Source organism: Mesobacillus boroniphilus JCM 21738 (assembly GCF_000517385.1).
In the GTDB taxonomy this organism is placed as follows: Bacteria; Bacillota; Bacilli; order Bacillales; family Cytobacillaceae; genus Mesobacillus; species Mesobacillus boroniphilus.
Map to the genome: position 1 here is coordinate 1 of NZ_BAUW01000012.1, position 54,494 is coordinate 54,494.

A 54,494-nucleotide genomic window follows, 5' to 3' on the forward strand; every position below is an offset into this window, starting at 1 on the left:
TTAAATCTAAAAAACTAGTAGCCATTCATTCTATTACCGGGATGATTGGCTCACTGGGACTCACGATCGGTATGTGGATGTACAACATCAACCCATTCAACCTTGACGATACATTGGTGATGGTCCTCTTCATCGTCGGCGGCTCCCTGCTGCTTGTCGCGTTTATTTTATTTGTGGTTGTTACTTTCTTTATAGAAAAGACAGGAAACTAAGAATGTAAGACTAGACTGCACTTAATAAGAAATGACCTACTAATACTAGAGTAGGTCATTTTCTTTGCATATTAACGATTTTGAAGTTCTATAATGCTTTTTCCGCCTAAAAAGGCGTGTCCTGTCGTAAGTGTTATGACAGTTTCAAAGCCATAACGATTATATACCTTTTCAACCCTTTCATTAATAGGAAATACCCATAAGTTTTCAAAGCCTTGTTTTTGGACTTCTTGCTGAATATGTTGAATGATATATCCTATTAATCCTTTTCCCCGGTATACTTCTAAAGTCGCTACACTTTCCATACGCGCTTGTCTGCCCTGAGCAAAAATACAGGCAGTGGAACAGGCGACACCATTGTACCTCAACAAAAAGTGTTGATATCCGGGATGATCAAACTCTTCCTTTAAAGCTTTTTCCCGGACTTCACGTCCGCCAATTTCTTTGATGCTGCATTCGATTTCTAATGCTTCTTGATAGTTTGCTTCCGTAACTTCTTCAATCGAAATTGCATCATTTCTTTCCAGGTTAATCACTTTCTGATCCCATAATTGTACAGGACTTGGCAATTCCTCATACCCAAATCCTTTTGATTTCAATTCACGTATCAGTTCAGGTTGTTCTTCCGGAGTGTATATGTAAAACCTCGGAATAATATTCTTTGCCTGATAAAAGGCAATGACTTCATCAACCACTTTTTCTGGATGATTGACTGGTTGGCGTACATGGGCATGATTCGCATCATAATATACAGGCTGATCCTCATTTATAAATAGATAACCCCACTCCCTGTCGTGACGAGCAGTAAAGGTAGCAAGGTAAGCAAACTCCAACTCTAGTATTCTGTCTAACATGTATTTCATTCCCCTCATTCAATTGCTTTGAAAATATCCCTTATTTGATTTTAGCATAAATATCCAATTCTAGGGGTTGTTCCATTATATAATAATAAAGGACAGACTTCACATACCCCTTCAAATATCTGGCTCAAGCACAGCGTATGTCCGTAGGTCGACCTAATAATTAATTTGATTCAGCACTTTTTTTGTAAAAAATGAAACCAACATACCCATTTCGGACGACATACTAGTGAAAATAACTTATGGAGGTTGCCCAATTGAGTGAGGAACAGAAATTAATAAACCAAATTCGGGCAGGTAATGGAGAAGCATTCAGCCATTTGGTTGAAAGTCTGCTTTCTTCTGCTTATCGGACGGCTTATCTTATACTTGGTTCGCGGGAGCTGGCTGAGGATGCTGTCCAGATTGCCCTGGAGGACTGCTATCTCAGTATTATGCGAGATTTGGAAATCCGCCATTTCAAAGCCTGGTTTTACCGGCTCGTATATACCCGTTCGATCGATGTATACCGAAAGCAAAAGCGAAATCAGTTTTCTGATATTGAAGAAAATCCAGAAGCGATCTCCAAGATGCAATCCGGATCAGCTCAGGATATGGCTGTTGAAAGTGAAACAAAGCAAGAACTACTACAGCTCATCACCCGTTTAAAGGATGAACAGCGTATACCTTTACTGCTGTTTTACTTTGAAGATTTATCAGTGAAAGAGATCAGCGTCATTCTCAATGAAAACAGCAATACGGTAAAAACAAGGCTGTCCCGGGGCAGGAAAAAGCTCGGAGAACTGGTGAAAAAGCATAGCCACTTTCAAATGGAGGGAAATACTTATGGGATATGATAAGGATAAAATGCAGATCCCTGATTCGCTGCAAAAGTTTACAAAGGAGTTACCTGCCGATTCGCAGCTGGTGAATTTGATGATGAGCGGAGTGAACGGGTTGGCCGTGAGCTAGAAGGGTTCAATAAAGATTTTAAAAAGCAGTGGACATTTTGGAAAAAAGCAGGTGTAACGACTGCCGCGATCGCTGCCAGTTTCATGTTATTTGTTGGTTCAGGGTTCGTTTCCCCTACGATGGCGAAAGTGGTATCAAAGATTCCTCCGTTAAGCTCAATCTTTAATAGCCCCGAACTAGACTTGTCAGAGAGACTGACTCAGGCTCTGAAAAAAGAAGGCTATCCTGTGCAGCAAGTGAACGAGTTTGTCGGCGGCAAGAATGAAGCATCATCATTATACTGGATGCCCCAGAAAAACAGTATCAGGAGATGGAAAACGATGTTATCAAAATCGGACATTCCATGGTCAAGAGCAAGGAATTCAAAGGGACAAGAATCGAGGATTATTATGTAAAAGTAAGACAGCATCGCGAGCCTTCCGAAGAATGGAAACAGGAACAAGCTGAAATCGAAAAGGAAACTGATGAAGTGTTCCAAATCGTCCAGGCGGCCCTGGAACCATTTGATTATCAGAATTCTGTCGGTTATATGAAAGATGAAGTTGAAATTGAAATCCCAAGTATCGAAAAACAGGAAAAAGTGGATCAAATCAAAAAAGCTGTAGAGGATGCCCTCGCAGCAAACGACAAGGCTTCTGTAAAGGTCAAAATCAGGAAGTTTGATGTGATCAAACGAGATCAATACTCTCGCTGGAGTGATGCAGTTTCAGGAATTGGGCATGAATTCATGACCTATAAAAAATACAAAGTATCCGGTGTCGGCTATAAAAGTAAAGATGGGTTAATGACCATTTTCATCACCATGAAAATGAAAAGTACCGACAAAGAAGCAGCCGAACACGCCAACGACCTTTACACAATGGCCGAGGAATTCATCAAGTCAGACGAAATATGGCCAAAAGTAAAGCAAGACCCATATAGAATCGTCGTAAGGACAAAGGATAAAAAGGAATTTAATATAGAAGAAAAACAGTTTAATTAAAAAAGCAAAGGGATCTTTCCCTTTGCTTTTTTGAGTCTTTTTCAAGAAGTTTGAAGCACAAGGTACGTCCCTATGCTTTCCTTAATAAGCGCGCGCAAACCATACGGTGTGTTTTGCTTCGCTGCCACAATGGATGCATGTCTGTTTTTCTGCTGGCGGGTTGAATGGGATGTTTCGTGTTGTGAATTTTGTTTTTTCTTTTACGCTTGCTTCACAATCATCGTCTCCGCACCAGCCTGCCAATACCCATCCTGGGATCTTGTCATTTGTCTTGGACTCAGCAATATGCTGTTCGAGCTGTTCCAGGGTATCAATATGAGTATGAGAATTCTCTTCACGGAACGCTTTTGCTTTTTCGAACAGACGAGTCTGCATCGTTTCTAGTTCGTTTTTAACTTTTTCGATCATGGATTCTAATGGCACAGAAATTTTCTCATCCATATCTCGAGCCTTCATCAAGCCCTGATTTTGATCTAAGTCTCGCGGTCCTAGTTCAATACGGACAGGAACACCTTTTAACTCCCACTCATTGAATTTATATCCTGGTGATTGATCGGAATCATCAAGCCGAACGCGAATGCCTTCTGCTTTTAAAGCGGCAAAGATCTCATCCAGTTTCTCGATGATTGCCGGGTTCTTTTTCCAAGGGCCCACTGGGATTAGAACCACTTGTGTCGGCGCGATTCTTGGCGGCAGTACGAGACCCTGTTCGTCTCCATGGACCATGATGACAGAACCAATCAAACGAGTGGACGTACCCCAGGATGTTGTATGTACAAATGTGTGTTTGTTTTCTTTATTCAGGTATTTAATATCGAATGCTTCCGCAAATTTCGTGCCCAAGTAGTGGGATGTTCCTGCCTGGACGGCTTTTCCATCCTTCATCATTGCTTCGATCGAATAGGTGTCAACAGCACCGGCAAATCGTTCAGACGGCGTTTTTTGGCCATCATAAACTGGAATCGCAAGCAATCCTTCGACTACTTCCTTATATATATTCAACATTTGCATCGTTTCCTTGCGCGCATCTTCCTCGTCGACATGAGCCGTGTGACCTTCCTGCCATAAAAATTCAGAAGTGCGGATGAATGGGAGAGTTTTCTTTTCCCAGCGGAATACATTTGCCCATTGATTAATCAAGACTGGAAGGTCCCGATAACTTTTAATCCAATTTGAATACAGATGCCCTATCATCGTTTCCGAAGTTGGCCTCAATGCCAGGCGTTCTTCTAATTGCTCTCCTGCAGCTTCAGTAACCCAAGGAAGTTCTGGCGAGAATCCTTCAATATGATCCTTTTCCTTCTGGAAGAAGCTTTCCGGAATAAGCATTGGGAAATAAGCATTGCGGTGGCCTGTTTCCTTGAACCGCTTGTCCATTTCTCCCTGAATATGTTCCCAGATTTCATAGCCATCCGGCTTAAAAGCAATACAGCCGCGAACCGGGGTGTAATCAAATAATTCCGCTTTCTGAATCGTATCAATATACCATTTCGTAAAATCATTTGTTTGCTGTGACATGTCCTTCTCCTCCTGAAAAATCAAATAGAAAATAAAAAAGCATAAAGAGTCCTCAATAAGGACGTCTTTATGCTAGTAGACGTGGTACCACCTTAGTTCGATATTCATAGAATATCCTCTAAAAGTTTGTATCGGAACGACCCGGTTAGTTTTTCGCTAACATCTCCGTGGCAGGGTTCAATAAGGAGGGGTGATATAGCTTTCAGCCATGGCTATATTCTCTGGATTCACAATCCTTATTTACTTGATCACATCATTGATTACATATTTATAAATTAATATACCAAGTTTTTATCTGGATTTCAAATAGAAGCGTAGGGACGTACCTTTTGCTTCCAAACCCACTGATTATAGTAACTCCCCAACAGGTGATTTGAACCTTTACTGCTGCATTTTGCGAGAGAAAAGTAAGTTCCTTGATTAAAGGCGACAGTCCTTTTACTGCAGCCTTGTTTTACCTTGTTTATTTTGCGTTGGCCAAAATCGCCTGCTGAACTGTTCCATATGTGTTCAATTTAGAGAAGTCGACTCCTGTGTTGATGACATCGACTGCGAGTTCAGGGCGGATTCCTGTCAGCATCGTCTCGATTCCGATCAGCCTCAGGACTTTATTGATATTGAAGATTCGCGCTGCGATTTCTGCGTCGATCATAGCGATTCCTGAGAAGTCGATGATCAGGTTTTTGATTCTTAGCTCGCTGATCTTCGGAATGACATGGGTCATGATATGGTCGCTGCGTTCAAAATCAAACTCGCCGATCAATGGCAGTATCGCCATGTCTTGTTCGAGCGGAACGATTGGAGATGACAACTCAGTGATGATTTTTTGATTCCTTTTGTTCTGTTCGTTTGCGAGCCTTTCCCGCTCCATCATCGTTTCTGTAATACTTAAATCAAGCAGGTAGCTGATTCGGTTATTGACGAAAACCACTTCTTCGGTTGAAAGCCCCTCTCCAACTGAAATTTTTGTCAACATTTCAATTAGCTGAAGCCGCGTTTCTGCATAGGGCTTCAGAATACTAGCGAGCTCCTCATAGCTGAATTGATAATCCCTTCGATTCGCTTGCCTTTCTTTATGCCAGGCAATGAACGTCTCAGACGCATCTTCCTTGGAAAGGTTCAGTGTATTACCGAGGAATTCAACGAATGCTTTATTCGTTTTTAATGATTCCTCTATGATTTCTGCCGGAAGCTCAATTTCAAGTTTTTTCACATTATAATCGGTAATTTCCTTACTGATTTTATCTGCATGATCAAGTAGGTATTTAGAAAATCTTTCGACTGGATTCACGAGTTCAGCTCCTATAAATAGTTCCGTTTTTTCTTTTTATAAATTATACCACTTATATATGGATAAATATAATTTCAACCATTTTAGGTCAACTTATTGGCATAAGAAAAAACGGCATAATATAAATACCGTTTAAGATTTCCCTATAAAGTAGCACTAAACTATTGATTTTGATACCTCAGCTTTTGAATCATGCCGGGAAGGTATAACCTCAGCTTTCTCTTCCCTTCCTTCGCTCCACTTAAAGACAATGGCTCCAGAAATTATGATGAGTACACCGAGGAATTGTTGGAAAGTAAACGGTACCTTCTCCAATCCCATCCAGCCTAATGAATCCCATAAAACCGCGAAACCGAGCTGGGAAGTCAATACAATTGAGATCGCAAAGGTCGGTCCAAGGAACCTAATTGCCTGGACGATGCCTGCAACGACTCCGATTCCCAGCAAGCCGCTGAACCAGTACCAACCTTTCATTTGCTGCAGATCGAACATTTTGCTCCCTTCAAAGAACAGGCCGAGGATGAAGGATGCCATGAATCCTAACCCCAATACCAATGTCGTTGTCGTCCATGAGCCCGCTTTTTCATTGACCTTGCTGTTAAAAATATTCTGCAGGCCGACAAGTGTGCCAGCAATTAATGCAAATAGTAAGCCTAAAAGCATGATTTACCCTCCCTATTTATAAAGGTTTTCCTTAGCAAGAGTCTTAAGTCCTTCCAAATCCTTGATTACGATTGCGCCGCTGTCCCGCTCCACAAGGCCATTTAAGCAGAATTCCTTTATGACCCGGTTAAGATGCCGATAGCTTGTTCCAATTAAATTGGCAATGTCAGTGAGATTCGATGTACTCACCTTCCCATTGACCAGCGCTTTGTTTTCATCATAGGCGACGGATACAAGATAGCTTGCTAACCTAGTCTCAACAGGGTACAAGATATTATGGCGCATGAACTGGGATTTGATATAGAATTTTCTCGTTATGATCTTTAGCAAAAATTGAAGGAATGGAGAGTGATTTTTTAAAAATCTTCGCAGCACACTTTGCCGGACTCCGATCATGACGACAGGAGAAACAGCCTCAACGGTGTTGATCGTATCAATTTCCTGGACATATTCAATATCCCCAATGACTTCAAGCGGAGTTTTAAAGGATAGAATCAATGTTTTACCCTCTTCTGACGTGGTAAAAATCTTCACTTTCCCCTTAACCAGTATATAAAGATACTCAACAGCCTCACCCTGGGAACAGACCTGCTCCCCTTTTTCAAATTCAAATAAAGTTAGGTAAGGAAGAATCTCCTCATTAAATAATGATTGTATCTGGTGAGATCGTAGATACGCTTCTATCTCTTCCGACGCTTTTATTTCTTTCATAAGCTTTCCCTGCCCCTTTAATCTTGTTAATCCCTTCAATTACCAGCCCAGGATCATCACACCTGCTACCATCATTGTAATGCCAATCAGCTGTGGTAGCCTCATTTTTTGTTTCTTTACCCCGAACCATCCATTCCGGTCAATCAGGAATGTCATCGCAAGCTGGGCGATCAACATCGCAGAAACTGTTAGAGTAACCCCAATAAAATGAATCGCAGTGACGTTACCAAAAACAACAATGGCCCCAAACGTACCGCCAATCAAATATAGGGGTCTCACTCTGCTCAGTCCTTGCCATTGTCCTTTTACAGCAAAGGTCAAGACAAACAAAGCCGCTAAAAACCCGGTAAGTTGAGTAATCGAAGCCGTCTGCCATGTACCAATATCCTGGCTGATCCTCGCATTCGCCACACCTTGCAGCGTGATAAAAGCTCCCCCTAATAAAGCAAAAATTAAACCTTTCATTTCTCTCTCCCCAAATCCTCATGTTTGTATTAATTAAATGACAGAACAAGAAGGTAAGGAAGGACATATGTCCTAAAACGAGTAGAATTGACCTTAACCACAAAAAACACCTGTACAATGACAGGTGTTTTCCTCATTACTAATTATTATCCTCTTCACTAGGTTCTTCATCTAAATCGGGTTCTTCTTCGTCAGGATTTTCTTCACTAGGCTCTTCAGTTACATCTGGTTCTTGGTTATCTTCCTGCTCTTCTATGTTTTCCATGTTATTTTCATCTTCCGGTGGCGGCTCTTCATCCGCAGAACAACCGGCCAACATAATTCCTGCACCTAATGGGATAGACAATAGTACATTTTTGAATTTCATTTTCTATCATCTCCTATTCTACGATGTATGTTCCTTTATTTCTTTCCCTTTATAGAAGTATATAACTTGCTTCATTAGGCGTGTTTGTTTTAAGTGGTGTATCACATAGCTTAATAGATTGGTCATTTCTTATTGTTTGTGGAGAAAAGCTTGCAGTACTATAAAAAAAGCTGAACCAGGCATTTCCCGGTTCAGCCTCAATATTAATTCTTTTTCACCAGTTCATATCCATTCTGCTGAATCGCGTATTCGACGCCTTGCTGCAGACTGGAGAAGGATTGGATTCCCTCAATTTTTACGTTGGAACTTAAAATTTGGATACTTAGTTCCGCAGATACACCTACAATAAAACATTGACCTCCAATTAGACGGATGGACTGTATTAATTTCTGGATCCCATGGATTGTATAAGGATCGACATTCTTGATCCCTGTTAAATCAATCAAAAGGTACTTAGCCTTTAGCTTGGTGAGTTCTACCAATGATTTTTCAATCAAATTGCTGAGCCGCTCTTCATTGTATTTGCCTATCAACGGAATGACGAGAATCCCCTTGAGAACCGGAATGATTGGCGAAGAGAGCTCTTGTATCAAGGAGGAGAGCTCTTCTGTTCGGGCCTCTACCTTCTTTTCCAATTCTATGATACTTTCCTGCTCTTTCTTTCTTGCAAGTTCATGGATGTTATGCGAAATGGTCACTGTTGATGGGAAGATTTCAACCTCATCATATTCATAGCCTTCCTGCTGGCTTTTCGTCATTTTATACCACATGTCTTGCTTGAATAGTCCGCTGAAAATACCTGCAATGGCTTGGCAGCAATACTCCGGCCTTATTTTTACCAGCCAGCTTGAAAATGCGGTGTTCCCAGCTATTGCGGATTCTTACGACAGCTCTTTTCTCTTCATAAGAGTAATCATGAATCTCGAATATTCCCCAGCCTGCGCTTTTGTAGATATCACTATATTCATTCAGCAGCTCTACCACATCAGTCCTGCCCTCATAATAAGAGCTAACAAGCTTCCCCATTCGGAATCCGGTCACTTCATATACAGTAGTTGACACATCGCTTCCGGAAATTTCCTCAATCGTATTCAGGAACAACTCAATCGCAGAATCCCAGAAAAGCAAAGCCGGGGCACCATCAAAAGTCAGTTCCCCTTCCTGGCTATTCCATATAAATTCATTTTTGTTCACTTTTATCTGATGGTTAGAATGTCCCATATTAATACTCCCTCAATAGTATGAATTAGTTCCATTCTAACTAAAACAATAATAGAATGCCAATTTGTCGGTCTGAAGAACAAGAAAAGCAAAGAAAACATACCATTTACTTATTAACTAGCTTAAATGCCATTTCTAGCACCAGAACAATTAGTTACTCTCTAATAAATCACCTTTTCTGTCATTTTAACAAATTAGCGATCATGATAAAGAGTATCGATAGAGTAAAAAAACCAATCATGAAATAGCCAAAATACCTTAACGGCTTAGGCAACTTTTTCAGATTTACATCAGTTGGGATTCCTTCAATTTTGTTCATATGTTCCATCGCATCATTAATAGGCTTTTTATCCGACATGATAACACTCCTCCCTGTTCCACATTTCCCTCTCAAATTTCCGACACACTGTTAAAAGTTCCATTGACACATCAACGAAAAAGTCAATTTATACTAAAAATACTCCAATTATAATCATGGATATTCCTGCGATTGTAAGAACATCCAGTCGCTGACTGATGGCTTGGTTTTGACCTATTTGTTCTTTCTCGTATTGTTTGTGAATCTTATGGTGCAGATGTTCATCACCAGGTATTTCAGGTGATTGCACACCCATTAGCCCTCTTCCTCCGAAGTAAAAGATCTTGTGAAAAGGCAAAGCGGCAATTAAGAGTAAAAAGCCTAATAGTAATCCCCATGTGCCAACCATACTACCATCAAGTTTCCCGGTCATAAGAAATACGATTAGGATAGAGCTGCATAGCTGCTAACCACTATATAGAAGCTGAGCTTTAGCCTTCTCGACATCTGTTTTCACCTCTATTTACATACGAAAATCATCTGCAAAAAGTTCCCAAATCTTTCCCAGTGAACAACGGAAAAATAGCTGGTCAATTCAACTTGTTACTTGCAATAAATCTCATTAACTGTACTGTTCCACCAAACTGATCCTAGATATCCTTTTATTCAGGTCAAATGAGCTGAAAAAAGCGGTTAACTTTTGAAGTAACCTACTCCACAGTTAATAAGAAACCGTTTCTTTTAAGTAAGTCGAGATGACTTGTCTAAACAACGACTTTTCTTCAAGGAAAGGGTAATGATTGCTTTCATTAAAGACAATAAGTTGTGATTTTGGTATTAACTCATTCATTTCTAAGGAAAAAGAAAGCGGGCATTGTACATCGTGGCGGCCACTCAATATTAAAGTATTAGTTGAGATTTTTTCTAACTCACGGGTGACATCAAAGATCATTTCTTCCCTAATAAAAAAATCCATTCTTGGAGCAGACATCTTTTTATGTATGCCTAAAGGAAAGTATTCATCATACTTATCCGGATGAAATAAAGACAGCTTAGTTCTCTCTTTAGAGAAGCGCTCCCTTTCACTAGGTGATAAATCAGGGCGTTTTAAAGTCTCAATAAGTTGCTGCATTCGGTCGAACTGCGGGTGGTCAGGATGATAAATACATTCAGAGGATGAATTGGCATATTTCCTAGCAGCCGCCCCCTTCATGATCCTAAACTAAGCCCCCAATTCAGGGAATTTCTTGTTCACTCATGTGCCTGATTGGTGAATAACAAGGAATTACCTAAGTTGTGGTAAGTTCACCGTGAAGTACTAAATGAAAACTTTTTTTAAAAAATGAGTTGTATGATATTTAATTCGCTTTTCTTTAATACTCTTTTGCTGTTATAACCTTTGGTATCATTTTGTATCAACTTGTTTAAGTCCATTTGGAGGATGTTTCTTTTCAGTAAAGTTTGTAAGCCAAATGTTAGCGGCAAATACAACTAAATAAACCAAAAAGGATAAAAACAAATTCCAGCCGGTATATGTAAAAACATGAAATTTAACAGATATCCATTCTATAGTTATGGCGACTCCTGACCAAAAAACAATATAAGAAAGATTCTTTAAACCTTTGGGCTTGTTATATTGATAAAAGTTTACTACAAAGTAAGGCAGAGTTGGATACGTTAAAAAGTGCAATAATACATCAAATAGTTCATGGGTTTTATGGTCGATCGTAAAATATAATTCATAAGGTTTTACACTAAGTGTTATGTCAGCTGTCAAAGCTAGAAAGATGTTAAATGTCCAAATGATAGTGATGGTTACAGCAGACAAGTGCTAGGTAATTTAAACATCAGGGCAAAAGTAAGCACTGTGGAAGAGATAATAAATATTTCATTTGCGTCAAATTTGTCAGGAAGAGGTAAAATCATATCGTTTTCACCTCTTTGCCCTTATCAATCAGTTTTTCTAAATAAAAGGAGTAGATAGCCAATAATAAAATAATAAGACTATATCTTAAATACGAATAAAATACATTCCAATTTACCCATTCCAAATATTTAATATGAACGAAATATATTTCAATTGAAACAAGTGCTGTTAAAAAGATGAATGAATAGATTGTTTTACTAAAAATAGTTCTATCAGAGAACAAAATATAAATTAACCATAAAAGTAAGGCTGGCTTGAGGGTTAACTCAGGTATTTTTGGGTCCAAAAAATTAATTCACTTGATGGGTCTTGCTTTGTTAATTTTAAATTCAGATTAATGATCAAACCTGTATTTGTAATAAGAATATTGGATAAAAAATAACAGCCCAAGATATTCGTGACGTTCATTTTCTTTATCAAGAAATACAAGGAAATAAGTGATAATATTGCTAAAATCAAAAAAAGCCCAACCGTTTGCATATAGTCACCATCTTTAATTGTTTGTATTAATTTATGCATAAATGACTTAAATACACGGTATCTAATGAAAATACTACTATTTTTTCTAATTTATAAACTGTTTAGACAAATTGCGGACATATTAAGGTTACTTAATGGCAGTATAGCGAAATTCAGTACCTATGGCCGGATTCTAGCCTTTAACCCTTTGGGATATACGCAAAAGGACGTGGAAAGTCTAGTTTCCACGCCCTTACTCCTGAGTTCAGCACAGGTCTCAGCCATCTATTTTTTTAAAAGCAAGTACACAAAGTACGGTGCACCAATTAATGCAGTCATGATTCCTGCCGGGATCCCTTCTGGTTCAAGGAGATTGCGGCCGATAGTGTCTGCGAACAATAACAGCCATCCGCCGATCAGCACTGCGATTGGAAGGAATAATTGGTTTCTTGGACCTATCAGTGCTTTTGCAAGATGCGGGGCCATCAATCCGATGAAAGCAATCCCGCCTGTTACCGACACGGCCGAAGCGGCTAATGCAACTGCTGTTAAAAGCAGGACGATTCTTTCTTTTTCCATTGATACTCCGACACCTATCGCGACCGGATCGCTTAAGCTCAGAAGGTTTAGGCGATTGGCTTTATAAAGCGTAAACGGAACCAGGGTCAGCAGCCATGGCAGGAGCGCCAGTATAAACGGCCAGTCTGTTCCCCAGATATTGCCGGCAAGCCAGCGTGCGATGAAATCGACTTTTTGCCTTTCTGCTGCTGAAATAATGACAATCATCGCTCCGGAAAGTGCCATTGAAAAACCGATACCGACAAGAATCAGTCTGACAGGCTGTAGTCCGATTCCTTTTTTATAGGAAAATAAATAAATCAGAATCGCGGTCACCAGAGCACCACCGAACGCGACCAGTGGAAGCATGTACGCAAACGAAGCGGCATCGATTGGGAAAAAGAGAAAGAACACGGCAATTCCTAATCCTGCCCCAGAATTTATCCCAATGATCCCCGGATCAGCCAAATCGTTTCTTGTTAATCCCTGCAAAATCGCTCCGGAAAGTGCCAGCGCCATACCAGCTAGAACTGTCACGATAATTCGCGGCATCCTGATCGAAAACAAAACAAACTCTTCTTTGAAGGTGCCATTTCCGAATATCGTCGGCAAGATCCGATTATACGATACGGAGGAATAGCCCAATCCCAGACTGACTACGATCGTTAAAATTATTAAAGCAGACAAGGTCAAAACAATATACCTTTGCTTTTTGATAATGGACGGATGTATCATATGAAGCTCTTCCCTCCTTTACGGACGATGAACAGGAAGAACGGCAGTCCGAGCACGGAAATAATTGCATAAATTGGTGTTTCATAAGGAGCGTTGATCGTTCGCCCGAGCGTATCTGCGATCAGCATGAACGACGCGCCGAATAAGGCTGACATCGGCAAAACGAATCGATAATCTGTGCCGACGATCATCCTGACGATATGCGGGACCATCAGCCCGATAAAGGCCATGTTCCCAACTAGCGCTACCGAAGACCCTGCCAGTAAAACAATAACGATGAATAATACCAATTTAATTAAGTTTGTCTTCTGGCCAAGTCCTACTGCTACTTCTTCACTCAAGCTCAAAATCGTCAATTGCCTTGATAGGTAAAATGCAACCAGCATTCCAACCAGGATAAACGGCACAATGATTTTCAGCTGAGTCCAAGATGTTCCCATCAGGCCCCCTGCTGTCCACATCGAGACATCTTTAGTAATTTTAAAATACAAACCGATTCCTTCGGCTACCGCGAACAAAAAGGCGGAGACCGCGGCTCCGGCCAGGACGATTCGCAAAGGGGAGAATCCGCCCTTCTTCAAGGCACCAATTCCAAAAACGAGTATGACGCCGACACCTGCCCCGATAAAACATGCAAATGTAATGGCGAGATAACCGGCCGAAGGACTGAGCGCCATAATCAGTGCCAATGCAGCATTTGCTCCAGCCGTCAAACCAAGCAATCCCGGGTCAGCAAGCGGGTTTCTCGTCAAACCCTGCATGATCGCACCAGCAACAGAAAGGGCAGCACCAACGAAAACTGCTGCAACCTCCCTTGGGAGCCTGATTTCCCTGATCATGGTTATTGTATCTGTTTTAACGGTTGAAGTAATCGCAAGCCAAATCTCCTTGACAGTCGTATCTGCTGCTCCGAAGACCATTGCCGTCATGAAGCTTGCGACCAGAATGAGGATCCCGGCAACAAATCTGGCAAGCATGGGTAGCGAGCTGTTTTGGTTGATCATATGCATCTCATCTTTCTGATAGTATTAAAAAGCGTAAGCGCCTCGTTCAGCCCCGACAAGCGCTGGAGGGCTGACCAGTGAAGTCGCTCTTTGACTTCATTGGGCGGACCGAAGCGACTCGAGGGGCTAGGCGCTGGAGCTGGCTTAAGATACCCCATATTGTTATCCCCAACTGAATCATTTTTACCATTTCATATCCAGCAAGAAGAGGAATTCCTAAGAATTCCTCCTGCTAATTATTATTGTTCTAGAAATGACTTTTTAAAGAATTCCAGTTGATATTCAAGTGTTAGAGGATCATTGAAATAGAATTCCTTCGCATTCACTTCGAATACACGGTTATTCTTTACTGCAGGAATATTTTTATAAGTCTCGGTTTGCTGGAAGGACGTATCTCCCTCTGCATTCTTGCTGAACACAACATAATCACCAGCGTATTCAGACAGTACTTCCGGGGAAATTGCATAGTACCCAGGTTCTAGAGCTGCTTCCTTCACTTTTTCAGGCATATTCAATCCCATTTCCTGATAAAGGATTTCGGTTCCCCTTGCCCAGTTGTCGCCAAATACGTATAGTTCCTTGTCGAAGTTTTCGATAACAGAAACAGTTGCGTCTGCACCAATTTTAGCTTTGATTTCTTCGCCAGCCGCTTTAGAATCTGCCTTGAAGTTATCGATCCACTCTTGAGCTTCTTTTTCTTTATTCAAAACCTTGCCGATTTCCAGGTGCTGCTCAAGATAACCTAGCTTACCGTATGTGAAAGTCACAGTAGGCGCGATTTCCTTCAGCTTATCGACATTTTTGATATTAGATAGACCAATGATCAGGTCTGGATTTAATTCAATAATCTTCTCCAGGTTTTCATCTGTCACTTCTTCCACGTCCATCAATTCATCAAAACGCGGATTCATTTTTGACCATGCGTCAACACCGACCATGTTCACATCAAGGGCCATCACATTTCCTGCAAAAGAAGAAAGGACAATGACTCTTTCCGGGTTTGCAGGTACTTCTACAGCACCATTTTCAGATTGATAAGTGATCGTTTCTGGTGTATCTTCTTTCTTTTCGTCGCTTGATTTTTTTTCCGTGGTCTCTCCGCCTCCGCAAGCACTAAGAACGAGCACCAGCATAAGCAGGAATGGCATAAGTAATTTCTTCATTTTCTTCTTCTCCTTTTAGTAAGTTGTACGTGATGCAAATCGGTTTATTCGTACGTGGATCTCTCCCGATTTCAGCGTCAATTTGGAATACTTTCCTGAGAACAGGCTTGTTGATGACTTCTTCGCTTGTTCCTGTTTTGACAATCCTTCCCGCCTTTAGGGCGATCAGGTGATCAGCAAACCTGGCCGCATGGTTTAAATCGTGAAGCACCATGACAATCGTCCGGCCTTGCTCCCTATTCAACTTTTGCAGTAGCTCGAGAATCTCAAGCTGATGCGCCATGTCCAGATAGGTCGTTGGTTCATCAAGGAATATCATTTCCGTTTCCTGCGCGAGCGCGAGTGCGATCCAGACACGCTGCCTCTGACCGCCGGACAAGGAATCGACAGGCTCGTATTTGTAACTCTCCGTTCCTGTCACTTCAAGAGCCCAATTAATGACTTCCATATCCTTTTTCGTCAGCCTCCCAAATCCCTTTTGATAAGGAAAGCGTCCATACGACACCAATTCCCCTACCGTCAGGCCGGCTGCACTTTCAGGTGTTTGTGGAAGAATGGCCATCTTTCGCGCCAGGCTTTTCGTATCTTCATTAGAGATACTCGAACCATCAAGGTAAATCGAGCCAGACTGATGGGGAATGATTCGTGACATCGATTTTAACAAAGTCGATTTGCCGCACCCATTTGGGCCAATGATAATCGTGACTTGCTGATCGGGGATTTCTAAAGTCAGGTTATTCACGATTGTTTTTTCCCCGTATCCCACGTTCAATTGGTCTGTGTATAAGCGGACCATTCATCATTCCTCCAAAGTTTTTCATTTTCTCGTTGATAATGATTATCAATGTCGTTTACAATGTATACTATAAAGCTATTAATTTATTCAGTCAATGACAGATTTGTGAATTATTTATTTTTCCGTCATATTTTTATAAATATCTAACTCAATACACTAATAGGAGTGTTTCCCATGGAAAACATTGAAATCTTTGACCTTACCATTATCGGCGGCGGACCTGCCGGACTTTATTCGGCGTTTTATGCAGGTTTGCGTGAGATGAGAACGAAGATAATCGAGGCGCAGCCAGACCTTGGAGGAAAGATTCATGTCTATCCGGAAAAAGTGATCTGGGATGTTGGCGGCATTGGCCCTATTACCGGAGCGAAGTTAATCCAGCAATTAAAGGAACAGGCGATGACTTTCAGCCCTGAAGTTGTCTTGAATGAAAAAATTGAATCCATCAGCAAGGATCAGGAATTCTTTTTCCTAAAAGGTGCTTCGGGAGAGATTCACTATTCGAAATCCGTCATCGTTGCGATCGGAAGCGGAATCTTAAAACCTCAGAAACTAAAACTTGAGGGAGCGGAAAAATTCGAGGTGTCAAACCTCCACTATATGGTCAATTCTCTCAAATATTTTAAGAATCGGACGGTTGTCATTTCCGGAGGCGGCAATTCTGCGATTGATTGGGCGAACGCACTCGAACCTCTTGCTAAAAAGATTTATCTCGTCCACAGAAGAGATTGCTTCTCTGGCCATGAATCTCAAGTGACCCAGCTGATGAATAGCTCTGTAGAATGTGTGTTTCATTCGAGCATTACCAACCTATTTGCAGACGAGAGCCGGTCATCAATTGAACATGTCGAAATAACCAATCAGAATACAGGTGAAGTCCTGCGTCTTGCTGTTGACGATGTCCTCGTCAATCATGGTTTTGATCAGGACGCATCATTGCTGCAAAATAGTGAACTTGAACCGAAGTTGATTGATGGTTTTTACATCGACGGAACAGCAACAAGCGAAACATCCGTACCTGGCTTATATGCAGCAGGAGATATATTAAAGCACGAAGGCAAATTGAATCTAATCGCAGGGACTTTCCAGGATGCAGCCAACGCAGTCAATAAAGCAAAACAGTTCATCGAACCGGCAGCTTCTCAATCCGCAATGGTCTCATCGCACAATAAAGTTTTTTCAGAGAGAAACAAGGAAATGATTCTTCAGCTGATCAAGTGATTTAGGGATGAGAATCCTATCCTGCGGGAGGGTTTTCCCACTCTTGTTTGAATTATGTCCATTCCCATTCAAGGACTTTGAAGGACATACCGTTAAGGGGTAAAATGGTTGTAAAGATAACAAGAATGAGGAGACTTTTATGTCTAAATATAAAAAACAGCAACGTCAAGACCGCTGGGACCATAAGTACGATTCGCTTGATCTGAAAAAGCTGTTGACAATCCTGAAGGAAAACCGGCGAAACATCCAGAGTAACCAACAGCTCTATTATGATCCAGACCAGGATGAGCTGGACATCAAGGAATATTACCGGGGCGCACAGAAGCTGGATTTGTCGGGCCTCGCCCTCTTCTACAAATTCCATACAATCGTATTCCAATCTCATAAAAATCAGCTGCCCTACTTCCTGGCAAAGGATTTGTATTTGTACACATGGGTCGATTTATATCCGGATGGTTCTGCAAAGAGTGTCTATTCCTCCCAAAAGAAGGATCCGGAGTCATTGTTGATTGAGGATAACGAAACACTGAGGGAAAAATACGATGAGTTCAGACGGCGATCACGCAAGATTCAGGTGAATGGCTTTGATTCGATCAAGGATTTGAAGATTTTTGAGAACCATTTCAAGATGAACACCGAGCATATTGTGCCGCAGTCCTGGTTTGAAGGTGCCGAGCCGATGAAAGGCGACCTTCACCATCTGTTTGTCTGCGACCCAGATTGCAACATCTCGCGCTCGAACTACCAATTTGCCGATTTTGATTTTTACAATCCGGAACGTGACGATGAGCCAATTCAGAATAACTGCGGAGTCACAACTGGCTTCGAGTTCGAACCTGAGCACGGCAAAGGAGCCTCCGCCCGGGCCATGCTTTATTTTTTCCTGAGATATCCTAAAAGAGTAAGAAACGAATTCAAAAAGAAAGTCGATATCCCGCTGCTCGTCCGCTGGAACAAAGTATTCCCGCCCACACTCTACGAACAGCACCGCAATCAAGCCATCTACTACATCCAGGGAAACCGCAACCCGTTCATCGATTTTCCGGAATTGGCGGAGAAGATTGATTTTCCATGGTAAAGGCTGAACCGATATGTATTGGTTCAGCCTATTTTATCTTTTTCTCCTCATCTCTTTTAACAAGTCAAAAAGATTAAGATGATGAATCAACTCTTCCCTCGTATCCTCTTTCCCCTTCAATCCAAAATAATTATCCCAATCAAACGACGGATCATAACTATCACTATTCTCCCAAATTACAGGTTTTTTCTCTTGTTCCACAAGCAACTGAACTGCCAACTCTCTATCCATAGGGTTTAGCCACTCATATTCAAAATCAAATTCATCATTATCGATAAATGAGTCTGCCCAATCATCTTCGAATTCAAGTTCAAAGAATTGAAAGCCAAAATCGAGCTTCTCTAACTTCTCGATCTCTGCCATTTCTTCGTGTGTTACACCGTATGGCACACCGCCTTCCGTGTATCCGGCAATAAAAGCAAAGGTCTCATCAGACTCCAATTCAAATTCGAACTGGGCCTTTTCCCTCTCCCTTTTTCTTTGCCTGCGGATTTCCTGGCTTCTCTGCTTCTCTTTTTTAGTCTTTTTTCTTTGCTTCGCCAATTCCACTACCTGCCGATCCTATTAATCTCGCAACCAATGCGCAAATTCTATCTTCTCATCTTCTGTTAGAAGATCAAGTTCCTTTTTCGCCTCAAGCACAAGCAAAAAGTCGTCCCAGCCATTATAGTTAAACTTACTCCAAATTTTTTGATTCACCTTATGAAATTCATGGATTCTTTCCGTCAAGTCATAATAAGGCATATCACCATTTTTCCAGCGCATGAAATCATTGAATAAACCCTGCAATTCATCTTCAGTCAATTTTTTATGATAGCTTCCTACGATTTCGCGATTCCTTTCCCTTTCGGCTTTTGAAAATTTTTTATTACTCATATAGACATCCTTTCCTTAAATTTTCATTTTTATCTTATAAAAAAGACAGAACCATCATATAAATCTGGTTCTGTCTTAGCATACAGGCCAGCATGAATGGTTTATTTAGAAATCACTTTATGATAAGAATTGACCAGTTTAACACAATCTTTAAAACCATCTTTATCATGACATACTGGAAGTTGTGTTGCGTTGACGGCGTAGGTGAATTTATCAGCGGTTTTCATTGGTATTTTACCATCAACAATTACTTTATCATATGGCAAGTAGACTGTAATTAGATGGGTATATTTTCTGTCGATTGATTTTACTTCTTTGATCCAGACACGGACATTTATCGGCAGTGGCCCTTCCATTTCCACACTTTTTTTTTGCGCTGGATTTTTTGAAATACAAATCCGAGGCATCTTGCGTCAACCATAGCTCCAGCGTCTCATATATAAAGATCTATGGAGCGCCTTCCTCCACCTCTACTTCTTCCCCTGTTTCTATGAATTCTGTCGTAGTTTCTGCTTTACCTGCAGAAACCGAAGAAAAAGCAAATATGCTAATTCCCCTTTGTAAAAGAAAAGTCTTCGTAAACTCTTGCGATTGTCCATTCAATAAATATCTGATTATTAATTCTCAATTGAATCCAAACCATTTCATAAGATTTAGACGAGACTTATATTCTTATATGTATACTAGCATTCCCTTTCAATACAATATTTCTGTTTCTTAATAATCCATAAAAGGAATAGGACTATTCCCAATAAAATAAGACCAATATACGAATACCAATAATCAATAAATAACTCACATTGAAGTTGCTGAATTTCTTTAACTCTTTCAAAGTAACCCAATAGTTAACTCCCTTGTATTAATAATATCTAATACGCTTGGGAGAAGCTTTGGTTTCAGCCTTTTTAAATGCCAATTACTCTACCATAGTTTATTTTATACACTAAGAAGATAAGTCCTATTTTATGAACATCCTTGGACAATAAAGCATGGAGGTCTTTTATGTATACATATGAAACATTCGTTACCCATGGAGCAATTAATAGTACATCTTCAACATGATGGATTTTCTGCTTCTCTAATTCTTTTTCCAGCCACTGTTCATCCAAGCCAGCTTCTTTTAGATTTTCGCGAACTACTTCTCCGTCCAGGATCATGTTGACTGGCAAGCTTGGGTCTTCTGCTTTGATTTTCATATCGCTATTTTTAGGCGTGTCATAATCCGCTTTGGGCAGGACACTGACCATTCCATTCGTTTCGATGATCGCGTATTCTACTTCGCGTAGTGAAAAGTAGCCCTGCTGTCTTACAAGACTCTGTAACTGGTTGATATCCAGCTTTGCTTTTTTTAAAGCCTCGAATTTAATCTTTCCTTTGCGGATGACAATGTTCGGCTCACCCTCTAGCAATTTCCGGGAATATATGAACTTTTGCGTCACACTCTCAGTAACATAAACAAGCACTCCCCACAAGGTAACGGCAAAGGCAATTTCCCCTATTTTAACCTCATGGTCATAAATGGCATTTCCCACCAGCTCACCAAGGATGATTGCCGAAATAAAGTCAAACGGCGTAATCTGGGAGAACTGCGTCTTTCCTTGTAACTTCGTCATGATAAAAAGAAATACAAATCCACTCGCCAACTCTACGGCAATTGATAAATAATGATTCAACACTCCCACTCCTTCCTTCTCATTATGGGAAGAATTGCGAAAGTTGAACCGTTATTTTTCGAAAAAACTCCATAAAACGACAAATAACTCGATTTTTTTGTCAAATGTTTTATTCCCACATAACGGTAAAATATGTAACTTTTATGATAAAAAATCGTTTATAAAGGTGAAAATACGATTTTTATATTGTAGGGCCCAAGACCATTTCGGCAAAATGGGCCTGCAAATGAAATCAAGGGGTTGGGGAATGAAAAAGTTGCTGGTTTCGATGATGCTTCTATTGTCGCTGTTGTTCTTTGAGGCACCTGCAGAGGCTGCTGGCGGGGATATGATTATCATCAATAAGTCTAACAATCAACTGGCTTATTACAAAAATAATAAACTGGTAAAAACGTTTAAGGTGGGAACTGGGCGGAAAGCTTCTTATACGCCCGAGGGCACGTTCAAAATCGTCAACAAAATCAAGAATCGCCCTTATTACAGCGGGAATATACCAGGCGGTGACCCTAGGAACCCGCTTGGCGACAGATGGCTAGGAATTAACGCGAGAGGAACATGGGGAACAACATATGCCATCCATGGCAACAATAATCCTAAATCAATCGGCGGATATGTAAGTGCTGGTTGCGTCCGGATGTATGATAACGAGGTTCAGTGGCTTTATGATCAGGTGAAAGTCAATACTCCTGTTGTCATCACCTCTTCCAATAAGTCCTTTAACGCCATCGCATCTGCGAACGGATATAAAGTTACAGGCCAGGCTGCAGTACCAGTCATCGCTGCACCAACAAGCACTGTCCTAAAAAAAGGCATGAGAGGACCTGAAGTAAAACAGCTGCAGCAGGCCCTGAACAACAAAGGATATAGCACTATGGGAATCGACGGTGTATTCGGCCCAGCTACGGAAGCAGCATTAAAGAAATTCCAAAAAGCGAAGAAACTAAAAGTTGACGGTGTCGCCGGGCCAGCAACCAAAAAGGCGCTAGGAATTAAATAGCAAAATGACGGTCCCTCCTTTAATAGGAAGGACCGTCTTCAATTTACACACCTTTGACTAATTCTCTCATCGAATTCAGCTTTTCAGAAAGCTCCAGGAACCATTCTTCATCCCCAGTTGCAAGCGCTAAATCAATCAGATTTTGTATTTGTGCCTTATTTTTCACTTTAGGGTCAGGCAATTTTTTTACTCCATTTGTGGAAATTGGAATTATTTTGCCAACAATGGATTCATCATCACTTGATGTAATCGTTGCATTAACCTTTTCGTCCAGAATATCTAGGGACTCTATATATCCGATGAATAATTCACCATCCCGGGATTTCCCCTTTACCCAATCGCCTACTTTTAAAATACTGTTATTATTGGACAACATATAAGTCACCTCATTCATTTAATCTGTAATATTTTTCATTACATTTACCAGCCAAGAAGTCGTTGGCTCCTTAGTCACAACAGTTCGTTTCTTTTACCAGGTCCACTATTTCTTTAATAGAATAATGCTTTAAATATTCTCCCAAGTGTTCTTCGGCACCGAGGAAGATAGCAAACAGAACCTTGTGCATATTCGCTCCGACCACACACTTTTCATTAGAGTCAGGACACTTTGGCTGCAGTGCACCTTCGGAGGTCAGCTTATATATATCCCAGAGATTTACTTCATTTAAATCGAGCGCAAAAATGAAGCCGCCGCCGGTTCCTTCTTTTGATTTGATAAATCCATGTTTTTTTAACAAGCCCAGCACTTTGCGGATCCGCACGGGATGAACCCCTGCACTCTCTGAGATGGCTTCGCTTGTCGACATTCTGTCCGGCTGCAGTGCAAGCAGGGTTAAACTGTGAATGGCCAGGGTAAAATCGCTGTTCATTGCCTGCCTCCTAACAAAAGCAACTATTTGTTATGCTATATATTACCTTTCATCCAGTCCAATTTAAAGCAAAAGCAACTAGTTCGCGATACTATCCCACTCAGCGGCAGTAAATGTACGTAGCTTGCGCGGCAAGAAGCTGCGAATCTCTTCTTCATTATAGCCAACCTGCAGCCTCTTATGGTCCTGGATAATCGGGCGGCGCAGCATTTGCGGATTTCTTCTGATCAATTCATATAATTGATTCAGCGGAAGAGAGTCAATATCCAAATCCAGCTGCTTATAGGCTTTTGAGTTCGTAGAAATAATCTCTTCCGTTCCATCCTCTGTCAATCGAAGAATCGATTTGATTTCATCAACAGTAAGTGGCTCAGATACGATATTTCTTTCAATAAAAGCAATTTGATGTCCCTGCAGCCAGGCTTTTGCTTTCCGGCAAGACGCACAGCTTGAAGTGATATATAAAGTAACCATTAATCAACAGCTCCTCCGTCTAACTGTAAAAATAAAAATTACAGATAAACAACAATAAAATCTTTTTAGATATGAAAATACCGATACTGTAATATTAAACTTTACAGTTAGCAATGTCAATAGTAGTTTCAAGGGTTCCCCCTTTTAACCACCCATTTTTTCCTCCATGTAAAAATAGGCTTATCCCTTCGAAACTCTGTTGCCATCATCTCGTCAAACTATTTGAGGTGATAAAAAATGAAGAAAACAAAACGTTTGATACAGCTCGGGTTGGGCATCTTGTTGATGGTTTCATTACTCTTTTTCGCCAACGGGTTTGGTTATGCAGATGACCATTCTCTGACTGTTAAAAAAGGTGATACACTTTACAGCATTTCAAAAAAACACAACCTGACTGTCCAGGAGTTAAAGGATTTCAATGGTTTAAAGAACAATACCATCTATATTGGCCAAAAGTTGATGCTCCCTGGCGTGACAGAATCAGAGCCGATGTATGCAGTTGTTGGAGGTTCTTTTACCAAGAAAGACAATGCAACAAAGCAAATCGCTAATCTGAAAAAGAAAGGAATAGAAGCTACGGTCATTACGAAGGTCATTAATGATAAAACTTATTACCGCATCCAGGCTGGTGTTTTTTCAAAAAAGGCTAATGCGGAGAAACAAAAAGAGCTGTTGAGCAAAAACGGGATTAAAGATGCCTATATTGTAACAAGTAAGAATCTTCATGTCCTTGATGTCCACGTTGGTTCCACTTACAGTCAGCTTCTGCAGGAATTCGGAAAACCTTTAAAAACGGAGGACCAGTTGAATATCAGGTCACTGTACTACAATGGCGAAGGTGCAGGAGTTCGGGTGAATTTTAACATGGAGAATGGCTCAGTGTTTGGACTGCAAGTCTATCCGGAATATTTAAAGCTCAGCTCCCTTCCGAAAGACAAAAGCCGGGTTATTGATATATATGGTTACCCTAATGAAGTAAAGGACGTCTCCTGCTACGAAAGCGCGACTTGCGGACAATTCATCTATCAATTAATAAGAACAAATTGATCATCCAGTTCGATCGTGATGGAAAAACTGTTCAGTATTATGATTTAAGTAAATTGCAATAGCTTAGAGGCCGCCATTTAGCGGTCTTTTATTTTGCAATTTCGGATAAATGAAATGCCATGTATAAATAATAATGGAGGATGTTATTAACCTGCGGAAGGAGAATGTGTAGCATGAGAAAATTATTGTTGATGGGTTTTATGCTATTATTGCCCCTGAATATGATGGCCGGATCAACCCCTGCCTACGCTAAACCACAGCACACATGTATTACCCAATCTGAGGTAAAGTTCGAGAATGATTTCAGGAGACTATGGGTCGACCATGTATTGTGGACAAGCAACTATATTACAAGTGCAACAACAGCAGGCGCTGAGGATCAAAAAGATGTGCTTGATCGGCTCCTGAAAAACCAGGAGGATATCGGAAACTCAATCAAACCGGTATATGGAGAGGCAGCCGGAAACAAACTTACAGACCTGCTTAAAGAGCATATTGTTATAGCAGGAGGTATTGTTGAAGCAGCCAAAAGTGGTGATAAAGCAAAGCTAGACCAGCTAAACAAAGAATGGTTTAGAAATGCAGACGATATCGCAGCCTTCCTCAGCAGCGCAAATCCAAATCTAAAAAACGAAGCTGTAAAAAAGTTACTGTATACTCACCTGGAAATGGTGGCAGATGACCTAAACGCAAGCTTGAAAAAAGATTGGCAAGCAAGGATTGTTTCGATCGACGACGGAATGACTCATATCATTATGATGGCCGATGCCATTTCAGATGCAGTTGTGAAGCAGTTCCCGGAGAAATTTAAGAAGTAAGCATAAGCTTAGGAAGGTTTTTAGTCAAAACCATGACAATTAAACCTTCCAGTTGTCAAACAGACCGTCCCACGAACAATTTCTTCTTCATTTTTCAGTAAATCCCCCACCGCGCTGCACGTTCCTTAAACTTGAAACTTGCACCTTTGTAGCTTTAATAATGTTTTTACTTTAGATATATTTTTATTACAAACACATATTATGAGCTTAGTATGTTACACTTTAATGATAGTGTTTTATGTCTACAATACAACGGGGTGCTTATTTGGAATGTCTGCATTTAAAAGTGGTTAAAGAACTTGCAAACCAGGCCAAGGGACATGGGATATATTTTTTCCAAGATCAGGAGCGTTATATTTCTAACGTGGTTGACTTTGTCATCTCAGGGTTAGAACGGAATGAATATTCCATCATTGTAGAAAATGACCGAATTATACCATTGATACAAAAAAGACTCACAGCCTTATTTGATGAAAGCCGTTTAGAAAAAGTAAAGTACGTCAATAATTATGATTTTTACTACGCCAAGGGAGACTTTAGGATTAATTCAATTTTCGAATTCCTGCCGAACATAATTGAAGGTTTTTCAGAACTTGATGTAGCTGTCCGGTCCTGGGCACATGTCGAATGGCGAGACGAAGTCGAGGTAAGTAAAAAATTAATGGCCTCTGAAAAAGAAGCCGATGTAATTGTGAACGAAACAAACCTTCTTTCCGTTTGTGCCTACGATTTTGAAAGGGTTAGTGAAGAATTCAAGGAAGGCCTACTAAGCTGCCACAACTTTTTTATAAATGAAAAAGAAGATGGCGTGTAAACTGACATCAGTTTTGCACGCCATTTTTCTTATTTAATGTGATTTCATATGTATAGTGTAAACAATCCTGTGAAACATAAGCACCCATTAGTTTAAGTGAATAATTTCACAAATTTAAAATTATTACAGGAATGCTGTCCCTTTAGTTGGAATAGGAACTGTTCTTTTTTACTTTTGAAATCACAAAATAAGAAACCAAATATAAGAGGCATAAAAAGAGGAAAACTATTAAAACTGAAAGTAAGAACTTATCTTGATGCCATACTGTTCCACAACAACTTATTCCATAAAAATAAGGCAAAGGCGGATCAATGTTAACAACTGTCAGCTCTACAAATCCTATTGGGAAACCTATAACCATCGGGAAACTCTCTTTTAACTCGTCATATGTTTTAATCATTTCTCCGTCAAAAAAAGCGGTAGAATAAACAAAAATGCACGAAATAAAAAACAACAATGGTAGAACTACTAACTTCTTTAAAAAAGGTCGCATTTCTAAATCACCTCAAAAAGCCCCTCTGAAATCTCTTCATTATTATTGAGCAAAACTGCCCCTTCAGTGCAATAAGAACTTCAACAAAAATGGCGTTTATCCTTCTGGTCAACGCCATCATATTGAAAGATATCAGCATTAGAGTCCAATGTTAAAACTTCTTCAGCATCAATATTATCACTTGATATTCTTGTTGTTTCGCCTCCATTAGAGCATCCATTATGGGTAAATAATGCTAATGCAATCAAGACATAAAATAACTTTTGATCCAACGTATTACCCCCTTAATTATATAGATATTCCTCTATCTAAAAGCTCCTTCTTCAACATAACTGCATCTTTCTTTGAAAAGTCATAGGAATTCTAGTTTTACATTTAGATTTCCCAATACTTCAATTATTCCTATGCCTTACCATACGGAACTTCCTATGTAAGCACAAATTGGGAATTTTCAGACACCTTAAGTACTTCAGGAGTAGGCATATTTGTTCCTAATATCCCTTTAATTTAATGAGTCTTTTAATCCTCCGTCTTGCATGTTGACTACAACTATTTTACAATTTTCTGACCAATCAATAATTGATGTTTCTTGTAAATCTCAAACCATTATTAACCCAATGAATTAGATTTGTTGAGATTGATTCGGCATGATTAGGAGCCATGTCTCCAGAATCTGCAATCAATATTTCTTCTTTATCACTCAGAAGCATCAGAAAAACTCTCCCATCACTATCATCATCGATAGAGATAAAACCACATGCAAAACCCTGTATTTCCCAAGTTTTATTACCTTCAAGAATATCATCGGTACCATAAATGTCTTTGAACAGCGAGCTTGCCAGGTGCCAAAACGGTTCGACCCATGATGAGGTGGATATCATTAACTTAGTAACAACAGTTACGATTTATTGGAAAATATAGGAGGGTATTAAGGTGAAGAGGAGGCTAGGTTTGTCTATTATAGAAAGGAACTGTTAGAGAGGAGAATACATGCATAATTTTAGAAATAAAAAAGAAATAGTTTGAGAAAAAGGCTAGCCGAAAAATTTCCCAACCTAAGAAAGACAAATTTATCGGGAGCAAAAAGGACTTTTGTACTAAAATATGGATTATAAAGGAATTTATATCCACATAAAGGAAGTGGGTGAAATGTAACGATAAGTGTTTTTGTCGAAATAAAAACATATTAAAGAATCAAGGGGGAAGGTAGAATGAAATTAGCAAAGGCATTGAAAAGGTTTACGGCTATGTTATTTGTAGCTATTCTTGCTTTTAATCTTTGTGGGATATCAGCATCTGCGGCTGAAAAAAGACTGTCTGTACCAGCTTACAATCAAGCCAAAAGCAAATGGTGCTGGGCTGCAGCTGGACAGGCGATAGTGAATTACAAAAAGGGAACTTCACATTATCAGTGTACTATTTATAAGGAAGGGAAGAAATACAGCGCATGTACTACTGATGAAGATGGTTCAATTTATACACAGTTTACTAACATCTTTACGTTTGCCAAATTTTCAAGCACTGGGACGGTGGTGTTCAGTCCAACGAGTTGGTCAACAACGGTGGGTCAAATTAATCTGAACAGACCTATTTTAGCTAGAATAGGCTGGAAGAGTTACAATTCCGGACATTTTGCAGTAATTTCTGGTTATAATGATGGTTTAACGGATTATGTCTATTGGACGGATATTGGACTGTCCGGCTCAACAACAAGAAAATCAACATATTCTGCATTCAAAGACAATAGTGAGTGGACATGGACCACTTCACGATATGCTATGTATTAATTAGGGGGAAAATATATGAAAAGGCTTATAATCTGGATTTTATCAATTTTTTTATTTGCTTTCACCTCTCCTGCTGCTGCAGAAACGAGCATTCCAAAAGAAGCACAGGAATTTGCGGATAGATTTTTTTATAATATTGTTGTAGAAGAACTCGGTACGGAACACGCTGCTAATTTTAACTTAGATCCGGATTCTACGAATATAACTTTTGGACCTCTTTTTCAGAGGTTTAGTGTAACTCCGGAATTTGTTCAGGAAAAAAATCCTGACCTTTCTAATGGTATCGTACCATCCGATGAATACCTTTCTGTTGTTTATCAAGATGGAAAGCCAATCAATGTAATTGGCACTTATAAGAATGAAGCTGGAGAATTTGCTCTTTCCACTTTTGGTTATGGAATTGATTTGGCAAAGAGAATGGATAAATTCAAGGGCGATGAAGTATTGCTATATGAAGGCCCAGCTGATGCTTGGTATTTGTATACTGGCAAGAAAATCAAACCTCTTAATGATCCTGCGAAGCAATTAATGAAGGAAGAAAAGGACATCAGTGACTACCAAAAAATTATTCATGAGAGATACAAGGATGCCGATCCAAACCCTGAAATGGGTGGCGGTATAATTGTTCCTGAAAATAATAATGATGACAATAAGACTACCACTATTCTGTACTCTATAATCGGTCTCTTAGGAATTACATCAGTAGGTTTGTTTTTCAAAAACAGACAATTAAAACATAGTCAAAAGTAAAATTGTTTCATAAAAATCTGGTCCTCAGTGCGGCGTAACCGAAAAAATTCTTTCTTTATCTAAATGTTTCTTAAAGTAATGGTGACAGGGAGATGCAATAGCAACTCCTTGTCTAAACAAACTCAGTAGTTTGTTTATTATTGGAAAGAAACTCAAAGGTTTTCCAACATTCTTACCAAGTTTCTATGTCACTTGCTTCTTAATCTCCTTCTTTATATCATGCTCTTTAATCCCACCTTTCTTCCCTATTCCTCATTTTTATATCCTTAATGGATGATAAACAGATGTACGATTTAAGCAAGTCTTGTTCCACTATCCCCGTCAGTTGAATTAGAAATAAATTAAACTCTTTTCTCAGCAATCCTTTTTAATTCTGTCGCACGAGTAGCAATAAATTCACTCATATACTTTTTTAAAAACAACGCATCTGCAACAGATCCGAAAATACCTAGTGGTGACTTATACTCAAATATATCGGTCATTATAGTTCCATCTAGGTGTTCAATAAACTGGTGGGTATGAACAAAGGATTGAAAAGCACCTTTTACCATAACATCCACAAACTTATGAGGTCTTTCCATTATAATAACTTCCGCAGTCAACCTTTGCTTAACGCCAAAGTGATTTGCTTCCCAGGTAACTACATCACCCAGTTCCAATAAACCCTCAGTAATGCCACCAACAGCTCTTTCCCTGGTTTTAGTAGTAGTTTGAGTATGTATATCTACGTTCCTTGCCAGGTCAAAACAGAGTTCAATGGGAGCTTTGATAAATTGTTCATTTTTAATAATAGGCATCCATATCCCTCACTAATAGATCGTTATACTTCTTCCACTATCCTGCTCCGATTGTTTAATAAGGAATTCAACAAAAAAGGCGGTTAATCCTTCTGGATCAACACACCCTATTTCTTACAAGTATAAAACCATATGTGTGTTTAAAAATCTGCACAAACCAAAATGGTGATGCAAATTAAAACGTTAAATAAAAGCTAATTTTCGTTCGATATCATCTCTTCTACTTACATTATACAACTATTTTTTAATAATTTATAGACTACTCTTGTTGTAATTGCTCCAGTTCAGCTTTATAGATATCTGCGACATACTGAATCAACGAGATAAACAATTCATCTTTTTTTAACTACAATGTTTGTTCTTCTTTATCGGACATGTTTTTACGATTCGCTGGTTAATGTTATATTACGAATACACTGCTGATACAGAGGGTTTCTTCATATCTGGCGGGTCCATGATTCCTTTGATGATCGGCCTGTTCGCCAGTTTCATTGCAGTAAAAATATATGGTTATAAGAGCCGGCAAAAACATGGTTGAGAACCTTACATTAAAAAACGCGTTAATCCTGCTGGATAAACGCGCTTACTTATGCTGTGATTTAATCACCAATAATCTTCATATCTTCAAATGGGTAAAAAACAACCTTTGTTGTTCCAATGATGCTTTCAATCGGAACTGCGCCAAAATGACGGCTATCTTCACTTTTCCTTCTGTTATCTCCCAGCACAAAAATATGTCCTTCTGGGACTACTTCACTGTCGACAGGCGTTTCACTTAGCGTAAACGAACCAGTAAGAAGTCCATTATTGATTCGCTTTTTGCTCTCCTCCAGATAGGGTTCTTCGTAAGACTTTCCATTTATGTACAGCACATCGTCCTTGTATTCTACCCGGTCACCCGGAAGTCCGATTACCCGTTTGATATAATCCTTGTCCTCGGTTGCATGGAAAACGACGATATCAAACCGTTTCAGCTCGCCAATTTTGGTGACGAACATCCTCTCCTGGCTATGCAAAGTTGGCTCCATGGAAGCTCCTTTTACCTCAATTGGTGTCAGTAAAAACGATCGAACTACAAAAGCCAGTACTATTGCGATTAGAAATGCCTTTGCCCATTCCCAAATTTCATTTCTCTCTTTTACCATATGGCACATCCTTTCCAAACTATTCTATTGGATTCTATTTCCACATAGAACATTCGAAATCCTTCTTCATTAAATTCAAAACAAAAAAGAGGCAAAAGCCTCTTTCGGTAATGATTATTTTTTTACATGCTGCATCAGTGTATCCGGGTCAAATCCAAGAACCAGTTGCCATTAACCTTCGTTTGTGGCACACCCATCTGGCCAGTTTCTTCAACCAGTTTCTGCGCAGCAGCTTGATCGTATTGTACATTAACTTCTTTGTAGTTTAATCCTTGACCCTCAAGGAATTGTTTCATCATTGTGCAGTAAGGTCAAGTGTTCGTAGTGTAAACAGTAATATCGTTCATTCTAAATGCCTCCTTAAAATTATATACCCTGTAATGTATTATCCCGGTTATGCTAAATTTATGCAAAAAAGAAGCACTGGGATACCTATGTTTTTCCCTATTTTACTGAAAAAAAACAGGATGGGAGGTATTCTTATGGTGAGTGGGTACCTAGCTTAATGCAAGCACCATAAATGAATTATCTTCTAAGTACTTCATTAATGACGATATAATGGAAGAAAACTCACTCCAGGAGCGGAGGAAAGATCAATGGAACTTCTTATCATCCCAGTCGCTATCGTATTTATTGCCATGTTCATACATGCTGTAAACGATGTTTCAAAGGTTCGAAAAGAACTGGAATTTGTAAAAAAACAAAATGAACAAATCCTTGAATTATTGAAAACCCAAAAGAAAAGTATGTAGATTTTACTGCCGTGGAGCAAACAGCATAACCGAAACACCAATTATACAAATACCGGCGCCAATCCAGTCGTAAAAATCAGGAGTTTTCTTGTCGACGCCCCATCCCCATAGAACAGACAAAACAATGAACACTCCTCCGTAAGCGGCATAAACTCTGCCGAATGACGGGAAGGATTGAAAAGTCGCAATGACGCCATAAATAGCGAGTGCCAGTCCTCCTCCTATTCCCCAATAAAACGGTTTTCCTTCCCTCAGCCAAAGCCAGACCAAATATCCTCCGCCAATTTCGGCTATTCCTGCAACAATGAACAAAATAATTGCACTAAATATGAGAATCACTTCCTAAATTGATATGTACTAGCATTATAACGTAATTTTACGATCGTAATTAAGAAGTTCAACATGCTTCATGACCGTTTTATAGCGACTTTTTTATTTTTATAGCGAGTTCCCCATTTTTATAGCGACTTTCTCTGTTTTATAGCGAATTGGAAATTCAGCTTGTTTTTTTCCAGTTTCAATTTGTTAAGTTAAAATAAAGAAAATGGTTAATCAGGGAGTTGTATTTATGCTGAATTGGCAATATGTGAGAAGTATCAGTCTTTTTGGATGAACCTGAAGCGGCATTCTCGCCGCTGCGGCAAATGGCGATGCTGACGCGGATCCATGATCTGGTAAATGATAACTCATAGCTTATTATCGCCACGCACTCGCCAATCATCATGGCCTATCCAGATGCAGCGATCTATGAATCAGTGAAGAAGGCATTTTTAAAAGAAAGCTGGAAGAAACGAAATCATTATCGCATCCTGAAACAGTTTTTCAATAATACCCCAAGGATGATTCACCATCTTTTAACTGTATAAAATGGTTATACATAATTAGTACTTATTGATAATGCGCTTAAAAACCCTGGTCACTTTAATAAAATTTGCACGCTGCCATTTAATCCATTCCAGGGCAAGTATGGTAATCATAAGCCAGATTGCACCGGCTAAATGGCCGGCCAGGACATCACTTGGATAATGGGCTCCGAGGTAGATTCGAGTAAATCCGATCCAGACTACCAGAAATCCTGCAACTAAAATTGTCATCCATTTAGTGAAAGGCTTTCTGGCAGAGCGGACGATCAAATATGCGATAAATCCATAAAAAATCAGCGAACCCATTGAATGTCCGCTTGGAAAACTGTATCCAATCGCATCGATCTCAGGATTAATAGAAGGACGCCCTCTTCCGTAAAGATGTTTTAACAATTTGGTCAGCGCACCTCCGCCACCGATGGCTATTAATAAAAAAAGAATGCCTAATTTATCCTTCGCCTTTACCCATAATGCAATTATCGCAGCAAGTGTGCATAACGACAAAAACCAAACAGAACCTAGCTCTGTAACAAAAATCATGATCTGGTCCAAAGTAGGGTTTTCAAATAAGTTAATCCTTTGAATAACTGCCTCATCAATCGCATTGATTTCGTTTTCAAGCATTTCCTCTGCTAATTCCGAGAATATGACGATAAAAAGTACCGACATACCAGCTCCAGCGATCATCAGCAAAAACGGCAATCCTGCATTCTTTAATTCTTGCTTATTTAATTCCACAACACCTACCCTCCTTTTTTAATATCAAAAACTGTTCATTATCCATTATGGAAATCCAACCTTTTTTCATGTTCTGATTTGTTAACCTATAATAATCCAAACTATATTGAACTTTTACCCGACTAAGATCCAAGTAAACGATACAGATATGGTAGTTTCGTCTTCTATATGACAAACGGATTAATTTTACTAATAAAACTTCTTCAAAATCTTTTATCTTTGTTCATGAGGATGACGTCCCAGAAATTACTTTTTCACAATCATAACTTATAAAATCTGCATACTCTGTGATAGACTATTTCTATGGAAAACAACATGAGACTGATAGAAATAGATATTAAGGAGGAGTAAGTATTGTTTAGCAGTGGTTTGATCCTTGAAGGTGGAGGCATGAGAGGTGTCTACACAGCCGGGGTGCTGGAGTGCTTTTTAGAAAATGAATTATTTTTCCCGTATGTCATCGGGGTTTCTGCTGGTGCATGTCAGGGATCTTCCTATATTTCCAGGCAGCCGGGACGTAACAAGCAAGTCACGATAGATTATGTGAAGCACCAGGATTATATTTCTTATCGGAATTTGTTTTTAAAAAAGGAATTGTTCGGGATGGATTTAATTTTTGATAAACTCCCTAATGAGCTAGTTCCATTTGATTTTGAAACTTTCAACAACGCTGCTGAAAAGTTTCTTGTTGGTACGACCGATTGTATCACCGGCGAACCGGTATATTTTGATAAAAATGATGTGCCCGAGGATTTTCTTAAAATCGTCAGAGCATCCAGTACACTGCCGTTCATGGCACCCGCCATTGAGTTCCAGGGCAGGACGCTGATGGATGGCGGCATTGCTGATCCAATTCCAATTCGGAAAGCAATGACTGATGGTGTAAGAAAAAACGTAATCGTTCTTACGAAACCAAAAGGATATCGCAAGAAGAAATCTTTCCTTTCCTGGCTGCCACGGTATGTATATAAGGAATACAAAGGGCTGCACACTTCGCTTGAGACTCGCTACAAGCTTTATAACGAAACTCTTGACTATATTGAAGAACTAGAAGCAAGAAATGAAGTCTTCGTCATAAGGCCTTCAAGGGATCTCAAAGTAGGACGAGTTGAGCGCAATCCTGATAAACTGACTCAATTGTATGAAGTTGGTTATGAAGATGCGAAGGAAAGTTTCGGTAAATTGAAAGACTGGCTGGGCGAGTAAAGATGGTGATAAATGATGCACTTGAAGTTTTATCAAATAGCCTTAAACACGACAAAAGAGTTCAAGCTATTTTTGTGAAAGGATCTGTTGGAAGCGGCGAGCAGGACGAACATTCTGATTTGGATTTGTATTGCCTTGTGAAAGAGAGAGACCTTTATGGTTTGCATCAGAATCGGGTAAGCCATCTAGAGGCCTATAATATTGGTGTGAAATGTTATGCTGGCGGTCCAGTCCTGCCCGTCCGGTAATCGCAATAATCGGACTGTGGTCCATATCTGAATTAGCAACCCCTGTTAAAAGATTCGTCGCGCTGGTCCAAGAGTCGCAAGGCAGACACCTGGCTTCCCGGTTAGCCTTCCGTATGTCCCGGCCATAAAAGCGGCATTCGTTTCATGTCTGTTACAATGAATTCAATGCTCGAATCGAGGAGAGCGTCCATAATATCAAGATTCTCCTCACCGGGAACACCGAAAATGTATTCAACACCCTCGCGTTCCAGACATTTAATCATCAACTCCGCTGCTTTCATATCAACACTCCTTAACGTGGATTAATCCTTATAATGACTGTTCCACGCAGGAGTGCAGATAAACTTTAAGTAATTAGGGAGTATTGGACCAACAAAAAAGTGCGGCAATCTATTTCGGATCACACGCACTTTTTGGTTCAAACATTATAAAGAGTTGCCTTCACCTTTAGTTTTTTTAGCTGGAGTAAACCATCCAACTAGAGCAATTGTTACCAATACTCCATAGAAGATTGTCGTCCAAAGTGTACCATGCGGGAAGTCATGGTCAAGGATAGCGATATCTTCATGAGCCAAAGTAATGACTGCAAGCTTCACACCAACCCATGCCACGATTGCATAAGCAGTTGTTTCCAATGCTGGACGCTGGTCAAGCAGCTTAACGAACCAGGTAGCTGCGTATTTAATCAAGATCAGACCGGCAATCCCGCCTAGAAGAACGACAATGAACTTTCCGCCGTCCATGCCGCCAAAATCTCCTAACGGTGAGTCTGGCAGACCAAGGGCAAGAGCAACTGCCGCAAGAATAGAATCAATCGCAAACGCTAGATCTGCTAAACCGATTTTACCAACAGTAGGCCAGAAGCCCATTCCTCTAGCTTCCTTTTCTTCTTCCTTACGGATATTTTCATTTTCCTTACCAAACTTAGCCTGGATGACATGCTTCAGTCCCAAGTAAAGAAGGTAAGCTGCGCCGATTGCCTGTACCTGCCAGACGTTTGCAATGAATGAAATCGCAAATAAAGCACCAAACCTGAAGACAAATGCCATGATAATTCCATAATTTATCGCCTTTTTCTTTTGGTCATCAGGTAAATGCTTCGCTATGATTGCCAGTACAAGAGCATTGTCAGCCGATAGCAAACCTTCAAGACCGATTAAGATCAATAATGCCCAGGCATATTCAAGCCAAATTCCTTCCATCAACCTCTCTCTCCTTCCTCTTTCACAGTTCTTATGTAAATGTCTCATTAACAATAGAATTACCCATTAAGCCTTGCACAATCCAAAGGAATATTATTGAGTTTCATTCTATGTCTTCTTCATTTACCTATTTCCATATACCTTTTAAAAGCAATAGATAAACTTACCAACAGATAAATGGTTGAGACTATAATACTCTATATTTTTTCAGGAAAACATTCAACATTTTTGTTCTTTCAGAATCAAAAAATAAACAGACGAGCTTGTCCGTTTTATTGGTCCTATGTATCGTTCTGGTAAACAGCGATAAAGTGTATGAATGTTTGTAACTACTTTATACTCCTTTTACTTTCTTTTTTTCCTGTAAAGCCAGGCTTATAGCGATTAGTAATAATATCAAATGCGACGCAAAAAACACCAGGGAATAAATCGAATTTAACGCTAAGGCTACCACCACAGAAGAAGTTGATAGGAAGATTAGCCTACATTCGCTCTCCTTTGCTCTTTGGTCCTGGTTTTGATGATGAAAACGCTTAGTGAAACTATTGTTAAAAAAGCTATGACTGAAAGCGTAAGCTGCATGGATTGTACCTCCCTTTCAGCTAGTCATTTTTTCACACTTCCCAATTATACCACTTTTTTCCGTAATGAAAATAAAAAAACTGCCAATCCTGGCAGCGAACTAAAGATATTCATTATTAAAACCAAACGGAGTTGGAACTACTGTTTCCAGCCGTAACAGGTATAACGCGAACCTTCCCATCCTTCCATCAATGATCTTCGTATCATCGGCACCGTCATTTTTGACAACCTTATATTTCACTTCATTCCCAACGCCATCTTCCGCCCTCCCTACGAATAATACTTCCACTTTCTCATCCGGTTCTGTAGCAATGAAAGCGTAAGATGAACCATCATGTTGGAACATCCCTGTTCCGCCAGGACCGGTTTCTTTAATGAAGTTCTTTTGTTGATCTGGAAGGCTCTCATAATTTGCCATTATATATTTGATTTCTCCATCCCCAAAATCGATCATTATGAACGCAACGACCATCACCAATATAAATGGGACGAGTCCCCTTTTAAGTTCTCTCATTCTTACCTCCAAAGAAATTAAAGTGATTGCCGATAAAACATCCGTGACACTTTTTCGCTAAAAATGGTGATTCCCTTGATGGATATCGTATGCTGGAGAAAAGCGTACAAGAGGAAGATATTTATAAAAAGGACCGACCATTCACCACTTGATTGAAACATTGCCAGAAATACACCAATTAAGAGCATCGCCCAATACTGGAAACTCGAGTTCAAAATCCTTTTCCATACAGGAATGTAATTGTTACTGGTGATGAATTGCATTGCAATAATCACATACCACATCAGACTTAATAGCGCTTGGATAGCTTTCATTCACTTCCGCCTGGATCATTCGAATATCCCCAAATTGCTCAAGTACCGTACGGATTGCTTCCATCTTTTCTACCCCTTGTTTCTGCAGTGCTGAAAATGATCATACAAATGCTGGGTCCATTCTTCTTCCACTTCCTTTTTTTCCTCGTCTTCCAGATGTAATTCTTGAACCAGCCTTTTAATATAGTCGTCGAATTGTTTAATTGATTCTTGTGTTGACACTGCCATCACCTACAATTCGATGTACGACTTCTTGAACATATTCCATTCTTGCTTTTGATCTGCCAATGCTTTTTTTCCAGTTTTGGTGATTCGGTAGTATTTTCGGCGAGGACCATCCTGGGAACTTACCCAGTAGCTTTCAAGCAATCCAGATAGCTCCAGTTTTTTCAGTGCAGGATACAGTGTCCCTTCTTTATAGCTGAGATACCCTTCACTCACCTCGTGAACCTTCTCCGTAATTTCATACCCGTACATCTCTTTTTCCGAAAGCAGCGACAACAAAATCATGCTAGTACTGCCTTTTAAAAGTTCAGTTTTACTCATGCATCGGCCTCCTCTATATCGGATTACTACTTACTTGGTATATCGTAACACTATATAGTGAGAGCTGCAATATAAAATTAGATTTATTTTCCAATTTTCTTTTTAAAGATTCTTTTTACTATCAGCTTTAGGTGGATCTTTTACATTTTCTCGAAGTTACAATAGGTAAGGACACATCAGCCAGGGGTTAAGCCGAACATGTCTTAATTCCTTCGTTTTCTTGACAGTTTTACTCCATTAACACCCAAAGCTGTTCGTTTTCTTTACATCCAGTAGCTGTTCTGAAAGGCATTCCGGAAGATATCCTTGTGAAGGGGAAAGAGACCACATAAGGGGATGAAAAGCCCCGAACGATACCCTTATGAAGAGGAAAGAGACCACATAAGGATACGAAAAGCCCTGAACGATACCCTTATGAAGAGGAAAGAGACCGCATAAGGGTACGAAAACTACGCCCAAATAAAAAAAGCTGCCATTTATGACAGCCGTTACAGTACTAACATTAATATTCGTCTTGTTGAGATCGATAAGCTTCCCTATTTTTGAGTTTTGCTAACCTGTAATCATGACCTTTTGATGCGGATGAATGGGAGTGGTGAATGTTGTGTTTTCTTTCCTTTTTCCAGTCATGATCGTCTTCATCATATTCATGGAACAAATGGGCAGACCGTATTTCTTTTCTGGCAGTAATCACACGTTTCGATGGACGTCTTTTACCTGATTGAATCCTTTTATCCATCTCTGCACCCCCTGATATTCAGCGGTTACTTCCCTTTTATTTTACCATGGATAAAATTGTCCTATTATGAACAACCGTTGAAATTTTTTAAAGAAAGGGTTAGAGGTTTGTCCTTACTGCTATGCGTTGTACAAGAATTCCCATCCTAAGAAGATTATATATTTTTTTCCTAAAAAACCCTTTTAATTAGTGTAATTTTACACTATATTGTATGTATGGTAAACAAATCAGTACTTTAAGGGGGATGACTAGTGAATAAAAAGAAGCCTTTATTGGGAGCAATTGCTTTAGCAGCTTTGTTGTTGATTTCAAGCATTGGTTATATGTTGTTGGCAGACCGAGATGCTTATCAATACTATACAGGTCTTGGTAGTGGGCTTGCTATCTCTGGAGATGATCAGCGGATTGCCTTTTCCTATTTCAATAATGGCAACTCAGCGATTTATACAACCGGTCAGGATGGAAAAGATGTTAAGAGAGTGAGCAATCCTGACGGGGTTTATCATACTGATCCTCAGTTTTCACCAGATAGCAGTAAGATTTTATATTTATCACAGGACAGTAACCATATCAAAACGCTTTACATAGAAAACGTGGATGGCGCCAATCCGAAAAAACTTTCTGATCATTCACAGCATATTTCTGGCGCTGTCTTTTCTGACAACGAAACGATTTTCTTCGCAAGCATGCCTGCAGAAGAGTTAAAGAAGACTGAGGGCGAAACTCAGGAGGGTTATGACCTTTTTTCTGTAAAAATTGATGGCACTGGTATGCAACAGTTGACTGACAGAGACTTCTTTACAATGGATAGCCTTGTCTTTTCTGATGATAAAAAGGAAATTCTCTTCAAGGATTTTGACGATATAAATGCGTTTGACCTGAAAGATCAACGGGTGTATACGGCAGATTTTCGCGATGAACTGCCTGATGACTTTTTTCATCTCATGCTATCTCCTAAGCTTAATGCTGTAGCTTATACGACGATCACTGAAGAATCAAGGGACACTTCACTGTTTGAATACGATTTATTTCTAAAAGATTTGCAAAATGGAGAAACAAAAAGGCTCACCGACTTAAATTCATCTGTCGTTTCTCCGGTCTTTTTTAACGAGAAAAATGAAATTCTCTTCCTGGAATATATAAATTGGCCTCAAGAACCAGAGGAATATAAGTTGAGGACAGTAGACATAGAAACCAAGAGGTTAGAGGAACTTAGCTTGAAATGCCCGATCTTGAAGCAAGCAGCTTTATCATGAAAACCATCGATTACTCAGTCAATGGCTGGACGGTTGGCCTGCTATATACAGTGCTGTTAATGCTTATAACTGTTTACGTCAGAAAAGAAAAAGTGTTTTTGCCAGCTTTAATCAGCCTGGCAATTGGGTTATTCACATTAGCGGCAAGCTTTGTTGTGGCTGCCGCGTTAGATCCTTGGGCAGGAATTGGCGTAGGCATGCTGGCAGCCGGTTTACTAGCTTGTACTATAGTTCTATTCATCTTTGCCTTTGCCATGAAGCTTTTAAGAAAAGGAGCAAAATAAAATGCCAGAATCAGTCGGAATGATTTTGACGCTCTTAATGAATATTGCCCTTTTTGGGGTTGCGAATTATTTTGCCGTGAAGCATTCAGCGAGGAATATAAAAAGACGAATTATTGCAGGATTGGTCTTTCTCCTTTTTACACCAGTAATTTTTTTCAGCACTCTCTACCTCGGTTTTACGTGGGATGACTCGGGATGGGGGGCAGGAATCCTCACTGTAATTTATACCGCGCTGTATATTTTGAATGGACTCATCCTGCTGTTGTCCTCCATTCACATTTATTTCAGGAAATAGATATTCAAGGCTGTCCGATGAAAATGATCGGACAGTTTTTTTTGTAAAATTAAAACAAAAAGCTGCCAATGGCAGCTTTAATTAACTCTTTTTATCCTGGTCGTTTTCCCTGATTTCCTTCTTAACATCATCAGCGAGTCCTTTCGTCGCATTCTTGAACTCTCTCATTGACTTGCCGACTGCACGTCCGATTTCCGGAAGTTTGTTAGGCCCAAAGATAATCAGCGCAATCACGAGAATCAGGATTAATCCTGGAAATCCTATATTTGAAAACATCATATCTCTCCTATTGAAAAAGTTACGTCTATTATATCGAATCATCTCCACAAATTAAACCCATAGCATTTTATGTATCAAATCCCCGTCGATGAAAATAATAAGATTGATAATTTCACATAAGGGGTGTTTAACATTGAGATTAAAATTATTACCATTAGCAGCTTGCCTCTTTTTATTCATGAATTTTTCCGGTGTTGCCCAGGCGCAAACTGAAATGCCTGCTGACTTCGGAGCAAAGGGCGCTCTGAAGGATACCTCGATTACTCTGGACGAAGCATTAGTATATGCCATCCAGGACGAGTACCTTGCACAGGCTCGTTACGACGCTGTCATTGGAAAATTCGGCAACATCAGGCCATTCAGCAATATCAAGGCCGCGGAGCAGCAACATATCAGTGCCCTCGTTTCTTTATTTCAGAAGTACGACAAAAAATCCCTGAAGACAACGCTAAGCAATATGTAAAAGCACCTGGTACACTGAAGGATGCATTTAATGAAGGAGTTCAGGCGGAAATCGATAATATTGCGATGTATGATAAGTTAAAAACGATTCCCTCCCTGCCGGAGGATGTAAAAATGGTTTTTACCCAATTAGGAAATGCTTCAAAAAACCACCTAAGAGCCTTCCAAAGAGGTGCCGGGCGAAATTAATAACAAATGAAAAAGAGAATGAAGCGAAGGTTGGGTAGATTATGTAAAACTTATGATCTTGCTAGCTGGGAGTATTTTTAATTACCAAAAATTGCAAGGACGCTTGGATATAGAAATCCAAGCGTTTTTTTGTATTGCCTTGTTAACTATAGCGCCCATTGTTAATTAAAGTTCTTCACAAAGCTGTACCTTTTACATTCGATCATTTTAGGATTGGTGCACCTAATCTTAAATAAGAATATTTAAAAAGATCGTTATTACCCGTTTCTAGATTCCCCTCTTTTACCTTACTTAATCTTTGTTATATAAAGATTGCTACTCCTTTTGTAAATCACAGACAATCCCCATGTTGTTTTATTTTTTTTAGAGATACCGTTCAAATTGCATGAGCTGCTTAGTTTTTATTTAGGAAATCAAGGGAATTGGCGTTGCCACCATAGGTTTAGAAACACTGATATAAATGTACGTTTTTAAAAAAAGCACCATGACTTGCATTTTCTTCTTTTTCTTGTTATGATGAATAAGAATTATTTTTGTTCGGTGTAAAGGATTGTATAAGTATCGACTTTTCGTCTTGATGATCACTTTGGGCAAGGATAGTAATAAGTTGTGCGATAGCACTAGGAGGCAACAAAAATGGAACAAGGTACAGTGAAATGGTTTAATGCAGAAAAAGGCTTCGGCTTCATCGAACGTGAAAATGGAGACGACGTATTCGTACACTTCTCTGCTATCCAAAGTGAAGGCTTCAAGTCTTTAGATGAAGGTCAAAAAGTAACGTTTGACGTTGAGCAAGGTGCTCGTGGAGCTCAAGCTGCTAACGTGCAAAAAGCTTAATCGTTATACAAACAGGCTCTTTAAATAGAGCCTGTTTTTTTGTATTCCTGCTAGAAGTTCATGAAGGAATGGCTTACTTCCTGCTTCATAAAAAGGATTAAGATGGTCTGGCTTTGCATTTACTCTTTTTCAAGAGCAAAAATATGTATCAAGCAAAAGAGCAGTTCTCTATTGGGACTACCCTCTTCTCTATGAAGCCTTTCTTACAGCTTCTGCTTTCGAACTCTCCTTTTTCATAAATTCCAGTTTAAAACCGAACAATGCAAAGCTAATCGATAATATTGGTACCTTGAAATTCAATACCGCATACGGTGCGTATTCAAATGGATGGCCACCCGAGGAAAGGCATGTAGAATTACTCTCTTATGAAGCACCAACCTACTTCGGGTTGATCTGTGCAGAAATCACGGCAAAAAAGAAAAATCTATCATCGACTAGATTTTTTTGATGTTTCCTTTTAAAGAGTCCATTATGTCCTCTGACAAGCTTGTAGGCAGTGTTTTATCACCCTCAACAACAACCCAGGCGTTCACCAATTCAAGGTCTGACTTTTTAAATGTGATGATATAATTCTGTTGCTCAAAGGTTAATTCGACCGTGACATGTTCCTCACCATAAGATTCGTCATCAATAATCATATTTGTCATTTCATATGAATTCATAGACAAACTCCTTTTCTTATTTCTTTTGTTATATTTGTCAATACGTAGAAATTTATTCTATTTACAGACTTGTTTACATAATAATTTTATAAAAACCATAGTTATAAGATAATAACGTGCCAGAAGAACCTTCCCTTATTCTGTTTTAGCCTTAATAACAAATTTTAAACTACCGCACCCTTCCCTTATCTTCTAATGTCGTGATGTTTCATTGCTACACAATAGAGAAATACTTCATGCAAAGTCTTCTTTGGCATTTAGTTGCATCCCCTCTTCAGATTATGATTATCTAAATCAGGCCGGTATCTTAGGAAGTTCACATGTTCTTATCCGTATAAAGTTCCTTTTAATTTATATAGTTTACATAATAATATTATATTAATTATCGGTAGCCTACTTCTACTTTACAAATAAAAACAATTATTTCATGTATGCAACTCGAAAGGATTTCCAAAAATGTGATCACACAAAAAAAAGCGTTAATCTCCTAAGATCAACGCAGTGATGTGTTTTTATTTAACCCTCTACTTCTTCCCATCCGCTATACATTTTCAACACCTTGCATTTCACTTTTCCAGATGGTACCGACAAAACAGTTTCGTCACCTATTTTTAAGCCTAGTAACTTTTGTGCAACGGGTGTATCATAGAAAATTTTGTTTTCATCTATATTCGATTCGCCGTAACCGACAATTTCATATATTTCTTCTTCGGTAAAATCCGTGTACTCAAACGAGCATTTTACGATCGAGCCAATCTCTACTATTTCAGTATTTCGTTCATCAACCTTAATAAATTCAGCTGACTTAAACACATGCTGAATCTCCTGAATGCGTTCCACTAATACACGTTCATCCTGCTCCAATTTATGAAAATTAGGATTAGCAATCTTATCGTCTCCGCACGCATTGAAGGCAATATTTTTATCAATCCGCACTTGTTTTAGCTCTTGTTCCAAATTGCTTATCTGTTGAAGGACCATCTTCTCTCCCTTAGGTGTGATTTTTAAAGACATATTAATCTCCTCTATAGTTTGTGTTAACTCCAGAATTAACTTCCCTCTTAACCTTTAATATACCCTGAAATATCGTTGAGCAGTAACATAATGTTTCTCAATAATAAACATGAGTACAAAAATGAAAGCTGCCAAATTGGCAGCTAGTTAACTTTCCACCTTTGTATCTGGAAGGGAAGATAAAAGTTCATTTATATTACTATATACTTTATCTGGCTGAATACTGAAGTCTATTGTCTGGAAATTAGGCAGCCAGTGTACTCCTATTGTAAGTACATTCGCTTGCTTTCCAGCCGGTATATCAGCGTCGCTATCTCCAAGAAGATCGCCTCTGCATTAGATACCCCCAGTTCTTCTAAAGCTTTATTAATCCCTTCAGGATGGGGTTTTGGAAAATCCACGTCATCGCCAGTCACAATAACATCAAAAATATTATTTAACTCCAGGCATTATGAGATTTACAGGGACCGACATGAACATTTAGTTCCGAAAAATAAAGAAATATACACCTTACTTATTGAGTTGAAAAAACGTGGCTATAAACTGGGAATAGTGACTGGAAAAGCACGGAAAAGTCTGGACATATCTTTAGAAGATTCTCACGAATGATACCAGTCTCTGAAGGACCAAACATGGATTTAATCTCTTCTGTTGTGACATCACGCTCATCAAATTTCTTAAACACTGATTCAAACGCCAAGAAACACACAGGCAATGTATCAGCAAGAGTACCATCAAAGTCAAAAAGAACTGCTTTAATATCAATCACATCCTATAATTTTATACGTTACTTTTGAGATACTCTGAAGTGGAAATACCTCATGAAAGTGTTTAACTATACTCTTTTTTCACTACAAATCTACTGACTAGCTCGTACGGTCTGGCTTTGAATGCTTCATACGGTATGAAGTTCGCATCCATAGCGTCCAGGGCCCTGTTTCTAAATTGTTCCCTCGTAATAAATTGTTCAATATTCTCTTTCGTTATTTTTGTAAAAAAAACCTCTGAAGTTTCCCCCTCAGCTGTCCTGACTTCACCTGACTGATACTCAGCTCTGAAGACTACACATGTTACTCCGCTCGTCACGTTTTGATAAATACCCGTTATCCCGAATAAATCCACCTTAACCCCAGTCTCTTCAAATACCTCGCGATGAATTGCCTCTTCCAATGTTTCACCTTCTTCAACCTGTCCGCCAGGCATTTCCATTGTGTCGGATCGGTGAAAATTCCTGACTAGGAGAACATCGCCATCTTTGTTTGTGATATATCCACTAACAGATAAAATATGTTTAGGCGGATGATAGTTAGCAGTTGAAGACAAGAAACCTTTGTCTGCCTCTATGTAATATTCTCCTAACTCTTTCATTGCTGACTGGTACTCTTCACTATTTTCAATTAAACTATTGATCCTTTCATAATGCTCCATGCTGCTATATTCCCAGATAACCAGAATTTCGTCATTCATATCATTCACCCAGCGTCCAATTAATTTAGCTCCATTTTTTATATGAACTGGATAAACATTGGTATGAAAGAATTTATTAATCTCATTCAACTTTTCAGGTTTGACTCTGTATGTTTTTCTTTTAAAGATCATTTTTAGCTCTCCTTCCTCTTCCTTTAATTTCCACAAAAAAGAGTTAAAATCCTTCAATATAGGGGCTAGTTTTTATGAAAGAGCCCTATTACAGTCAGTAGTTCTGACAGCTGTACTTCGGTTTCCTCCAAACTTGTCTGAAGTTGCTCTGACTTCTGACAGCTTTCCTCCGTTTCCATCCAAATCTGTCAGAAGTATTGCTCTGTCAAAGGAGTCTAACGCAGTTCATCAAAAAAGAGCCACCAAAATGGGCAGCTCTACTGATTAACTATTATTCCCCTTAACAACCTGTCCTTCAATTGACGCTTTTTTATCTCCGATCGACAGCCAGGTCACGAATATGAGCATGATCATCGCACCCATCAGCTGGACGCTCTGGAGCATGGTGTCGAACCATATCACTGAAATAACCATAACGGTTAAAGGCTCAACACTTGAAAGAATGCTAGTTTCGACAGCTGTGATGTAATTCATGCTCATTAAGAACAGCAGGAACGCCAGTGTGCCAAAGAAGATCAAGATGGCCATGATGAAAATCATCTTCGGCTGAGCTATTATATGCCATTCATTACTCATCCAAACTCGGATGATTAATCCAAGAACGATTCCGCCGAACAACATACTCCAACCGACAATTGCCAAGACGCTCCATTCCTTCATCAAGCGAGCCGGGTAAAGTGTATAGAAAGCAAACGTAAGACCCACCGCGACTCCCCATAGCAATGCCGTCGGACTTACCAGCAAACCACTAATCGACCCATTCGTCAATAACAGGTAAAGCCCGGCCAATGTACCCCCAATGCCAAGCATCTGATAACGTGGCGGCCATTTTTTATGATTAAAAGAAACATAGAGAACAACAAAAATCGGAGCGGAGAATTGCAGCAATGTCGCTACTACCGCATTGCTCGCTTCGATTGCCATCGTAAAAGTATACTGTAACCCTACCATCCCGAGAATGCTGAAAATAATCAGCTGGTTCCGCCAGTAAGGTGTTTTCACAACTGTAAAAATATCTTCTTTTTTAATTGACAGAAACGCCAGGATGCTGCTTCCGGCAATAATCATCCGGATTGTCAGAATAAACGGAACTGACAATTCGGTGTTAGCGAGCACCCACTCCGTGATCGACCCAGTCATCCCCCAGAGCATGGCCCCTATGACAATCATAAGTATTCCCTTTAAACGTAACATCGCGAACGCTCCTATAGTTTGTAGGCTTGCAAAATGTAAGTTCCTAATCTATCTAATTAAATTTTATATTAGCATAAAAGTAACAAAACCTATCGAAGAATAGATTTTCAAACTCTACTAATCCTTATTTTACCACCCCATTCAGCACATCACTTCCTTTAAAAAGGCGTAACTTTGGGTAAATAATTGTCACGCTAGTAAAAAAAATGAAGGTGGTGGATGAATGAATAGTCAAATTCAACTTGAAACTTCAAAACTAAAACTGGCTGGAAAGTTTTTACCTTTTGCCGCACTAGGCATTGCCGGAACTCTTTATGCTGTCAATCTGAATGGCCGGCGAAGGACTGCCGCTTACTCACACTCAAGAATCCTTGAAAATATCGAACAAGGCACCAAACAAATCAAACTGGAATGGAAGGGTTCAAACAGGCATTATCGTGTGTTCAGAGGCGAGGAACTGATTTATGAAGGAATGGAACCAATGCTAGTGGACCAAAACCTCGTTCCAGGTACCCTTTACACTTACTGCATTGAAGCCCTTGATAACCATGGCAATGCGCAGGACAGAATGCGCATCCAAACGACTACATCAGTGGATTTTACGGAAATAGACAATATTCTTGAGGACTTACTGATTACAATCATTGTTACTCATGGGCAAATCAGTTTTGAATGGGAACCAATTGAGGGTGTAACAGAGTATACGATTTTCAGGAATGGCATTAAGTTGGAAACAGTGGCATACTGCGCTTTTACCGATAAAATTATCAAGGATGACGATGTTTATACCTACATGATAAAAGCCAGACGTCCGTTGCAACGTTCAGAACAGCTTAAATGGGAGCTTAAATCGGTTGTCGTCAATGCGGTGGGTGTTATCAAGAAGGATTCTTCTACTGAAAGGGCTGCTGAAGAAGAGTATTCCATCACCAAAAGGATTGGACCTCTTAAGGAATTGCTGAAATCCCCAATGGACAGCAAACGTCAAAACGGCCACTGGCAGCTCAGGTACACAACTTTTTTAAAAGAAGAATGGCTCAAAAATCCGAATGCCGCGTCTGGGGATCACATTTTCAAAGGTGATCATCGCACATTCGATCCTGAGGCAACTGAATTCAGGACAAGAGGAGATGTATTTATCGACACGGACAACCCTTCTGCTTTTAAGCAAGGCAACGGGCATAACAGAAGCATTCACCAAGGACCATGAACGGTTAGAATCCGCGAGCGCCTCTGACGTGGGAATTCAATTGGAAAAGGTGCTTACAGACGATGACAGAGTTCAATTTCACCTGAACCATTCTGTCAGCAATCCGCTGGTCGTTTCACCCGCCATTGATTATCATGTTTGCGGAACCTTCTATAAGGACAACGAATTCGACTTAGTAGGTATTCATGATCAGGCACCTGAACATGAGATTTATCTTAAAGAACCAGGCACGGACGAGTGGCAAGTTATCCACCAGACTCAAAGCAAAGGACTCGAAATGATGGCTGACCCAATGGCCAATCATTACTGGCGTTACTCTACTTTCACTAACTAAAAAACGGAAAAGCTGGTCGTCAGCTTTTCCATTTTTTCTCTTATAAAAATCGCTTCCGCACATTCGGCGGCGGCAGCATGCAGCTTTCCTTCTGGCCGAACCATTTGTATCGGTTCCTGGCTATAAGGTCATACACGATATTCCTGATTGGAGCTGGGACGATCATGAATAAATATAGAAGCTTCCAGGCACCGCGCAAGTGGCGGCTGATCCTTAAGGCAGCGGCCAATTTATAATAAACCTTATCATTCTCAATCAATATCATGCTGTCGACATCATCGCGCACGCTATACTTTTTCAGCAGTTCCTGTCCGGCTTCACTCTGCAACGAGGCAAAGTGGAACGTTTCATTTGGATCACGATTCAGAATAAATTGGACACTCGCATCACAAAAGTTGCAAACTCCGTCAAATAGAATGACAGGATGCATGGAACATCCCTCCTCGATTTTCCTATTTCTATTCTAACATTTATCCTCTTCCTTTAAAGTCAAACAGCAGTTGATCAAATTGAAAAAAATGCCATTTAGGCTTATTCACGCAAATCTAATAATGTTAGTGATAATTTAAACATAATTTTCTCCCTGGTCATACCTTAGGTTGCTGCCCAATTGTCCCGGGACATCTACCCTACTCTCCCTACTTTGAATATATTGTAGAAGCTATTGGAGGTGACTATGATGAATGGCTTGTATACACATGGTTCCTCACCGCGGGATCAGCTGCTGAATTGGGAAAAGCAGGCACTTGATAAATTCATCGCAAAAATGAGTGATAAAGAAAAGCCTTTTCCCTGCATACCGGCAACAATTGGCTTTTCAATGAATCAGCTTCGTTATGGGTTTGTTGGTAATTCAAAAAAACTATCCACCATAAAAGAACTGGCCGGCCTTTTATCAATCTATACGGAGGTGTCAAGGCAAATTGGCCAATACACATCTTTGATTATATTTTATAAGACACCAGATTCTATGCAAGAAGAGACAGTAGAAGAATTTGAACAATTATTCTGGAAGCATCTACGTGGTCTGAGCGCCCTGGATGAATTCGATTGGCCAGAGGATATTCCAACAGACCCGCATGATCCATTTGGGAATTTTGTTTTAATGGAGAAAAGTACTTCATGTATTGCGCCACCCCTGCACATAAAAACAGGATGAGCAGGCATTTTGACGTGATGATGCTCGCGATCACTCCGAGGTGGGTTCTTCAGGAGTTTAATAAGACACCAAGCTATGCCAGGAGAATTAAGGCTCAAGTAAGAGAACGGCTTGCTAAATATGACAGCATTTCCATCCATCCTGACCTGAACACATATGGAGCTGAGGATAATTTTGAATGGCGGCAATACTTTCTCCGTGATGATGACACGTCCTTATCTAAATGCCCGTATCATAGGATGCTTAAATTTCTTGGTATTGATAATTAAAAGCGCAGGATGCTGGTTCCTGCGCTTTACTGTTGATTCAACTGACTGATAATTTCATTGGTGGTAATAATGGCTGCAAACTCTTTTTGCAGCATCGCCAGTTCATGTTCCTGAATCGACTCTGCCGAATGGTGAACTCCCTTATGGTCCGTGATTTCAAATGCAGCAATCTCGTCAGAAACCAGAAAGGTATCAAAGCCAAGATTACTGCTCATTCTTGTTGTTGTGGAGATGCAATGTTGAGTAGATAATCCGGTTATGACCACAGACTTCACTTGATTTTGTTTTAAATAGGCTTCCAGCTCGGTCCCAATGAAACCACTGTTCACATTTTTCGTAAAAATAATCTCTCCATCCATAGGCTGGATGATTTCCTTAAATTCCGTACCTAATTTGTTTCGATGGTGCAAGGGTGACGCTGGGTCGAGCGACAGATGCTTCGTGTAAATGACATGTCCCTTCCTGTTCCTCCATTCTGTTAAAAGCCGGGCGATATTTCCCTCTGCCTCCAGGTTGTTACGCTTTCCCCAGTATGGGTCGTCAAACCCCTTTTGAACATCCAAAATAAGCAATGCAGGCAGCTCAAGCAATTTCTTCATCATATCCCTCCTTACTTACTCCACATTCTTCCTACGTTCAAGGCTTTTTACTCTCACTATCATGGAAATTACTTCAAATCTCCTCACTAATCATGGTAAACTCTCTGAAGATGTTTTTTACATAGCGAAAACTTGATGAGGAGGATTTTTGTGAAACGGTATTCGCTGTTATTATTCTTAATCACTTCTCTCGTTCTATCTGCGTGCACCAGTGATGAACCAGATGAAGAAGTCGTAGCCGAACAACCGGCTAAGGAAGTTGTCAAAAATGAAGAAACAAAGCAGAGTAAATTTGAGCACTTGAAGAATATAAGTTTAGAGGTAACAGAGGAAAGCCTGATGGCATTGAAGCCTGAATCGATGATGGGTGATTTGAGCTATGAAAAGGACATAGAAGATATAGGTTTCAATACACCTGAACTGGACCCTGAGCTAAAAAATATGCTTCCGGCAAAACTTGAAGAACTTTCTAGTCAGACAGATGATTTGGAAACCATAAAAAAAGACCTTGTTTCCCTGCTAGCAAGTCCGCATTATAAAGAAATTATTGAGAATGCCAGTGCCTATGAACCTCATTTCGAAGTCGCAGAAAAATACCCGCTTGAATTATGGACCGTCGGAAGGAAAGAAGCACACCGGATCATCGACGCAGCCGCCATCATGTCAGAAAATGGCTGGATTAACGATGAACAGTATTCCGAGTTAAGAGATTGGGGCTTTGAGCGCAGCGAAGCATGAAGGAACTGCATTATGCCATAAGCAAAACCAATCGCGAAAAAGCAGATACCGAAAGCCAGGAAATCAAGCAAAGAGTTGACGAATGGGTAGCAAAAATGAAAGAACTGAAAAAAGAGCGTGGCGATACGTGGTAAAAAAGATGGTCCAAAATACGGACCATCTTTTTATTCAATCAACATGCCATGCTGAGTCCTCGTAAGTTTGATTTGCCTGTGCCGATTCACCTCCTCGTAAATCGCTTTGGTCACCACAATTTTTTCTCCATTAAGCTGAATCCAGTATTCCCGTTCCTCAGTAAAATTCCCAAATATATTCCTGGTTGTTTTCCCTACCCATTTATCCTCCACAATCCCCTGGGCAGTATCAACCTTGAATTGAGAATAGAGGTAATCTTCATAGGCACAAGACAATAGAATGATGCAGCCGGACCATGTTATGAAATAGAGTATTTTTTTCATCAATATCACCATTAATAGTTTTTGGCAAACTAGAAAAATATACTCATCTATCCAAATATATAAAAAAACTTTAACGTTTCAGAAACTCAGTGTTGAATTACAAAGTATTTTTATTTATCTTCTTTTCCAGGAGTAATTCATCTCTAATAGGAATCCCATCATACCCTACCATTGGAATTGAGGGTTTGATCTTTCTGGCTTTTTCAACAGCATTGCACAAGACCTGTGATAGCGTGAAACCACGTTTTTGCCAGAACTTCAGTGCATTTAAATTATCATTAGTAGTGACTAATTTCAGGACTTCACACCCTTCACTTGCCGCAAGGCTTTCAACCTCCTGAACGAGAAGGGTTCCGATTCCCTTTCCCTCATCTACGCTATCTAGAGAAATAATCTCACATTCATGTCCGGAAACAATATATGTAATTAAACCATTAATTTCCCCATACTTATCAAGTACCACAAACCCATCAAGGTTACTGCAATCATAAACGCCGCTTGAAATCACCATTTGTGGACTTCCCCAGTGAGCCTCAAAGAATGCTTTAACATTCTCTCTTAAATGTCGGTTTATTTTAATGACTTCCATAGTCTTACCCCCGCTATTTTTACATCAAAAAGAACGCAAACTCTATGCGTTCTCTTCAGCTTTATAACATTTGCCCGGCTAAATCGATTATATCTTCCTTTAACTGCTTATCCGAGACTTTAGGATTATAATAGCCAACACTATAATAGATTCCATCCTTTTCAAAAACGAGAGTTCCTTTCATATAATCTCCTGCCGTCCCATCAGCAAGCTCAACTTCCTCCCCTGGACCTTCTGGATAGTCGACTTTAAAATTATGGACAGTGATTAAAAAAATGATTTTATCCTCTTTGTTTTTTGAAAAACTCTCAAAATTTACTCTTAACTCTTTCCCATCGTGCTCGAAATCCTCAATGGTCATTTTCAGCGGCATGGCGGCAAAAGGAAGATCCTTTGGCGGCATTACTTCAAATGGCAATGCCTCTAAGCCAACTTTCAAGGATGGTACATTATAGAGGATCGGAATACTTTTCAATTGTTCCTCGGTGGCATTCCCAGTCGGTTCAACTTTCTCAAGTTTACTAGTATCGAGCGCTCCATTTTGTTTCTGCTGGCAGCCGAAAAGCAGTAGCGCCAGGATTATAGGAATAAATGATAACTTTTTCATCTGATCTCCCCCTTAAGTTTTAATACGGAGGAATCTTTGAAAAGTTTCAAAATTTATCCAAATTTAAAAACTATCTTGTCACTGCCCCGTACTCCGCAGCAAGCTCTTCTCTTAAGAACCTTGCCAGCTCGAGCATGCCAAACTTACCTGCTTTTGCTTCAGCATCTGAATTATAATTTGTATTTGTATTGATATCGTAAGTGAAGATTTCATCTGACTCATTTTTGATGAATTCAATTCCGGCAACATTAATATTATTTGCTTCTAGCACTCTTTTATATTTTTTAATAATTGGATCATTAAAGCGTTCGATCACCTGGAATTTTGGCTTTTCTTCAACCTCCTCGCCAACAGGGCAGAACAGGTCACCAATCTGGCAGGCATCAGCCGGGCATAGTTCAAAGCCTTCAGATGTGTCGACTCTCACCGCGTAGATGAACTCGCCGCCGACAAACTCGCATCTGGTGATGTAACTTTCCGGAGCCTGGATGTATTCCTGAATGAGGGTCACACCATCAACGGGTTCTTCAAAAGAAGGTCCATCAACATATGCCTTCAGTGCTTCAATCGATTGAAATAGCTGAACGCCAAGACCTTTTCCTGCCCGATTGTGCTTCGTTATAAATGCCTTCCCGTTAAATTCTTTCGCAGCATCCAATAGCTGCCCTTTCCCGACAGTCGCGATCGTCCTTGGAGTCCTTACACCATGCTTGTTCAGCTCAAGATATTGCTTAACCTTGCTTACCTCCAGCTCCAGTGCGCGAGATCCGTTGAATACTTTCCGGCTGTGAGCCTCCAGCCAGGCTAAAACCTGGGCAGTATATTCCGGAGCGAAACGATGGCCTCTTGTGTGGGACGAAGCGCTCATCCTGCTATAAAAAATTCCTTCTGGCGGTTCCTTTGATAAATCAAGCAAGCCCTCGTCCAGATGCCATTCTTCATATGGAACTTTCAGCTCATCAAGCCGCTTTGTCAAATGAACTGTCCAATCGTTATTTTCATGAATGATGTATACTTTGCTCATTATTTTTCATCTCCTTAATCTATTGTCTATCAAACAATCACTTGCTTCCTTTTTGCCTCAACAAGTGGCATTACCTGACTAGCAAAGCTTTCCATTTCCTCGAGCTGAGGAGAGAATTGCAGTAACAGCAAACCCAAGCCAGCTTCTTCATACTCTAAAATCCGCTCGGCGATTTGTTCGGGTGTTCCTATTAAATTTGGCCGCAAACCACGGTTCGATACCGAATAATCCTGTAACTGAATCTGCTGTTCAAGCTGGGACTTGCTTGTGAAATCCTTAAAGCCGGCATAGGCACTGGATTCTTTAACATTCGTGATACGCTCCAATTCAGCAAAGGCCTCTTCCTCTGTATCCCGGCAAATGACGTAGGCGGCCATTCCGAACTCTGACAGTTCTGGGTTTGACGTAGCAGCCTGCGGTTTTTCATGTCTGTTATTTTCCATTCAATTTCTTGGACCGTCCCGCCATGCATGACATAGGCATCACATTTTTCAACAATAGTCTGCTTACCTTTCTCGCTCTCACCGCCAGCGTATAAGATCGGATTAGGCCGCTGGACTGGTTTTGGGAACAGCTTGGTATCCTTCAGCTGATAAAACTTCCCTTCATAAGAGAAGCTATCTTCACTCCAAAGACCCTTGAGTACATCGATGAACTCTGTAGTCCGCTCATATCGCTCATCATGTTCGGTAAAAATCCCGCCGTATTGACG

Annotated in this window: 71 protein-coding genes, 6 pseudogenes and 1 other annotated feature (1 of these 78 running past the window's edge); of the genes and pseudogenes, 27 read left to right on the top strand and 50 right to left on the bottom strand. The window is 39.9% G+C overall.

Translation table 11 applies throughout. The features are described from left to right. Window positions 1-212, top strand: a pseudogene (locus JCM21738_RS05690) (hypothetical protein); the annotation flags it as partial. Between the two features lie 71 nt (window positions 213-283). Here JCM21738_RS05690 and JCM21738_RS05695 read toward each other — a convergent pair. Continuing rightward, window positions 284-1,066, bottom strand: a complete 783-nt coding sequence (locus JCM21738_RS05695; protein ID WP_023614537.1) for a GNAT family N-acetyltransferase — start codon at window positions 1,064-1,066, stop codon at window positions 284-286. Between the two features lie 263 nt (window positions 1,067-1,329). On the opposite strand from JCM21738_RS05695, the gene JCM21738_RS05700 reads away from it, so the two are divergent. The 4 genes and pseudogenes from JCM21738_RS05700 (at window position 1,330) to JCM21738_RS05710 (ending at window position 3,005) form a co-directional block, all read left to right on the top strand. Beyond that, the gene (locus JCM21738_RS05700; RefSeq protein WP_023614538.1) at window positions 1,330-1,908 is read left to right on the top strand and encodes an RNA polymerase sigma factor; all 579 of its coding nucleotides are present in this window, start codon (window positions 1,330-1,332) and stop codon (window positions 1,906-1,908) included. Beyond that, window positions 1,898-2,023: a hypothetical protein gene (locus tag JCM21738_RS26635; RefSeq protein ID WP_256360177.1), complete on the top strand. Its 126-nt coding sequence runs from the start codon at window positions 1,898-1,900 to the stop codon at window positions 2,021-2,023. The genes JCM21738_RS05700 and JCM21738_RS26635 overlap by 11 nt, the downstream gene beginning before the upstream one ends. A gap of 53 nt (window positions 2,024-2,076) precedes the next feature. Next, window positions 2,077-2,418: pseudogene (locus JCM21738_RS05705) on the top strand (DUF4179 domain-containing protein); the annotation flags it as partial. Further along, window positions 2,334-3,005, top strand: coding sequence for a DUF4030 domain-containing protein (locus tag JCM21738_RS05710; RefSeq protein ID WP_148296064.1), 672 nt, complete (start codon window positions 2,334-2,336; stop codon window positions 3,003-3,005). The pseudogene JCM21738_RS05705 and the gene JCM21738_RS05710, both read left to right, overlap by 85 nt. A gap of 81 nt (window positions 3,006-3,086) precedes the next feature. Here JCM21738_RS05710 and proS read toward each other — a convergent pair whose 3' ends face one another. The 15 genes from proS to JCM21738_RS05775 form a co-directional block, all read right to left on the bottom strand. Beyond that, entirely contained in the window at window positions 3,087-4,523 is a 1,437-nt protein-coding gene (proS, locus tag JCM21738_RS05715) for a proline--tRNA ligase (protein WP_023614540.1), read from the bottom strand. A 54-nt stretch (window positions 4,524-4,577) separates the two neighbouring features. Continuing rightward, window positions 4,578-4,789: a binding site (T-box leader), on the bottom strand. A gap of 197 nt (window positions 4,790-4,986) precedes the next feature. Next, window positions 4,987-5,814 (bottom strand): STAS domain-containing protein, encoded by an 828-nt coding sequence (locus JCM21738_RS05720; RefSeq protein WP_023614541.1) that lies wholly within the window; start codon window positions 5,812-5,814, stop codon window positions 4,987-4,989. Window positions 5,815-5,970: 156 nt separating this feature from the next. Next, entirely contained in the window at window positions 5,971-6,477 is a 507-nt protein-coding gene (locus JCM21738_RS05725) for a DMT family transporter (RefSeq protein WP_023614542.1), read from the bottom strand. A 12-nt stretch (window positions 6,478-6,489) separates the two neighbouring features. Beyond that, entirely contained in the window at window positions 6,490-7,188 is a 699-nt protein-coding gene (locus JCM21738_RS05730) for a Crp/Fnr family transcriptional regulator (protein WP_023614543.1), read from the bottom strand. Between the two features lie 39 nt (window positions 7,189-7,227). After that, complete coding sequence (locus JCM21738_RS05735) at window positions 7,228-7,653, bottom strand: DMT family transporter (RefSeq protein WP_023614544.1); 426 nt, start codon at window positions 7,651-7,653, stop codon at window positions 7,228-7,230. Window positions 7,654-7,792: 139 nt separating this feature from the next. Next, window positions 7,793-8,020, bottom strand: coding sequence for a hypothetical protein (locus tag JCM21738_RS05740; RefSeq protein ID WP_023614545.1), 228 nt, complete (start codon window positions 8,018-8,020; stop codon window positions 7,793-7,795). A gap of 203 nt (window positions 8,021-8,223) precedes the next feature. Further along, a complete protein-coding gene (locus JCM21738_RS22290; protein ID WP_052019580.1) occupies window positions 8,224-8,778 on the bottom strand; it encodes an STAS domain-containing protein in 555 nt (184 codons plus the stop codon). 1 nt (window position 8,779) lies between these two features. Further along, window positions 8,780-9,241, bottom strand: coding sequence for a hypothetical protein (locus tag JCM21738_RS22295; protein ID WP_052019581.1), 462 nt, complete (start codon window positions 9,239-9,241; stop codon window positions 8,780-8,782). A gap of 181 nt (window positions 9,242-9,422) precedes the next feature. Beyond that, on the bottom strand, window positions 9,423-9,599 hold the full coding sequence (locus JCM21738_RS23805; protein WP_023614547.1) for a hypothetical protein: 177 nt from the start codon (window positions 9,597-9,599) through the stop codon (window positions 9,423-9,425). Window positions 9,600-9,687: 88 nt separating this feature from the next. Next, window positions 9,688-9,855, bottom strand: coding sequence for a hypothetical protein (locus tag JCM21738_RS24205; protein WP_159101419.1), 168 nt, complete (start codon window positions 9,853-9,855; stop codon window positions 9,688-9,690). Between the two features lie 405 nt (window positions 9,856-10,260). Further along, window positions 10,261-10,752, bottom strand: a complete 492-nt coding sequence (locus tag JCM21738_RS05750) for an alpha/beta fold hydrolase (protein WP_023614549.1) — start codon at window positions 10,750-10,752, stop codon at window positions 10,261-10,263. Window positions 10,753-12,210: 1,458 nt separating this feature from the next. Further along, window positions 12,211-13,218, bottom strand: a complete 1,008-nt coding sequence (locus JCM21738_RS05760) for a FecCD family ABC transporter permease (protein WP_023614552.1) — start codon at window positions 13,216-13,218, stop codon at window positions 12,211-12,213. After that, window positions 13,215-14,195, bottom strand: a complete 981-nt coding sequence (locus tag JCM21738_RS05765; RefSeq protein ID WP_439645987.1) for a FecCD family ABC transporter permease — start codon at window positions 14,193-14,195, stop codon at window positions 13,215-13,217. Before JCM21738_RS05765 ends, JCM21738_RS05760 begins: the two co-directional genes overlap by 4 nt. A gap of 266 nt (window positions 14,196-14,461) precedes the next feature. Continuing rightward, on the bottom strand, window positions 14,462-15,385 hold the full coding sequence (locus tag JCM21738_RS05770; protein WP_023614555.1) for an iron-hydroxamate ABC transporter substrate-binding protein: 924 nt from the start codon (window positions 15,383-15,385) through the stop codon (window positions 14,462-14,464). Continuing rightward, window positions 15,336-16,181, bottom strand: a complete 846-nt coding sequence (locus JCM21738_RS05775; RefSeq protein WP_023614556.1) for an ABC transporter ATP-binding protein — start codon at window positions 16,179-16,181, stop codon at window positions 15,336-15,338. Before JCM21738_RS05775 ends, JCM21738_RS05770 begins: the two co-directional genes overlap by 50 nt. A gap of 174 nt (window positions 16,182-16,355) precedes the next feature. Between JCM21738_RS05775 and JCM21738_RS05780 the strand changes: the two genes are divergently transcribed. Continuing rightward, window positions 16,356-17,402: an NAD(P)/FAD-dependent oxidoreductase gene (locus JCM21738_RS05780; RefSeq protein WP_023614557.1), complete on the top strand. Its 1,047-nt coding sequence runs from the start codon at window positions 16,356-16,358 to the stop codon at window positions 17,400-17,402. 139 nt (window positions 17,403-17,541) lie between these two features. Continuing rightward, complete coding sequence (locus tag JCM21738_RS05785; protein WP_023614558.1) at window positions 17,542-18,480, top strand: endonuclease I family protein; 939 nt, start codon at window positions 17,542-17,544, stop codon at window positions 18,478-18,480. A gap of 33 nt (window positions 18,481-18,513) precedes the next feature. Here the strand turns inward: JCM21738_RS05785 and JCM21738_RS05790 are convergent, their stop codons facing one another. The 4 genes from JCM21738_RS05790 to JCM21738_RS05805 all read right to left on the bottom strand — a co-directional run bounded on the left by JCM21738_RS05790 (window position 18,514) and on the right by JCM21738_RS05805 (window position 21,029). Then, window positions 18,514-19,023: a hypothetical protein gene (locus JCM21738_RS05790; RefSeq protein WP_035209042.1), complete on the bottom strand. Its 510-nt coding sequence runs from the start codon at window positions 19,021-19,023 to the stop codon at window positions 18,514-18,516. Window positions 19,024-19,044: 21 nt separating this feature from the next. Next, complete coding sequence (locus tag JCM21738_RS05795; RefSeq protein WP_023614560.1) at window positions 19,045-19,356, bottom strand: hypothetical protein; 312 nt, start codon at window positions 19,354-19,356, stop codon at window positions 19,045-19,047. A gap of 101 nt (window positions 19,357-19,457) precedes the next feature. Beyond that, the gene (locus JCM21738_RS05800; protein ID WP_035209044.1) at window positions 19,458-19,763 is read right to left on the bottom strand and encodes a hypothetical protein; all 306 of its coding nucleotides are present in this window, start codon (window positions 19,761-19,763) and stop codon (window positions 19,458-19,460) included. A gap of 498 nt (window positions 19,764-20,261) precedes the next feature. Continuing rightward, on the bottom strand, window positions 20,262-21,029 hold the full coding sequence (locus JCM21738_RS05805; protein WP_023614563.1) for a DUF421 domain-containing protein: 768 nt from the start codon (window positions 21,027-21,029) through the stop codon (window positions 20,262-20,264). 247 nt (window positions 21,030-21,276) lie between these two features. On the opposite strand from JCM21738_RS05805, the gene JCM21738_RS05810 reads away from it, so the two are divergent. After that, window positions 21,277-22,026: a L,D-transpeptidase family protein gene (locus JCM21738_RS05810; protein ID WP_023614564.1), complete on the top strand. Its 750-nt coding sequence runs from the start codon at window positions 21,277-21,279 to the stop codon at window positions 22,024-22,026. Window positions 22,027-22,069: 43 nt separating this feature from the next. On the opposite strand, the gene JCM21738_RS05815 is transcribed toward JCM21738_RS05810, so the two are convergent. The 3 genes from JCM21738_RS05815 to spxA form a co-directional block, all read right to left on the bottom strand. After that, on the bottom strand, window positions 22,070-22,402 hold the full coding sequence (locus JCM21738_RS05815; protein ID WP_023614565.1) for an IDEAL domain-containing protein: 333 nt from the start codon (window positions 22,400-22,402) through the stop codon (window positions 22,070-22,072). Between the two features lie 70 nt (window positions 22,403-22,472). After that, window positions 22,473-22,895: an RrF2 family transcriptional regulator gene (locus JCM21738_RS05820; RefSeq protein WP_023614566.1), complete on the bottom strand. Its 423-nt coding sequence runs from the start codon at window positions 22,893-22,895 to the stop codon at window positions 22,473-22,475. A gap of 78 nt (window positions 22,896-22,973) precedes the next feature. Beyond that, the gene (gene spxA, locus JCM21738_RS05825) at window positions 22,974-23,369 is read right to left on the bottom strand and encodes a transcriptional regulator SpxA (RefSeq protein WP_023614567.1); all 396 of its coding nucleotides are present in this window, start codon (window positions 23,367-23,369) and stop codon (window positions 22,974-22,976) included. 237 nt (window positions 23,370-23,606) lie between these two features. Between spxA and JCM21738_RS24210 the strand changes: the two genes are divergently transcribed. The 3 genes from JCM21738_RS24210 to JCM21738_RS05840 all read left to right on the top strand — a co-directional run bounded on the left by JCM21738_RS24210 (window position 23,607) and on the right by JCM21738_RS05840 (window position 26,048). Then, window positions 23,607-24,416, top strand: coding sequence for a LysM peptidoglycan-binding domain-containing protein (locus JCM21738_RS24210; protein ID WP_052019582.1), 810 nt, complete (start codon window positions 23,607-23,609; stop codon window positions 24,414-24,416). Between the two features lie 173 nt (window positions 24,417-24,589). Continuing rightward, the gene (locus JCM21738_RS05835) at window positions 24,590-25,234 is read left to right on the top strand and encodes a hypothetical protein (protein ID WP_023614569.1); all 645 of its coding nucleotides are present in this window, start codon (window positions 24,590-24,592) and stop codon (window positions 25,232-25,234) included. A 286-nt stretch (window positions 25,235-25,520) separates the two neighbouring features. After that, the gene (locus JCM21738_RS05840) at window positions 25,521-26,048 is read left to right on the top strand and encodes an MEDS domain-containing protein (RefSeq protein WP_232215863.1); all 528 of its coding nucleotides are present in this window, start codon (window positions 25,521-25,523) and stop codon (window positions 26,046-26,048) included. 573 nt (window positions 26,049-26,621) lie between these two features. Here JCM21738_RS05840 and JCM21738_RS05850 read toward each other — a convergent pair. Beyond that, window positions 26,622-26,813 (bottom strand): hypothetical protein, encoded by a 192-nt coding sequence (locus JCM21738_RS05850; protein ID WP_023614572.1) that lies wholly within the window; start codon window positions 26,811-26,813, stop codon window positions 26,622-26,624. Window positions 26,814-27,752: 939 nt separating this feature from the next. Here JCM21738_RS05850 and JCM21738_RS05860 point away from each other — a divergent pair. Together JCM21738_RS05860 and JCM21738_RS05865 are read left to right on the top strand one after the other, a co-directional pair. Next, window positions 27,753-28,328: a C39 family peptidase gene (locus JCM21738_RS05860; RefSeq protein WP_023614574.1), complete on the top strand. Its 576-nt coding sequence runs from the start codon at window positions 27,753-27,755 to the stop codon at window positions 28,326-28,328. A gap of 15 nt (window positions 28,329-28,343) precedes the next feature. Then, window positions 28,344-29,078, top strand: coding sequence for a hypothetical protein (locus tag JCM21738_RS05865; RefSeq protein WP_023614575.1), 735 nt, complete (start codon window positions 28,344-28,346; stop codon window positions 29,076-29,078). A gap of 341 nt (window positions 29,079-29,419) precedes the next feature. On the opposite strand, the gene JCM21738_RS05870 is transcribed toward JCM21738_RS05865, so the two are convergent. From JCM21738_RS05870 to JCM21738_RS23080, 3 genes and pseudogenes are all read right to left on the bottom strand, one after another. Next, the gene (locus JCM21738_RS05870) at window positions 29,420-29,875 is read right to left on the bottom strand and encodes an SRPBCC family protein (RefSeq protein WP_023614576.1); all 456 of its coding nucleotides are present in this window, start codon (window positions 29,873-29,875) and stop codon (window positions 29,420-29,422) included. A 599-nt stretch (window positions 29,876-30,474) separates the two neighbouring features. Continuing rightward, window positions 30,475-31,020, bottom strand: a complete 546-nt coding sequence (lepB, locus tag JCM21738_RS05875; protein ID WP_023614577.1) for a signal peptidase I — start codon at window positions 31,018-31,020, stop codon at window positions 30,475-30,477. A gap of 114 nt (window positions 31,021-31,134) precedes the next feature. Continuing rightward, window positions 31,135-31,367 (bottom strand): annotated as a pseudogene (locus JCM21738_RS23080) (glutaredoxin family protein). 249 nt (window positions 31,368-31,616) lie between these two features. Between JCM21738_RS23080 and JCM21738_RS24215 the strand changes: the two are divergent. Next, window positions 31,617-31,772 (top strand): hypothetical protein, encoded by a 156-nt coding sequence (locus JCM21738_RS24215; RefSeq protein ID WP_023614579.1) that lies wholly within the window; start codon window positions 31,617-31,619, stop codon window positions 31,770-31,772. 3 nt (window positions 31,773-31,775) lie between these two features. Here JCM21738_RS24215 and JCM21738_RS05885 read toward each other — a convergent pair whose 3' ends face one another. After that, window positions 31,776-32,102, bottom strand: coding sequence for a YnfA family protein (locus JCM21738_RS05885; protein WP_031307840.1), 327 nt, complete (start codon window positions 32,100-32,102; stop codon window positions 31,776-31,778). Between the two features lie 551 nt (window positions 32,103-32,653). Beyond that, window positions 32,654-33,373, bottom strand: a complete 720-nt coding sequence (locus JCM21738_RS05890; RefSeq protein ID WP_023614581.1) for a phosphatase PAP2 family protein — start codon at window positions 33,371-33,373, stop codon at window positions 32,654-32,656. 354 nt (window positions 33,374-33,727) lie between these two features. Between JCM21738_RS05890 and JCM21738_RS05895 the strand changes: the two genes are divergently transcribed. Together JCM21738_RS05895 and JCM21738_RS23820 are read left to right on the top strand one after the other, a co-directional pair. Beyond that, a complete protein-coding gene (locus JCM21738_RS05895) occupies window positions 33,728-34,579 on the top strand; it encodes a patatin-like phospholipase family protein (RefSeq protein ID WP_023614582.1) in 852 nt (283 codons plus the stop codon). Window positions 34,580-34,581: 2 nt separating this feature from the next. Further along, on the top strand, window positions 34,582-34,827 hold the full coding sequence (locus tag JCM21738_RS23820) for a nucleotidyltransferase domain-containing protein (protein ID WP_023614583.1): 246 nt from the start codon (window positions 34,582-34,584) through the stop codon (window positions 34,825-34,827). Between the two features lie 45 nt (window positions 34,828-34,872). On the opposite strand, the pseudogene JCM21738_RS25435 reads toward JCM21738_RS23820, so the two are convergent. The 7 genes and pseudogenes from JCM21738_RS25435 to JCM21738_RS05930 form a co-directional block, all read right to left on the bottom strand. After that, window positions 34,873-35,108, bottom strand: a pseudogene (locus JCM21738_RS25435) (thiamine pyrophosphate-binding protein). A 144-nt stretch (window positions 35,109-35,252) separates the two neighbouring features. After that, window positions 35,253-36,029, bottom strand: a complete 777-nt coding sequence (locus tag JCM21738_RS05910) for a TerC family protein (RefSeq protein WP_023614585.1) — start codon at window positions 36,027-36,029, stop codon at window positions 35,253-35,255. Window positions 36,030-36,711: 682 nt separating this feature from the next. Continuing rightward, window positions 36,712-37,125, bottom strand: a complete 414-nt coding sequence (locus JCM21738_RS05915; protein WP_023614587.1) for a hypothetical protein — start codon at window positions 37,123-37,125, stop codon at window positions 36,712-36,714. A 243-nt stretch (window positions 37,126-37,368) separates the two neighbouring features. Then, complete coding sequence (locus JCM21738_RS26640) at window positions 37,369-37,503, bottom strand: hypothetical protein (protein ID WP_256360178.1); 135 nt, start codon at window positions 37,501-37,503, stop codon at window positions 37,369-37,371. Between the two features lie 5 nt (window positions 37,504-37,508). Beyond that, entirely contained in the window at window positions 37,509-37,661 is a 153-nt protein-coding gene (locus JCM21738_RS24220; RefSeq protein ID WP_156315502.1) for a hypothetical protein, read from the bottom strand. A 9-nt stretch (window positions 37,662-37,670) separates the two neighbouring features. Further along, on the bottom strand, window positions 37,671-37,985 hold the full coding sequence (locus JCM21738_RS05925) for a PadR family transcriptional regulator (RefSeq protein WP_035209049.1): 315 nt from the start codon (window positions 37,983-37,985) through the stop codon (window positions 37,671-37,673). A gap of 502 nt (window positions 37,986-38,487) precedes the next feature. Next, on the bottom strand, window positions 38,488-38,724 hold the full coding sequence (locus JCM21738_RS05930; RefSeq protein WP_023614590.1) for a hypothetical protein: 237 nt from the start codon (window positions 38,722-38,724) through the stop codon (window positions 38,488-38,490). A 251-nt stretch (window positions 38,725-38,975) separates the two neighbouring features. On the opposite strand from JCM21738_RS05930, the gene JCM21738_RS05935 reads away from it, so the two are divergent. Genes JCM21738_RS05935 through JCM21738_RS05945 form a run of 3 tightly spaced genes read left to right on the top strand, consistent with a single transcriptional unit; the run spans window position 38,976 to window position 40,559 of the window. Beyond that, window positions 38,976-39,980 carry a TolB family protein gene (locus JCM21738_RS05935; protein WP_035209051.1) on the top strand — a complete coding sequence of 335 codons (1,005 nt, stop codon included), beginning with the start codon at window positions 38,976-38,978 and terminating at the stop codon, window positions 39,978-39,980. Next, window positions 39,977-40,264: a hypothetical protein gene (locus JCM21738_RS05940; RefSeq protein ID WP_035209053.1), complete on the top strand. Its 288-nt coding sequence runs from the start codon at window positions 39,977-39,979 to the stop codon at window positions 40,262-40,264. The genes JCM21738_RS05935 and JCM21738_RS05940 overlap by 4 nt, the downstream gene beginning before the upstream one ends. Before the next feature lies 1 nt (window position 40,265). After that, complete coding sequence (locus JCM21738_RS05945) at window positions 40,266-40,559, top strand: hypothetical protein (RefSeq protein ID WP_023614592.1); 294 nt, start codon at window positions 40,266-40,268, stop codon at window positions 40,557-40,559. Window positions 40,560-40,640: 81 nt separating this feature from the next. Here the strand turns inward: JCM21738_RS05945 and JCM21738_RS05950 are convergent, their stop codons facing one another. Further along, window positions 40,641-40,835 carry a twin-arginine translocase TatA/TatE family subunit gene (locus JCM21738_RS05950; RefSeq protein ID WP_023614593.1) on the bottom strand — a complete coding sequence of 65 codons (195 nt, stop codon included), beginning with the start codon at window positions 40,833-40,835 and terminating at the stop codon, window positions 40,641-40,643. Window positions 40,836-40,971: 136 nt separating this feature from the next. Between JCM21738_RS05950 and JCM21738_RS25440 the strand changes: the two genes are divergently transcribed. Both JCM21738_RS25440 and cspC read left to right on the top strand, forming a co-directional pair. Next, window positions 40,972-41,301 (top strand): ferritin family protein, encoded by a 330-nt coding sequence (locus tag JCM21738_RS25440; RefSeq protein WP_052019584.1) that lies wholly within the window; start codon window positions 40,972-40,974, stop codon window positions 41,299-41,301. Between the two features lie 824 nt (window positions 41,302-42,125). Further along, a complete protein-coding gene (gene cspC / locus JCM21738_RS05960) occupies window positions 42,126-42,326 on the top strand; it encodes a cold shock protein CspC (protein ID WP_010331195.1) in 201 nt (66 codons plus the stop codon). Between the two features lie 434 nt (window positions 42,327-42,760). Here cspC and JCM21738_RS05965 read toward each other — a convergent pair whose 3' ends face one another. The 3 genes from JCM21738_RS05965 to JCM21738_RS25445 all read right to left on the bottom strand — a co-directional run bounded on the left by JCM21738_RS05965 (window position 42,761) and on the right by JCM21738_RS25445 (window position 44,418). After that, complete coding sequence (locus tag JCM21738_RS05965; RefSeq protein ID WP_035209058.1) at window positions 42,761-42,988, bottom strand: hypothetical protein; 228 nt, start codon at window positions 42,986-42,988, stop codon at window positions 42,761-42,763. 516 nt (window positions 42,989-43,504) lie between these two features. Then, a complete protein-coding gene (locus JCM21738_RS05970; protein WP_023614596.1) occupies window positions 43,505-44,002 on the bottom strand; it encodes a GreA/GreB family elongation factor in 498 nt (165 codons plus the stop codon). Window positions 44,003-44,265: 263 nt separating this feature from the next. Further along, entirely contained in the window at window positions 44,266-44,418 is a 153-nt protein-coding gene (locus JCM21738_RS25445; protein ID WP_321172024.1) for an HAD hydrolase-like protein, read from the bottom strand. On the opposite strand from JCM21738_RS25445, the gene JCM21738_RS27670 reads away from it, so the two are divergent. Next, a complete protein-coding gene (locus tag JCM21738_RS27670; protein ID WP_148296067.1) occupies window positions 44,372-44,611 on the top strand; it encodes an HAD family hydrolase in 240 nt (79 codons plus the stop codon). The genes JCM21738_RS25445 and JCM21738_RS27670 overlap by 47 nt on opposite strands. Here JCM21738_RS27670 and JCM21738_RS23100 read toward each other — a convergent pair. The 3 genes from JCM21738_RS23100 to JCM21738_RS05985 all read right to left on the bottom strand — a co-directional run bounded on the left by JCM21738_RS23100 (window position 44,517) and on the right by JCM21738_RS05985 (window position 46,795). Continuing rightward, window positions 44,517-44,771, bottom strand: coding sequence for an HAD family hydrolase (locus JCM21738_RS23100; protein ID WP_081742054.1), 255 nt, complete (start codon window positions 44,769-44,771; stop codon window positions 44,517-44,519). The two genes, JCM21738_RS27670 and JCM21738_RS23100, sit on opposite strands and share 95 nt — an antisense overlap. Window positions 44,772-44,833: 62 nt before the next feature. Beyond that, window positions 44,834-45,601: an NUDIX domain-containing protein gene (locus tag JCM21738_RS05980; protein WP_023614597.1), complete on the bottom strand. Its 768-nt coding sequence runs from the start codon at window positions 45,599-45,601 to the stop codon at window positions 44,834-44,836. Between the two features lie 264 nt (window positions 45,602-45,865). Then, window positions 45,866-46,795 carry a DMT family transporter gene (locus JCM21738_RS05985; RefSeq protein WP_023614598.1) on the bottom strand — a complete coding sequence of 310 codons (930 nt, stop codon included), beginning with the start codon at window positions 46,793-46,795 and terminating at the stop codon, window positions 45,866-45,868. 223 nt (window positions 46,796-47,018) lie between these two features. On the opposite strand from JCM21738_RS05985, the gene JCM21738_RS24225 reads away from it, so the two are divergent. Together JCM21738_RS24225 and JCM21738_RS24230 are read left to right on the top strand one after the other, a co-directional pair. Further along, window positions 47,019-48,005 carry a fibronectin type III domain-containing protein gene (locus JCM21738_RS24225; RefSeq protein WP_035209060.1) on the top strand — a complete coding sequence of 329 codons (987 nt, stop codon included), beginning with the start codon at window positions 47,019-47,021 and terminating at the stop codon, window positions 48,003-48,005. After that, window positions 47,926-48,339 (top strand): DUF3238 domain-containing protein, encoded by a 414-nt coding sequence (locus tag JCM21738_RS24230; protein ID WP_256360179.1) that lies wholly within the window; start codon window positions 47,926-47,928, stop codon window positions 48,337-48,339. The genes JCM21738_RS24225 and JCM21738_RS24230 overlap by 80 nt, the downstream gene beginning before the upstream one ends. A gap of 40 nt (window positions 48,340-48,379) precedes the next feature. Here JCM21738_RS24230 and JCM21738_RS06000 read toward each other — a convergent pair whose 3' ends face one another. Then, entirely contained in the window at window positions 48,380-48,769 is a 390-nt protein-coding gene (locus tag JCM21738_RS06000; protein ID WP_023614600.1) for a thiol-disulfide oxidoreductase DCC family protein, read from the bottom strand. Between the two features lie 249 nt (window positions 48,770-49,018). Between JCM21738_RS06000 and JCM21738_RS06005 the strand changes: the two are divergent. After that, a pseudogene (locus JCM21738_RS06005) lies at window positions 49,019-49,767 on the top strand (YqcI/YcgG family protein). A gap of 26 nt (window positions 49,768-49,793) precedes the next feature. Here JCM21738_RS06005 and JCM21738_RS06010 read toward each other — a convergent pair. Further along, entirely contained in the window at window positions 49,794-50,366 is a 573-nt protein-coding gene (locus JCM21738_RS06010; protein WP_023614602.1) for an isochorismatase family protein, read from the bottom strand. Between the two features lie 150 nt (window positions 50,367-50,516). Here JCM21738_RS06010 and JCM21738_RS06015 point away from each other — a divergent pair, with 150 nt between their 5' ends. Then, complete coding sequence (locus JCM21738_RS06015) at window positions 50,517-51,104, top strand: hypothetical protein (RefSeq protein ID WP_035209064.1); 588 nt, start codon at window positions 50,517-50,519, stop codon at window positions 51,102-51,104. After that, window positions 51,101-51,238: a hypothetical protein gene (locus tag JCM21738_RS25455; RefSeq protein ID WP_243462909.1), complete on the top strand. Its 138-nt coding sequence runs from the start codon at window positions 51,101-51,103 to the stop codon at window positions 51,236-51,238. Before JCM21738_RS06015 ends, JCM21738_RS25455 begins: the two co-directional genes overlap by 4 nt. 30 nt (window positions 51,239-51,268) lie before the next feature. Here the strand turns inward: JCM21738_RS25455 and JCM21738_RS06020 are convergent, their stop codons facing one another. From JCM21738_RS06020 to JCM21738_RS06040, 5 genes and pseudogenes are all read right to left on the bottom strand, one after another. Beyond that, a complete protein-coding gene (locus JCM21738_RS06020; RefSeq protein WP_023614604.1) occupies window positions 51,269-51,562 on the bottom strand; it encodes a hypothetical protein in 294 nt (97 codons plus the stop codon). Between the two features lie 97 nt (window positions 51,563-51,659). After that, on the bottom strand, window positions 51,660-52,151 hold the full coding sequence (locus JCM21738_RS06025; protein WP_023614605.1) for a GNAT family N-acetyltransferase: 492 nt from the start codon (window positions 52,149-52,151) through the stop codon (window positions 51,660-51,662). 61 nt (window positions 52,152-52,212) lie between these two features. Further along, window positions 52,213-52,758, bottom strand: coding sequence for a hypothetical protein (locus JCM21738_RS06030; protein WP_023614606.1), 546 nt, complete (start codon window positions 52,756-52,758; stop codon window positions 52,213-52,215). A 70-nt stretch (window positions 52,759-52,828) separates the two neighbouring features. Then, window positions 52,829-53,782, bottom strand: coding sequence for an ATP-grasp domain-containing protein (locus JCM21738_RS06035; RefSeq protein WP_023614607.1), 954 nt, complete (start codon window positions 53,780-53,782; stop codon window positions 52,829-52,831). A 29-nt stretch (window positions 53,783-53,811) separates the two neighbouring features. Beyond that, window positions 53,812-54,494 (bottom strand): annotated as a pseudogene (locus tag JCM21738_RS06040) (LLM class flavin-dependent oxidoreductase) (it continues 366 nt past the right edge of the window).

Coding starts and splice junctions, on each gene's coding strand:
- JCM21738_RS05695 (WP_023614537.1), bottom strand. CDS start 1,066: ATGTTAGACAGAATACTAGAGTTGGAGTTTGCTTACCTTGCTACCTTT.
- JCM21738_RS26635 (WP_256360177.1), top strand. CDS start 1,898: ATGGGATATGATAAGGATAAAATGCAGATCCCTGATTCGCTGCAAAAG.
- JCM21738_RS05710 (WP_148296064.1), top strand. CDS start 2,334: ATGGAAAACGATGTTATCAAAATCGGACATTCCATGGTCAAGAGCAAG.
- proS (WP_023614540.1), bottom strand. CDS start 4,523: ATGTCACAGCAAACAAATGATTTTACGAAATGGTATATTGATACGATT.
- JCM21738_RS05725 (WP_023614542.1), bottom strand. CDS start 6,477: ATGCTTTTAGGCTTACTATTTGCATTAATTGCTGGCACACTTGTCGGC.
- JCM21738_RS05730 (WP_023614543.1), bottom strand. CDS start 7,188: ATGAAAGAAATAAAAGCGTCGGAAGAGATAGAAGCGTATCTACGATCT.
- JCM21738_RS05735 (WP_023614544.1), bottom strand. CDS start 7,653: ATGAAAGGTTTAATTTTTGCTTTATTAGGGGGAGCTTTTATCACGCTG.
- JCM21738_RS05740 (WP_023614545.1), bottom strand. CDS start 8,020: ATGAAATTCAAAAATGTACTATTGTCTATCCCATTAGGTGCAGGAATT.
- JCM21738_RS22290 (WP_052019580.1), bottom strand. CDS start 8,778: ATGACGAAAAGCCAGCAGGAAGGCTATGAATATGATGAGGTTGAAATC.
- JCM21738_RS22295 (WP_052019581.1), bottom strand. CDS start 9,241: ATGGGACATTCTAACCATCAGATAAAAGTGAACAAAAATGAATTTATA.
- JCM21738_RS23805 (WP_023614547.1), bottom strand. CDS start 9,599: ATGTCGGATAAAAAGCCTATTAATGATGCGATGGAACATATGAACAAA.
- JCM21738_RS24205 (WP_159101419.1), bottom strand. CDS start 9,855: ATGGGTGTGCAATCACCTGAAATACCTGGTGATGAACATCTGCACCAT.
- JCM21738_RS05750 (WP_023614549.1), bottom strand. CDS start 10,752: ATGAAGGGGGCGGCTGCTAGGAAATATGCCAATTCATCCTCTGAATGT.
- JCM21738_RS05760 (WP_023614552.1), bottom strand. CDS start 13,218: ATGATACATCCGTCCATTATCAAAAAGCAAAGGTATATTGTTTTGACC.
- JCM21738_RS05765 (WP_439645987.1), bottom strand. CDS start 14,195: ATGCTTGCCAGATTTGTTGCCGGGATCCTCATTCTGGTCGCAAGCTTC.
- JCM21738_RS05770 (WP_023614555.1), bottom strand. CDS start 15,385: ATGAAGAAATTACTTATGCCATTCCTGCTTATGCTGGTGCTCGTTCTT.
- JCM21738_RS05775 (WP_023614556.1), bottom strand. CDS start 16,181: ATGGTCCGCTTATACACAGACCAATTGAACGTGGGATACGGGGAAAAA.
- JCM21738_RS05780 (WP_023614557.1), top strand. CDS start 16,356: ATGGAAAACATTGAAATCTTTGACCTTACCATTATCGGCGGCGGACCT.
- JCM21738_RS05785 (WP_023614558.1), top strand. CDS start 17,542: ATGTCTAAATATAAAAAACAGCAACGTCAAGACCGCTGGGACCATAAG.
- JCM21738_RS05795 (WP_023614560.1), bottom strand. CDS start 19,356: ATGAGTAATAAAAAATTTTCAAAAGCCGAAAGGGAAAGGAATCGCGAA.
- JCM21738_RS05800 (WP_035209044.1), bottom strand. CDS start 19,763: ATGCCTCGGATTTGTATTTCAAAAAATCCAGCGCAAAAAAAAAGTGTG.
- JCM21738_RS05810 (WP_023614564.1), top strand. CDS start 21,277: ATGAAAAAGTTGCTGGTTTCGATGATGCTTCTATTGTCGCTGTTGTTC.
- JCM21738_RS05815 (WP_023614565.1), bottom strand. CDS start 22,402: ATGTTGTCCAATAATAACAGTATTTTAAAAGTAGGCGATTGGGTAAAG.
- JCM21738_RS05820 (WP_023614566.1), bottom strand. CDS start 22,895: ATGAACAGCGATTTTACCCTGGCCATTCACAGTTTAACCCTGCTTGCA.
- spxA (WP_023614567.1), bottom strand. CDS start 23,369: ATGGTTACTTTATATATCACTTCAAGCTGTGCGTCTTGCCGGAAAGCA.
- JCM21738_RS24210 (WP_052019582.1), top strand. CDS start 23,607: ATGAAGAAAACAAAACGTTTGATACAGCTCGGGTTGGGCATCTTGTTG.
- JCM21738_RS05835 (WP_023614569.1), top strand. CDS start 24,590: ATGAGAAAATTATTGTTGATGGGTTTTATGCTATTATTGCCCCTGAAT.
- JCM21738_RS05860 (WP_023614574.1), top strand. CDS start 27,753: ATGAAATTAGCAAAGGCATTGAAAAGGTTTACGGCTATGTTATTTGTA.
- JCM21738_RS05865 (WP_023614575.1), top strand. CDS start 28,344: ATGAAAAGGCTTATAATCTGGATTTTATCAATTTTTTTATTTGCTTTC.
- JCM21738_RS05870 (WP_023614576.1), bottom strand. CDS start 29,875: ATGCCTATTATTAAAAATGAACAATTTATCAAAGCTCCCATTGAACTC.
- lepB (WP_023614577.1), bottom strand. CDS start 31,020: ATGGTAAAAGAGAGAAATGAAATTTGGGAATGGGCAAAGGCATTTCTA.
- JCM21738_RS24215 (WP_023614579.1), top strand. CDS start 31,617: ATGGAACTTCTTATCATCCCAGTCGCTATCGTATTTATTGCCATGTTC.
- JCM21738_RS23820 (WP_023614583.1), top strand. CDS start 34,582: ATGGTGATAAATGATGCACTTGAAGTTTTATCAAATAGCCTTAAACAC.
- JCM21738_RS05910 (WP_023614585.1), bottom strand. CDS start 36,029: ATGGAAGGAATTTGGCTTGAATATGCCTGGGCATTATTGATCTTAATC.
- JCM21738_RS05915 (WP_023614587.1), bottom strand. CDS start 37,125: ATGAGAGAACTTAAAAGGGGACTCGTCCCATTTATATTGGTGATGGTC.
- JCM21738_RS26640 (WP_256360178.1), bottom strand. CDS start 37,503: ATGGAAGCAATCCGTACGGTACTTGAGCAATTTGGGGATATTCGAATG.
- JCM21738_RS05925 (WP_035209049.1), bottom strand. CDS start 37,985: ATGAGTAAAACTGAACTTTTAAAAGGCAGTACTAGCATGATTTTGTTG.
- JCM21738_RS05930 (WP_023614590.1), bottom strand. CDS start 38,724: ATGGATAAAAGGATTCAATCAGGTAAAAGACGTCCATCGAAACGTGTG.
- JCM21738_RS05940 (WP_035209053.1), top strand. CDS start 39,977: ATGAAAACCATCGATTACTCAGTCAATGGCTGGACGGTTGGCCTGCTA.
- JCM21738_RS05945 (WP_023614592.1), top strand. CDS start 40,266: ATGCCAGAATCAGTCGGAATGATTTTGACGCTCTTAATGAATATTGCC.
- JCM21738_RS05950 (WP_023614593.1), bottom strand. CDS start 40,835: ATGTTTTCAAATATAGGATTTCCAGGATTAATCCTGATTCTCGTGATT.
- cspC (WP_010331195.1), top strand. CDS start 42,126: ATGGAACAAGGTACAGTGAAATGGTTTAATGCAGAAAAAGGCTTCGGC.
- JCM21738_RS05965 (WP_035209058.1), bottom strand. CDS start 42,988: ATGAATTCATATGAAATGACAAATATGATTATTGATGACGAATCTTAT.
- JCM21738_RS05970 (WP_023614596.1), bottom strand. CDS start 44,002: ATGTCTTTAAAAATCACACCTAAGGGAGAGAAGATGGTCCTTCAACAG.
- JCM21738_RS05980 (WP_023614597.1), bottom strand. CDS start 45,601: ATGATCTTTAAAAGAAAAACATACAGAGTCAAACCTGAAAAGTTGAAT.
- JCM21738_RS05985 (WP_023614598.1), bottom strand. CDS start 46,795: ATGTTACGTTTAAAGGGAATACTTATGATTGTCATAGGGGCCATGCTC.
- JCM21738_RS24225 (WP_035209060.1), top strand. CDS start 47,019: ATGAATAGTCAAATTCAACTTGAAACTTCAAAACTAAAACTGGCTGGA.
- JCM21738_RS24230 (WP_256360179.1), top strand. CDS start 47,926: ATGTATTTATCGACACGGACAACCCTTCTGCTTTTAAGCAAGGCAACG.
- JCM21738_RS06000 (WP_023614600.1), bottom strand. CDS start 48,769: ATGCATCCTGTCATTCTATTTGACGGAGTTTGCAACTTTTGTGATGCG.
- JCM21738_RS06010 (WP_023614602.1), bottom strand. CDS start 50,366: ATGAAGAAATTGCTTGAGCTGCCTGCATTGCTTATTTTGGATGTTCAA.
- JCM21738_RS25455 (WP_243462909.1), top strand. CDS start 51,101: ATGAAGGAACTGCATTATGCCATAAGCAAAACCAATCGCGAAAAAGCA.
- JCM21738_RS06020 (WP_023614604.1), bottom strand. CDS start 51,562: ATGAAAAAAATACTCTATTTCATAACATGGTCCGGCTGCATCATTCTA.
- JCM21738_RS06025 (WP_023614605.1), bottom strand. CDS start 52,151: ATGGAAGTCATTAAAATAAACCGACATTTAAGAGAGAATGTTAAAGCA.
- JCM21738_RS06030 (WP_023614606.1), bottom strand. CDS start 52,758: ATGAAAAAGTTATCATTTATTCCTATAATCCTGGCGCTACTGCTTTTC.
- JCM21738_RS06035 (WP_023614607.1), bottom strand. CDS start 53,782: ATGAGCAAAGTATACATCATTCATGAAAATAACGATTGGACAGTTCAT.